This is a genomic window from Aquirufa sp. Wall-65K1 (assembly GCF_054558475.1).
Genome location: NZ_JBPXKD010000003.1, coordinates 1 through 57671 on the forward strand (window position 1 = coordinate 1; position 57671 = coordinate 57671).

Below are 57671 nucleotides of genomic sequence, written 5' to 3' on the forward strand. Positions count from 1 at the left end.
ACCTTCTTGAATAATAGCTAGACGGTCTTCTGGACTGAATACTCTTCTTTCTCTTTTCATTTTCCCTAATTTAATTGGTTCTAAACTCTTTTTAAAATTTAGTCCAGTCTATTAGGGGGTTAGTACACGTATATAATGGTGCTACATTCCTTGGGAACTCAAAAGTCAAGCCGGTCTTAAAACGAATCCATTACAATAAGGATTGTGATGCAACATTTAACAAACGAAAGGTGTCGGGCAAGATTCGAGGTATCCTAAAAGAGAATGAAACCAAGCTGAAAATTAGAGCAACTATTGAGGAGATGGAAGCCAAAGGTATCCCGATTTCCAAGTCGAGTATATCCAAATATTCAGGAATTCACCGGGGAACTATCATAAAACATATGGATACAGACCTACATGACATAAAAAAAATTATAGACGAAATCAACGATTCTATTGAATAATGGCACATTTCAACCTCCTTTAAATTAAAGGAATAAAAATAATTTAAAATATTTTTGTAAGTTTTTTGGAAAGTACAACAATATTCGTACATTTGTCAAACCAAACAAACAAATTGTAAATGTCATTCATTCAGGAGGTTCTTACTTACGGTAACGAAATTGTTCAGCATGCGCTGGATGCCATGAATGGGTGTGGAGATAATTACCAACAATCACTTCTATTATTGTTGTTAATACCTAAGGTACCTAGCAATAAGTTAAATAAAGAGATGACTGATAAATTCTTTGATGAATTTCCGGCCTTAAAAACGATTCCACCTGCTAAGACAGTAGTTGAGTTTATTTTGGAAGATAATTTTAAAGACGAGATTTACAACGACACAAGCGACATGAGTAGGTGGATTAAATTGACTCAATTGAAGCAAAGTATGTTAGACTATTACACACATAATGTTTGTGAGTCTAATCAAGGTGGTCAGTTTCATGAGTTCCACACCAAGTTTTACCAAATGAGCCTTCAATTAAAGAGACTTAGATTAGTAATACAACCGGAGTTTCATGTAATAAAGAACGTTCACCCTGTAAGTAAAATACCTTATCTGTCTGTTAGAGGGTTCTGGCTTGATGATAATGATAAGAAGGTGAAAGTGTTCACTAAGTCGTTGGGTAGAGAAGATAGTTATGTTGATGGTAAGAATGATAGTGAAATGTTGAGGGATGCGGCGAAGCAAATACAAGAAATGTCATTTGCTAAGTATCAGGAGTTATATAGTTAGTGGTTTTTTTTACTCAAATTGTAAGTCTTTTAAAAAGTTAAACATGTAGAAATATGATAAATTTTAGTCATCAATCAACTCGGGAGAGGGTGGATTGATAATGGCCAGTGCTCTGCCAGGCCAATATGATTTGAAGAAATCCTTCAAGTTTTTTGCAGCGCCCCTATTTTTTTATCCACAATGTAAGTCAAAATATAAAACTTACAATAAAATATGTTATTTATGAAAAATAATATCTCAGTTAAACAGGTTCAAGAATTGCCGCTTGAGAAAATTAAAATTCACCCTTTGCTTGAGCAATTTGTGAAACCAAAAAAGAAGGACCACATTGAATACACCATGAATCGATTGGGTCAGTTTACACCACTACTTGGCAATCTTATTGGAGATACCTTTTATGTAACAGACGGAATCGTCCGATTGGAAGTTGCGAAATCCTTAGGATTGAAAACTTTACAATGTCTGCACATTAACATTCCTGATGAGGACGCTGTAAAAATCAGATTAACCAGTAACCAACGAACAAATATGTCATACTCAGAGATGGCACATTATGGAGAGCACATGTTAGGTCTTATTGGTAAATCACAAGGTAAGAAAAGAGATTTAATGGGGTTTGACTTTATTGATAAGGATGAACACTATGGCTTGGTGGGCAAGGATAGATTTGAGATGGTTTGCCACCTTCTTAACCTTCCTATTAAAGCATCTTCTTTACGAAAATTGATGGAAGTAAAATGGTTTGAAGATGAGAATCCAGGTAATAAAGTAGGGATTATGGCCGGTTTGGAAAATGGGTTATATAAGATTGACAAAGCACATCAATTACTTGGAGAAAAGGCTAAGAAAGAAGCCAAAATTGCAGAAAGAAAACGTAAGGATTATGAGGGAAAGGTAAATGACATTAGTTTCCATTTGTTTAACACATCCTCAATGGACCTTTCGGACATTCCTGATTCCAGCATGAGAATGTTCATTCAATCACCACCATATTTTCAGCTTCGTGAATACAGAAATCAACCTGATTATTTTATCCATGGTCAGGAAGAAACTTTGAAAGAGTACATTGAGAACGAGGTGAAGTTTTATCGAGGAGCTAAGAGAAAGTTATTATCAAATGGTGTAGTTGTGATTATCATTGGCGAGACTTACAGAGATGGCTACCAAGGTGTATGTACCAAATTAGAAACTGCACTTGAGAAGGATGGCTGGTATATTCTTGATGTAAATACCTTTGTCAAGACCAACGCTAAGGCTACGCCTCACGTGGCAAGATTTCTGAATTCGAAAGAAACCATCATCGTCGCAGGTTTAAAACCAGCAAATGAAACGTTATTTAATGATGTCACAAGACCCTCTTCAATTGGGGAGTTCAAAGTGATTCCTGGTTCGTCAAGAACCACTGGTGGTAAAGGATATTCAATGGCATCCCCTGAGTCATCCATTACCAATGTGTTTATTGAGTCAGTATTTCAAAAGTCAGAATACTCGGATGTTGATGATGAATTTTTTCACCAGGCCCCCACATCAGTTGACATCTATGAGAAATTTATCTTAGGCTACAGTAATCCGGGGGAAAATGTGGGGGAATTGTTCCTTGGGAGTGGTTCCGGCTTGGAATCGGCAATTTTAAACGGAAGACATGGTTACGGCTGGGACGTAGACCATGAGTCAATTGACTTTTGTAATAAACGTCTTAAAAAACGACTTGAAGAAAGAGAACAAACCAAAATCGAATTATCGATTGCTGCATAAACATGCGGCGCCACTGAATTGTAAGCAATATCTTTGACGCCGTTTTTCAACATAATATCATGAAAGACCTCATTTATTTTTACACGAAGTACCTAACCGTTAAGATGACATGTGATTATCTTAATGTATCACGTTCCACTTTGGGGGAATGGATGAAGAATGGGAAGATACCATTCACAAAGATTGGTCGTTCACCTCGTTTTGACAGAGATGAACTTGACCAGTGGGTTAAATCAGGAGTAAGAACAACAATTGAATTACCCCAGTTACCGACATTAAACAGAAAAGTGCGTTATGGCAACAATTAATATCCGATTAGACAAGAGAGGGAATAGACCCGACAAACATGGGAGATTTAATCTTTCAGTCATTGTTCAACACCAAGGGGAAGTCTTATACTTAAACATTGATAAGCTGACGGAACAACAGTATAATCACGTTTTTGTAAAGCGGTCGTTAGATGAAAAGAGTAAAGAATATCGCCAACGGTGCGATGAGTTTTTGGAGAAGGCCGAGAATGTATTCGAAAGAGTAATACCATTTGATAGACAACAGTTTAGAGAGGAGTTTTTTAAGGAGGATTTAAATGAACCAGTCAATCAGATTAAACCATCCGAGATGACCTATTTCGAAATGGCGGAATATTTCAGAGAGAACAAGAGGTTAAAGCCAGCGTCGAAGAACAGAATGAAGACCGCAAGAAATCAATTGGAAAAGTTCAAGCCGGGGTTAACCTATAAGGACATTACCGTTAACTTTCTACATGATTTTGAACATGAGGTTTCAAAACGTGGTGGTTCACCGGCAACCATTTCGGGTTATATGACTGATATTCGTACGGTTATCAATTACCATAGAAACATCACCAAGTTTATACCTCAAGATTATGAATATCCATTTGGAGCAGGTGGTTACGGTATCAAAACGTATTTCCCTTCAAAGGTGGTATTAAGAGCGGAGGAAATCCAAGCAATTGCTGAACTTAACGAGTTTGAGACAAAGGAACAGGAATGGGCACGTGATATTTGGTTGTTCTTGTACCGATGTAATGGAATCAATTTTGTGGACCTGTTGGCGATGAGATGGGACCATATCAAAGGAGGGTGTTTCATCTTCTATAGGACAAAAACAAAGACCACCAGACGTAGTAATATTAAACCTATTCAAGCGCCATTGGATGATAAACTCCAAGAGGTGTTAGATAAGATTGGAGTTAAGGATAGTCCATTTATTATCGGGAAGATGAAGGATGGATATACTGACACAACCTTAGCAAACAAGTCACACAAGCTGTGTGGTGAAATTAATAAAGAGCTAAAGTATGTCACCCAAAAATTAGACCTTTCCTTAAACCTTGTGTTGGATATTGCGAGGGATTCGTACGCCACGACTTTGAACCGGAATGGGCGTTCAATAAACCATATTGCGGAACACTTGGGTCATGCAACTACGGTTGTAACACAACACTATGTCGGTCAGTTAACTGTGGAACAGTCAAAGGAGATTAATAGTTGTTTATTTTAATTACATTGACAAAAATTTATAAATGGGAAAAATATCTCATGGTGTCTTAATTGGTTATTCAGATTTATTTGGTCCATCAGATAAAACTGTAGAGGAGATTATGTCTGGCATAAATCGAGAGAAGGCATTAAAAGCAATTTGTCATTTATTAGGGCCATTTTTATCTGACAATGCTGTACTTGAAAGAGATTTGATAACTTCTTTTTTTAACTCAAAAAATAAGAAGTATCGTGATGAACTTTTATTCAAAATTTCAAGAATTCAGAGCCAATCAAAGAATGTAAAAATAATAAATGTGAAAGCATTATTGTTTCTATTTGAAGTAGTGTTCAACTTAAATTCTGATGTTGAAAATGAGTTTTCTGTACAATCTGAGGTAAGTTTTTTTAATGCAATCTTAATTGTTAACGATAAAATAAATCTAAATCCTCCTAAATCAACGAATTTAATAAATGAAGGAAAATTTGCAGAAGCTGTTTTTTCAACATCATTCTCAAATTACGATTTTAACAATACAGATGTTCAGAAAATATTCATCACGCAAGTATTCAAGATGAATCTCTTGTTTGAATATTTAAAAAAATCTGAATGCGGAAACATATTACTTAGTAAGTATATAAATCGATTTGGGATTACAAAATTGAGTGATTTTGTAAAAGCCTTATTATCATTTTTGGGCCATATTATAGATAATCGATTTACTAATAAATCCATTGAATTTATAATTACTGATAATTTGGAGTATAATCATTTGTTTTTAGATGAATTGATTATGAACAATGAAGAGGGAAGATTTGAAGAGGATTTCAAGACTATAAGGTCAAACCCCATAGTAAAGTTAAAAAATGGCAACTATTTGATAGTTTACCTACCATTTGTGTTTGAATGTATTTTTAAAGGAATGTACTTCAAATTAAATGATATAAATAATACTCTAAAGACTAATGGAGAAGTGCCGTTTTATAAAGATTTTAGGCCGATTTATTGTGATGAATTTTCCGAAAAAACATTAATGCAATCGGTATTATTAAGCGTTTTTAAAAACAAGTATTTGAGTTTTTCAGGCGATGAAATTAAAAAATGTATAAAAGTTAAAGAACCGGATTTTTACATTAGGAACGGCAAAAGTGTTTTTTTATTTGAAAGTAAAGATGTCTTGATTAAGAAGGAAGTATTGGTTTCTTATGACTATCATCAATATGAAAAACTTCTCAGAGAAAAGTTTATGAACTCAAATGAAAATAACAAAGGGATAATACAGCTTATTAATTGTGTAAAGGACCTCTTTGATGACAAATATAAATTTGACTCTGAAATGAACCCGGAAAGGATGGAGATATATCCTATTTTGGTTTTACATGATAAGGTTTTCGATGTTCCCGGACTTAATTTTATCTTGAATACTTGGTTTAAAATTGAAGTTGAGAAACTTAAAAACTTGGGATATAATACTTCAAGAGTTAAAGATTTAGTAGTTATAGATATTGATACTTTAATTTATTACAGTGCTGAACTTTACGAGTCGTCTTTAAATTTTAAAGCGTTATTAGAAAAATATATATATTCCATGTCACGCCACCGAAAGCATCAGAATAAGTTAAATTCATTTACGTCATTTTCTAATTTTATTGCTTCACATTTTAATGATAGAAGCAAGTATTTTAATAAGGTGAATTTGTTAAACAAGATTAAAACCTACTTGGAGTAATTGTTGCCAAGAATCACGCCAAGAATCCAATACAAAGGTGGACAAAGTCGGACATCCGTTATAAATCTAATTCTAATTTACTTGAAATCAGTGTTTAAACCCTGTATGGTAACATATCATTATGACCCTTAAAAATCTGTTAATCATGGGGTCCCTGGTTCGAGCCCAGGAGAGGGAGCAAACAGAAAAGTCATCAGAAATGGTGACTTTTTTTGTTTTAAATCCTTCTCTATTTAATCTATTCATCTATTTTAGTGGTTCGAGCTCATGAAGCAAAATGACGATTTTGGAAATTCAAGTATCGTTAATTTATGCTACTTTTTTTTCTCACAAGTTTTTCACAAGTTTCATTGAATATAACTAGGGAGTGCTGGTGACCGGGGCGGTTCCTTGTATCCGCTCTCCGGGGGCTAAATTCTTTTAATATAAAGAGACCCCTCAGACCCATGTTAAAATCGTGACCAAATTTTTTTTGATTTTTCGACTGTTGGTAAATTAAATAGGAATGTATAAAAAGACTATGTCTAATCCCCTTATAATTTTGACTCTATATCCTTCGCTAAGTGGGAATTACCCCATTTTGCAACTTCAATTAAAACAGGCATCAAACTCAATCCCGCCTTTGTTAACTTGTATTCTACTCTCGGAGGTTTTTCGTCAAACTCAATTCGATCGATTAATCCTAAAGTTTCTAGGTCATTAAGTTCTTTTGAAAGAACCTTATTCGATATCGCGGGTATTAACTGATTTAGTTTACCAAAGCGGATAGTTTTATCCCCGATACAATTCAAGACAATGGGTTTCCATTTACCACCAATGATTGACATTGTTCGAGTCACGGGACACTGAAAGGGATTGTCTATAAAACGCATTTTATAGTTACTTAGAGGTTACTACTAATTGAATAATGGTTACAAATATATACCGCAATTAGGTAGCTTTGATGAAAAATAGATAAATATGAGAAAAGTATTGATATTAGGGCTAACGATTATGTTAGCTACAATTTCTTCATTTGCACAACGCAAGGAAGTTATTTATGTGAATGCTAATTCGGGTGAAGATGGAGCGGCTGGCTCACAAGCTGCTCCTTTGAAGACATTGACGGAGGCGGCTAAACGTGTCAATAAATTAGTGGGTAAAGGAAGTATAAAAGTGTTGTTATCTGAGGGTACATATGGGCTTGCAGAAACCGCAGCATTTAACCCCGTTCAGTGGGAGTTTTCAAAACAAGATCGCCTTGAAATTCGAGCTGAAATCTTACCAGATAGTTCTGCTTGGGAGCCGAATAAAATGCCTATTATTGTGTCAACAATGCCATTTAAAATAGAACGCGATGACAAAAAAATAATTACTGGCGGGTCAAACTATGGTATATTAATTGAAAACAATCATACCACAATTCAAGGACTTCGTATTTTAGGTGAACCTGTTCATGAGAAACCAAGAGCCGGTGTACTTGTTAGAAATTATCCAATTGTATGGGAAGGGAAGAACTTAAGTGATTTGCGTGTTACGCAATGTTTGTTTTTGGGAAATCAATTCGCTTTACCTAATCACTTGGGTATTCTTGCAAATGGGAAACAACTGGAAGTAGACCATTGTGTATTTTACGGTGTGAAAGACGCGATCGTAATGTGGAATTCGCCTTCAGAGCAATCAAGCATGCACCATAATTTAGTTTTGAACAGTTATGGGGCCGCGGTTTGGACATGGTCTACAACACCAGATTTCAAATTTTATAACAATGTCTTGAGTGGAATAAATGTCTTTTGGGTGCTTGAGAAAGAAGCAAAAAACACCTATCAAATTCATAATTCCTTAGTTGTTGGATATAATCAATTAGTAAATCAAGGTGGAGGGCCACAAGATTTTGGTACACCTGCTGATCCAAAGAAATTGATGTTTGGTTCTGATCTGGTGGTTCAAAAATCAGGTGGCTTAGCCATTGAGGAAGATCAAACGAGTCGTTTTTATTTACAATTAAAACCTGGAACTTTGGGTACCACCTACGGCGCAGGTTTATTTTATAAATCATCACATGAGAAATAAGGTTTTTATTGCATTCATGATATTGTTGGCTTTACCAAACTATGCCCAACAATTCACCTGGGATAATCAGGAATACAAAGCCATTAATTCAATAGCTAAAGTTGTTGAAATGGATGGAGCAAAAGTATTAGAAGTCACTAGAGACTTAGTGAAATCTCCGTTTGATATCAATAACATCGAGAATTCGGTAGATGGGCCGACATTTGTTAAGCTAGCGAATACCGACATCGAAAATGGTACTGTCGAAGTGAAGATGTTGAGTAAGATTCAATCTGACTCGCCGTTTCCGCAAGCTCGTGGATTTATCGGTTTAGCCTACCGAATTGACGAAGCGAATACGATGTTTGAAAATATATATTTGCGTCCAAGTAACGGTCGCGCAGATGATCAACTTCGCAGAAACCATACCGTACAGTATTTTGCTTATCCCGGTTATACCTTTAGTCGCTTACGAAAAGAGTCAAACGGCATTTATGAAACGTATGCAGATATTGGGTTAAATGAATGGATAGATGTCCGGATTGAATTTTATAAGGAGAAAGTTGCTTTGTTTATTAATAAGCAAAAGTCACCCAATTTCATCGTTAATAAAATGTTAGGCAAGTCTACTCACGGAAGCATAGGTTTGTGGGTGGAAGTGGGAACAATCGGTTACTTCAAAGATTTGAAAGTGACAAAGAACTAATTTAGAAAGGGGCCAATAAAATGAGCCCCTTTTTTTATTTACTCGAAAAGTAATTCAATACAATCTCGTTGAATTCTTTGGGGTTTGTTGCATAGTAGCCATGACCCGCGTTTGGAATAACTTTTAGTTCTGAATGTGGTATGGTTTTTAAGAAATAGTCAAAGAGATGTTGATTATTAAACGTTCCCTTTTCTGCCATTAAGGCCAAGGTTGGGACTTGAATTGTAGGCAAAATATCTCGCCAATCGTTCCCCAAATGTTCAGTTAATAATTTCCCCATCATCAACTCCCTGGTATTTTTAGGAGGTTGTTGTTGACTTTTTGGCATGCGCCAAGCCGTCCATAAATCTTTATCTGTTGCGCTACCAGTGTACATTTCCTTTTCATGAGCTGTCCATGATGGATCAGTAATTAAACACGGAGCCTCATCACCTAAAATGTATTTTATAATTTGGTTTTGTCCAAATAAACTAAAGTAGCTCCAAGCTACCGTATTTCCCATTGAATGCGCTAATAAGTAAAAGGGACCAATTTTCGCATCTGCAATCATTTCATTTGCATCTTTTGCGAATCGTTCAATATGTACGCCGTAGTTTGGATCCTCTGAAAGTCCGTGCCAACGATAGTCCAAGCAATACACTTGAAATTGCTTGCCTATCACCTCTAAATTAGGTTCAAAATTAGCTGAGCTTTGGGTATAGCCCGGAAAAATGACCAACGGTTTTCCTTTTCCAGTGACCGTATAATGTAATTTCACGCCATCTGAAGTAGTGAAATAGTGATCTGTTTTTTGAGCAAAAACGCTGCTTGCCAACAAGCTGAAGAATAATAGATAATTTTTCATGTGTTAGATTTTTTCTCGATAATGACCGCATAGCCCATTCCCACGCCTACACACATGGCCGCTAATGCATATTTTTTGTTATGTTTTTCCAAACCGTGTAAAGCTGTTTGGATAATACGCGTACCCGACATGCCCAATGGATGACCTAACGCAATGGCACCACCATGTGGGTTGATTCGGTCGTCATCATCTGAGAGACCTAAGCCTCTTATCACAGCTAAACATTGCGCAGCAAACGCTTCGTTAAATTCAAAAATATCCATGTCTTTCAGTGTTAGCCCTGCTTTTTCTAAAGCCTTCTTACTCGCATTTACAGGCCCTATTCCCATGATGCGAGGTTCTACTCCTACTACAGCGGAGGCGACGATCCGGCCCTTGGGCACAAATCCGTATTTATTGACCGCTGCTTCAGAAGCTAGTAACATAGCTGCCGCACCATCATTGATTCCAGAAGCATTACCTGCGGTAACGGTGCCGCCCGTTTTGCGGAAGGCCGGCTTTAATGTAGAGAGCTTTTCAAGCGTACTATTTCCCTTAATGAATTCATCTTGATCAAAAACAGTAATATTTCCTTTTTTATCTGACGATTTTACAGGAACAATTTCCGATGCAAAATATCCTTCTTTTTGTGCTTTAAAGGCTTTTTGTTGGGATCGAAAAGCAAATAAATCTTGATCTTCGCGGGAGATTGCGAATAAGTCTACTAAGTTTTCGGCTGTTTCTCCCATTGCATCAATACCATATAATTCTTTCATTTTAGGGTTCACAAATCGCCAACCAAATGATGAATCGAACATTTGGGCATCATTCCCAAAGGGCTTTGTCGTTTTTGCAATTACCCACGGACTTCTTGTCATATGCTCAACACCACCAGCAATAAAAATATCACCATCTCCGGCTTTTATCGCTCGGTTTGCGTGAATTACAGCGGACATTCCGGAAGAACATAATCTATTTACCGTTTCTCCGGGTACTGTATGTGGAATTCCAGCTAAAAGAAGAGCCATTCGAGCCACATTTCGGTTGTCTTCACCAGCCTGATTATGGCATCCCAAGATAACATCGTCGATGCTAGCGGGATCGAGTTGTGGGTTTCGTTCTAAAATTGCGCCTAACGGTATGGCGGCTAAATCATCAGCTCGTGTAGCTGATAAACCGCCTCCTAAACTGCCTATCGCTGTTCGGACGGAATCAATGATGTAGGTGTGTTGTGACATTATATTGTTTAATTAATGTATGTGACCTCCCCCGTTTACATCCAAGGTAAGTCCTGTGATGTAAGCGGATAAATCGCTCGCTAAGAATAGGCAAGCATTTGCAATATCAAGTGGTTTTCCAGCTCTTCGCAACGGAATTCCCGCTACGACTTGCTGAAATTGTTCATCATTTACATTACCATCTAACATCCCTGTTTCAGTCATAGATGGACAAATGGCATTTGCTCGGATTCCTTGTGGGCCAAATTCCCGTGCAATCGCTTTCGTTAAACTCAGCACGCCACCTTTTGAAGCAGCATAGTGCGCTCCACCTACTAATCCACCGCCTCTTTGTGCTGCGACGGAGGCTAGGTTAACGATGCGTCCTGATTTTTGTTTGGCAAAATGTGTTAGGGCACTTTGGCAGGTATGAAACGTACCTTTTAAATTCACATCAATCATAAAAGTCAAATCCTGACTCGGAATATCGAGCATTCCCTCCGAACGAACGACACCTGCGCAGTTGATCAGGCTATCAATACCCCCAAAATGAGCAACCACCTGTTCCATTGCCTTATCACAAGCCGCTGGATCCACGATGTTACAGGGAATGCAAACGAGCGAAACCTGATGGCCAGCCGATTCAGCTAAAGCCGAGGCCAATTCTTCTTGTGTTGATTCGTTTACCGCTACATCTAATATGGCGATTTTTGCGCCGTGACTAGCGAATAATTCCGCCGTTGCGAAGCCGATGCTGCGCCGATTTGCGGCACCTACGATCACGCAAACGTGGTCAATCAATAAACGGAAATCGTTATTTTTCATAGCTTAACGCTGCTTTTGAGTTGATTAATTGGGTTATTTCGGAAGGAGTATATCCGAGTTCCCTTAAAATGGCCTGGGTGTCATGGCCTTTGGGTTGAGCAAAGGAATTCACCGGCGCGTAGTGTCCATTGTGTTTAATCGACGATCGGATGACCACCGTTTTTCCTTCCACGGGATGTATTTCTGTACGCATTAATTGCACTTGCGTTAAATGCAGATCTTCTATGAGCGTATCTATGGTGTGACAAGGCATCGCAGGAATGTCGACAGCTCTTAGTGCAAGCAGCCATTCCTCGGTAGTTTTGCTTAACAAAGGAGCACCGCGCACCTCAAACCACTCGCTAACAAATTCAGCCCGGCTGGCTATGGTTTGAAAACGCGGATCCGTTAAAAGAGCTGCGCGTTCCGTGGCCTTTAAAAATGCCGTGACTTGAGGATCTGTATTGATGGTGAAAGAGATATATCCGTCTTTGGTTTTGACGGGTTGATTGTGTGGGCTCAGTAAGCGTAAATCTCCTACAGGACCCACAGCTGGATCGAAACTTTTTTGTGCCAAATGTTCTTGCAACACAAAGGTCGCCATCGTTTCAAACATAGGGACCTCTACAAATGCCCCTTTGCCTGTTTTGTAACGGTCAATAATTGCTGCCATAATCGCACCTGAGGTGATTTCTCCTACGACATGGTCGCAAATCAACATAGGCACATAGGCCGGTTTTCCGTCACGCAATTGGGATAAACCCGCAATGCCGGAAACACCTTGCAAGACACTGTCGTACGTAGGTAAACCCGCATAGGGCCCTTCCGTGCCATAGCCAGTAATGAGGCAATAGATCTTTTCGGGATGTTTGGACTGAATAGCCTTCGGACCTAAGCCTAAACGCTCTAGCGCATCAGGGCGCATATTCGCAATGATGACATCGCACCAATTTATCAGTTTATCTGTGATGGATTGAGCCTGTGGGCTTTTTAAGTCCAGACACAAATTTCGCTTTCCGCGGTTTAAATGCAAATAAGTACCGGAATGTTGGCCTGAGGGAGATTTACCTCCTAGACCTCTCATCAAATCGCCACTTGGATGTTCAATTTTGATGACCTCAGCTCCGTATTGGCTCAATCGCCATGTGGCTACAGGGCCTACAACCACCGAGGTTAAATCAAGTATTTTTATTCCTTTTAGTGCTTCAAACATGGCATTATGCGTTTACGCGGGCATCGATAGAAACGGCCAAGGCGTGATGTGCATTACAAATCTTTACCTCCCAGTTTTGCGCGTCCACTGGACTTGCTAAAAGGGTAAGTTCATCGTCACAGAAAAGTGGCGCGCTATGTTTCGCTTGAAACCCAGCTAGCTGTAACCCGCATTGCGTGCGTAAAAACTCCGTAACATATAAAGTGGCAAGTCCTCCGTTGACCAATAAATTCGGATAGCCTTCTACCTCTTGTGTATAGCTACGATCGAGGTGGATTTTGTGGGAATTAAAGCCCAATGCAGAGTATTGAAATAACTGCAATTCATCCGGCGTCAATGATATTTTGGAATGTGCTTCTTGACTAATTAGCGAACCTGCAGGAAGAACGGGCTTACCTTGGCTAGCTTCTAACAAGATGAAGGTTTGTACTTCGTTAAGCAAAAGTTCGGATTCCTGATTACGTAACTCGTGCTGAATTTTGACAAAAGCCATACGGCCCGCTGCACCTTCTTTTTCTGCTATAGAAGTCACAAAACTTGTGCGTTCGAGTGTCTCCCCAATGCGAATATCTCCCAAGAACTCAACTGCCCGTCCGCCTAATACCAAACGTGGCAGGCCTAAATCGGGGATCGGAACCCCAAAACCAGGAAAGCCATCTGAACGGATTTCAGATCGAGGAACATTTCCCGATAAAATGAAAAAATGCCAGCCTCGTGGCAATAAATCGCCTTTTATGAAATCAGATGGCACTAAGTCAAGCATAGAAGCAACTTTCCTTACGGCGGAAAGGCTGCATACTTCTTCTGAGATGATTCGTTCGTTATGTTCCATATAGGGCACGTTGAGCACGATTTTAAAATAATCTGCCCCAAATTTAAACTAATTTTTTTATATATAAAATTCTAATTTTATATTTGCAAAAAACACAAATGTAATTCCTATGAAATTTAAATACCACCACATGAATTTGTGCACAGAGAATGTAGCACGAACGTCGGAGTTTTATCAGTCGGTTTTCAACTTATCTCGTCTTCAGGATGAGGAGCATAATTTAGTGGGCGAGGATACGGAAGATCGCTTTGACGGGGTTGTTGATTTTTTGACAGACGGCGAAGTAGAATTTCATATCACGAAAAAGGATGTAAATTTAGGCTTTGAAATGAAGCACTTTATTAATCCTTTAGAACGCGGTCACTTTTGTTTTCGCACGGATGATATCGAAGGCTTTAAGAAAAGATTAGAAGAAAAAGGGATCCCCTATGCTGATTATGGCAAGTGGGCTCTAGCCGGCTGGTATCAAATATTTTTCCATGATCCCGATGGCAACATTATTGAAGTCCACCAAATCGGAATGTAAACTCCATGAAAAACGAAGTAAGAGAGAAAAATAGTAGCGGTTATTCTGCGCCCGCGTTAGACAAAGGGCTCGATATTTTAGAGCTTTTGTCTAAGAGTGAGTCGGGTTTAAGCCAACAAGAAATTGCGGCAAATCTTGGGCGGAATCTCAACGAAATCTACCGGATGTTGACTTGTTTAGTGGCGCGAAATTATATTTCGAATCAATCCAACAAGTACGCACTTACTTCGAAATTATTTCAATTATCGCATTTTCATCCGCCCACTTATCGCCTGTTAAGTGAATCCATTCCGGTTATGGAAAAATTATCTGCGGACACGCTTTTCCCTTGCGATTTGCGAGTATATAATAATGGAGTCCAAACCGTTATTGCCGCCATTCAACCTCCAAATGGTGTTGGTTTTATGACGCGTGTAGGCGCCGAATTAAAAGTGGGCCCTTCCGCTTCTGGATATGTTTTAGTCGCTTTGCAAGATCCGGCCATTCGCACGATGCGGATGGAGGAAAGTTTAGCGGACGAGTCGCCAGAGCGCATTAAAAACTTTAAAAAGGAAATAGAAAAGGTCTTGAAGCATGGTTTTGCTTCAATTAAAAGCAATCAATACGCGGGTTTGCAAGCGATTTCCTATCCTATTTTTGATCAACACGCTAACGCGATTGCTGCGCTGACGGTTCCTATGCTTGCTCGCATCGATGATGAAACGCAAATGGGAATAGACGCTGTGCGGGAGAAACTTGCGGAGGCATCACTTTTGATTTCGAACCGAATTTCACTAAACCTCTAAATGATGAAAAACCTGCCCAATGTACTTTATGCGCTCAGTTTGCTTTTGCTGTTGGCGTTTTTTTATCAAGGTCTTGGGTCTGCCGGTTTTTTAAATTCGGGTGTATTTCTTTTAGGCGCACTTTTTAGTTTAGTCGTGGTCGGTTTTATCGATCCACGCTTGAAACAGCATGTTTTCACGCTGTGTCTGGTAGGTGCGGTGGTTCTAGGGATATTTTATCCACAGTATTTCGTCCACATAGGTGATTTTAAGTTCTCGTCTTTGATTGTTCCGTTGATCCAGTTGATCATGTTTACGATGGGAACAGAGATGAGCGTGAAGGATTTTGAAGGAGTTTTAAAAATGCCCAAAGCCGTGATTATCGGCCTAATTAGCCATTTCACTATCATGCCCTTGGTCGCAGTCACACTTGCCACTACCTTTGGATTTCCGTCTGAAATTGCCGCGGGGATCATCCTCATAGGATCTGTTCCGAGTGGCGTTACTTCGAATGTATTGGCTTTTATTGCAAAAGCTAATGTGCCATTATCGATAACGATCGGTACGATTTCGACTTTGATGGCTCCAGTCATGACCCCTTTGCTCATGAAATTTTTGGCAGGGAAATATGTAGAAGTTGACTTCTTAAAGATGATGCTTCACGTAGGAGAAATGATCATTTTACCGATCATTTTGGGACTTGTATTGAATAGTCTATTTAAGGCAAAATTGCAGGTGCTGAAGAAAGTCATGCCCACCATTTCGATGGTTGGCGTCTTTATGATGCTTGTTGTCATTGTGTCATCTGGCCGTGATGCATTATTGAAAATAGGACCTTTTTTGTTTTTAGCGTCCATGATTCACCATTCTATTGGCTATTTATTGGGCTATTGGAGTGGCCGATTAGCGGGCTTAAGTGAGCAAACCTGCCGAACCATCTCTTTAGAAGTGGGCTTGCAAAATGGAGGCTTGTCTTCCGGTATCGCCCTACAAATGGGAAAAATTGCCACCGTTGGTTTGGCTTCGGCCATCTCTGTTCCTTGGATGACCATTTCAGGGTCATTACTTGCGAATTGGTGGAGAAGCCGCCCAACTGATTCTATTACTAAATCAAAATAATATGAGAACCGATATTTATCACATTACCGTCATTGGTGCCGGTAATATGGGACATCAAATTGCTATTTGTGCGGCAATTGCTGGATTTCAAACGGTTTGTATGGATCAGAACGAATTGGCGCTTAAACGTGCGAGTGATTTTGCAGACTCTTATTTTGCTGGTCGAATTGCAAAAGGACGAATGAGTGCAGATGAAGTTTCCCAAACGAAAGCACGGTTAAGATTTGAAACAAAATTGGCAGAAGCAGTTAAAGATGCCGATTTGGTGATTGAAGCCATTATTGAAAAACTCGAAGTTAAGTTGGAAGTCTTTAGTCAATTAGATACGCTATGTCCAGCACATACAATTTTGGCAACCAACAGCTCTTATATCGTTAGTTCTCAAATTGCACCAGCCACAAAGCGCCCTGACAAGGTAGTTAATATGCATTTTTTTAATCCTGCCCTAGTCATGAACTTAGTTGAAATTGTGAAAGGTCCACATGTTTCAGAGGAAACGGTTGCAGAATTAGAAGCTGTAACAACTCAATTGGGTAAAACACCTGTGGTACTTCAAAAAGAAATATATGGTTTCGTGGTGAATAGAATGTTACAAGCTACTCGTAAAGAAGCATTAAATCTTTTAGATTTGGGAATAGCTTCTGTTGAAGACATTGATCAGGCTGTGGTAAAGGGCCTTGGTTATCCAATGGGTCCATTTCAACTTTTGGATCTAACGGGTATTGATTTAGCTTATCACGTTGGTATGGAAAAATACCGAGCTTCTGGCAATGATGAAGATAAACCATCTCCTACCATTGTCGAGAAATTCCAAAAAGGAGAATGGGGCAAGAAAGTGGGTAAGGGATTTTATAATTATTAAACAGATTAACTGTCAATGAATGCTTTAAATTTACCGCATTCAGCTTTATACATTTTAATGTCCTGATTCAAAAATTTTAGACTTCTGTAGATTTAGCCTTCCCGTTCTTGTCTAAAAGACTGGTTTTGGTGTAACTACCCCCTTTTTCAGACAGTCAAAACTGTAGACATTGAATTATTAAATTGGTTCTATGCAATGAATTGTATTTTATATTTAAAAATAAAAACATTTAGATTCTTTTTTCCTTTTATTTTAAATAAATCAAATGGATTCAAATTATATTAGGGATTTTAGGCCTTTTTGAAGAGTTGAAATAAAAGATTTTGGCTGCAACATTTCACCTATCAAGGGAGCAAACAGAAAAGTCATCAGAAATGATGACTTTTTTGATTTTTTTTCCAGGCTACTCCATTGTTTTCATCCATTCCTACATGTAAATACGGACCAGGAAATAAATCGGCCATCTCTTTAAATAAATTTTCCAAGAATTTATAAGTCTTCTTTTCTGTTGGATTAATCGTAGGTGTGGATTGCGAATTTATCATTTGACCTAACGCCATAGGATTGATTGGCTTACCCTCTTCAATAATAAATCGTGGACCTAATTGATAGGTTTTATCTTCTGAGGCCAGTTCTGGATAGCCAACTAGCCAACTTTGAGAATGTCCAGGTAGATCAAATTCGGGAATTACGGTTATAGCCCGTTCACTAGCAAATTTGACAATTTTTCGAATTTCTTCTTGTGTAAAATAAGACCCATTTGACCCCTTCAAATGTAAATTAGGGTATTTTTTTGATTCAATTCGAAAGCCTTCATCATCTGAAAGATGTAAATGTAATACGTTAAATTTTGAGGCAGCCATTGCTTCAATCGATCGTAAAATGACATCCATCGGAATAAAATGACGAGCTACATCAACCATGAGCCCCCGATGTGGAAAACGCGGCCAATCATAAATTTGACATTGGGGCAAAAAATAGCCTTGTTCGTCAGATTTTATCAATTGAGATAAACTTGTTAAACCGTGTAAAAACCCTCCTTTGGTTTTAGATTTTAAATTAATTTTGGAATCAATGCGTATTTCATATTCCTCAGGTGAATTGGATTTTCCCTGCCAATCTGCATCAATCGAAAAGTCAAAATCAGTATTCGATTTTGATGTTATTAGACATTTCTTCAAGGTTTTTTTCTCCCAATAGCCAATGAATCGATTTATAGCTAATTGACTTATTGGAGGTAAATTATGGACAGATACTTCAAATTTGCGATCAATACGAAGGATTTTTGGTGAAATTTCTACTTGTTGTGGAATGGGTAAAATTTGCACTTTTTGCGCATCTATTTTACCCCATAAACCCAAGCAAATGGCAGTAATAAAAGCTAATTTTTTCATGTCTTTAGTTAAATTTTGCAAGCAAAGATTAGGGGCTCCTTATCGCTAGAAATCATTTATACGAAATCCCATCAATTGTTCTACACAAGGGAGATACAAATGTATTGTATTTAAAAATATATTAATTAGATTTGGAAATTATTTTTATAAAAATAGTTTCCACCAGTGTCTGAAATTAAAATTAATCTATTAAATCAAAGCTTGAATTTGTTTTTGAAATATGGAATTAGGGCCATGTCAAATGAGAAATTAACCAAAGAATTGGGAATTTCTACTAAGACTCTCTACAAGTTTTTCAAGAATAAAGAGGACTTGCTTGAGCAGGCAGTATTGCTATTTCATCAACAGCAATATGAGTTGTTACGCGCTTTACCAAAAGAAGAAAATTCTGCGATTGACTTTTATCAAATATGGAATAGAGCTGTAGATACAGAGTATTATGTGAATAAATCTTTTTTTCAAGAGTTAAGTTATTATTACCCTACACTTGCTCAAAAAACGGAGAAGTCCATTAGTAAAAAATTTGAAGGAATTCTTCAGGGCTTAATCAAACAGGGTATGGAAAAAGGACATTTCAAAAAAGATATTTCTGTGAATGTGGCATTGGAGAGCATTTATTTGCTGTATTCTGGACTTGTTCGGTCAGACAAATTCAAGAAAATTAATCTTAAACCACAAGAAGCATTTGAAAATACGTTAGGCTGCTTTATTCGAGGGATGTGTTCGAAAAACACCATTGATGAACTTGATGCATTTCTATTAAACTCTAAAAATAAATAACGATTATGCGAACTAAATTCTTACTAATTATTCTGCTTTTTACTATTAAACAAGTAACAGCTCAAAGTAACCTAATTGATTTAAGTAATCAATTACAACAAGAATATTTAAATAAGGACACGCTATTTAAAAAGCCCTACATCGATATTGATGAATGGAGAGAGAAGCCTGTTAGACACCATTATATTCATGGTGGTTTTAAGGGTACCGAGACTCGTTTTTCGTTCTATTTCCCACAAAAAACGGCATATAAAGGACGATTTTTTCAGTATATAACCCCCTTTCCAGATAATGAATTTTTATCTCAAGCCACTAAGGGAGAAGACGATATTATTCGATTCTCTATAGAAAAAGGGGCTTATTTTATTGAAACAAATGGAGGGGGTAAAGTTGATTTTGCGAAGCCGAATTTACGGAATGATCCAACAATTGGAGCATATAGAGCAAATGCTGCCTGTGCTATTTTTTCTAGGGTTATTGCGAAACAATTGTTTGGGGGCAAAAGACCATTTGGGTATGCTTTTGGGGGAAGCGGCGGAGCTTATCGTACGATTGGAAGTATTGAAAACACAAGCAATGTCTGGGATGGAGTGGTGCCGTTTGTGTTAGGATCTCCTATGGCAATTCCCAATGTATTCTCGGTTAGAATGAATGCTATGAGGATCTTACATGATAAGTTACCAGGTATAATTGATGCGATGGATGCCGGAGGAAGTGGTGATATGTATGCCGGATTAAATCAAGAGGAAAGAGAAGCATTGGAAGAAGCGACAAATTTAGGTTTTCCTCCTCAATCCTGGTTTAATTATAAAAAAATGGGAATACACGGTTTTATCGCACTATATCAAGGGATGAAAATGATAGACCCATCTTTCTTTACAGACTTTTGGACCTCTAAAGGGTATTTAGGCGCAACACCAACGGCCTCTTTGTTAAAGGCTCGTATTCAGAAAAAAAGTAAAATTAAATCTGGATTAACTTCAGATGAGGCCATTAAATTAAAACTAAAGGAACCAGAGACTGAAGGAGAAAGAGGTTCTGCTGATTTAGCATGGAAAAGTATAGGTGGAGTTGAAGGGGCTTTGCCTGTTGGATTCGTTTTAGAAGACGCTTTACCAGATGTCAATTTTTTAGGCGGGGATTTGAAAATTATTTCAGGGGAAGCAAAAGGTAAGGTGATTCAATTAGCGACTATTGATGGAAACAAAGTTGTTTTTGGGCCAGCAGATATGTCTGTTTTAGTCAAAATAAAGGCCGGGGATGAAGTTGAGGTCGACAACTCTAATTTTTTAGCTGTTCAAACCTATCATAGACATCAAGTACCAGGCAAAGAATATAAAGTTTGGGATTATTTTAGAGACGAGAATGGGCAGCCAAAATACCCTCAAAGACCCATGCTTATAGGACCCTTATTTACCATGGGTGCAGCAGGGGTTTTGCCCACAGGAAAATTTAATGGAAAAATGATTTTATTATGTTCTCTTTTAGATAGAGAAGCGTTTCCATGGCAGGGAGATTTTTATCGCCAAATGGTCAATTCCAATTTAAAAGAAAATGCGGATCACAGTTTTCGATTATGGTATACGGATCATGCCGTTCATGGAGACAGTAAACAAGAGGATCAAACACGTGTAGTAAGTTATTCAGGTGTTTTATTACAAGCACTTTTGGATGTTAGTGATTGGGCAGAAAAAGGAATTGAGCCACCACTTTCAACTAATTATACCATAAAACAAGGGCAAGTTATTGTACCTAAAAATGCTAATGAACGAAAAGGAATTCAAGCTACAGTAAATTTGCTGGCTAATGGTTCAAAAAAAGCTATTGTTAAGGCGGGTGATGCTATTTCTTTCTCAGCCCAAATTGACCTACCTGAAAACACAGGAAATATTGTAAATGCAAAATGGGATTTTGATGGAAGTGGAAATTTTGCTGAAAAACAGAATTTAAAGGGAGCTAATAAGCTTGAGAACAAAGCAATTAAACTAACTCGTACCTACAAATTTATAAAACCCGGAACATACTTTGTCACGCTGAAAGTGGCATCACAGCGGAAAGAAAATCAGTCATCTATATTTGGAAAAGTTTACAATTTAGATAGAGTCCGAGTGATTGTTGAGAGCCGTAACTAAACGTAGTTTTATTCTTGGGGTCTCTTTTTCTGTTTTAAAAATTCAGGTAAAAACGGCTGCAACATTCTACCCTTTAAGGGAGCACAAATCAAAGTAAAAGGGTTATACTTGTATAGTGTAACCCTATTTAATTTTATGAAAAAGTATTCTACTTTATTTCTGATATTTCTCTCGTTGAACTTGTATGGACAGTCAGTTCAAAAAAAGAATTGGGAGTATTCTAAAGTTGTCTATAATTCTACAATCAAGAATAAAATAATTATTACCAATAGTTTACCTAAGGGAGGGGGAATTGTTTCTTATAAGGGAAAAGAGTACAATTATTTTATTTTTTGGACTAATGTAAGCAATGAGGCATCATCGCCTCTGGATTTAAAAATTAAATTTCCAGCAATCATTTCTTTTAAATCTGAAGATTCGTACGCCAAAGTAGCCTTTACAAAGTCAAATATGACAATTGACAAATTGCAAGAGTTTGATTATGGTCTTACGGGTATACCAGCTCTTTTAAATAATGAATTAAAGGATTTGAATAATAGAATTGCGCCTTCCAATAATTATTTATTTTACAGTGCAATTTTCATCCATAAAACAAAATTTCCGGTTAGGGCAGAATATATCATAAAAGGTAAAAAACTATTTTACCAGATCGCAGACGGTACAGATGTTGTAATGGTTCCCTGCGGTAGTCTTGATTTTAAAAATTGACAATTGCGATTTTTGCTAAATGGAAATCAAGAAATGAACTTCCTTCAAAAATATACCAAGTTCAACTCTTCAATCTCTTAATCGTCACATGCTCAATCATCGCATTATAGCTGCATCTTTCGTCGAAAAGGGGAGCAAACAGAAAAGTCATCAGAAATGGTGATTTTTTTGTTTTAAAACCAACGGAAATTGCTGTATGGCGACATTTTTTGTAGTTGCAACTTTCTAAATTTCATCACCTTATTTTTAGAGAATTTATAATCCTAAATTAATGGAATGGAGAGAAATGTTGCCTATCGAATCATTTTGAGGGTTTAATATTGGATTTTGTGGTTCTTGGCCAGTAAAGAGTTTTATTTTTTGAGCCTTTTAATTTCAGGAAATAGTATTTTAGGGTAGATTTATTCAAAAATTGGAAAAAATTTATGCCATTATTCAACGTCAATTCAATAGTGAGTGGCCTAAGGAAAAATTATTTTTCAACTATATACTTATTTATTGGATTTTTAAGTCTGTATTTTTTCACCTGGACTGGAAAATATTTATCTATTACCTATCCAGATAAGCCTAGTTTAGAGATGGGTTTAAGGGTTATGTTGAGAAGTAGACATATTTTTATACTTCTAATTAGTTTGGTAGAAATAGGAATCGGGGTATATATCAAACAGTGTCTAACTAGGACATATTTAATGATTCAATGGCTAGCATTTCTTTGTATCATTCTATCTCATATTTTATTAATCTATGCTTTTTTCTTCGAGGTGGAACTTGTTCATATCCCGAATACTCCTGCCTTACATTATGCAACATATATCTTGTTAGCAGGTATTATTTTGCACGTATTGACCAAATTTGAATCAAAAGATTAATTTTTAAAATGATTATTTAGCTTTTTTAAAGTGCACCAGAACAAAAGGATGCAACATTCCATCTAGTAAGATAGCATTAATCCAAAAGAGGTCATTTTGACCTCTTTTGGATTAAAAACTAGTATAACTTTCAGAAAATAAACTTTTTATGGGTTCATTTTTTCCATTTACAATTACCAAATTTCTGAAAGGTCTTTGTCATAAATAGTACATAGAATTAAAGTGATTCTTTGCCAAACATTGTAACTGCACGATTCGTAGGGCAGATGCTATGTTTTTATTTTCCTGAAATGATAACTTTATTATATGGATGCAAAACGACAGGTCCTACCAAGCCATATTCCTGAATAATTCCCCTGTCAGATGCGGCTTTATTCAATGACACTAAGCGATTGTTTAGAGTAGTTGCCACTCGTACTTCAATCGTGTTTTTCCCCGCTTGCAAGGTATTTCCAAGATCTGCCTCCGCAGCGATTTGGTCAATGGCAACGGCCGTTCCGTTCACTTTTAAAGTGAAGGTGTCAACCACTTGACCCAGTTTCAACCGAGCCCCATTTTTTCCTGGGGTCCAGTCTTTCGGTAATTCCAAAGTATAGCGATAGGTTCCTATACCTGAAGCGTTTTTCAATTCCGCAATGTCTGGCCAAGCCTTTAAACCATTCAAGCTTAGCTCAACCTTTGCCTTGTCAGTCACTGCACTTGCAGCACCGGTACTTCCGTACGGATTAGCAGGTTTCCAGTCTTCAACCTGTAAACTCCAAGTTCCCATAGTCAAATCCATGATAGGCAAAGCCGCCGGAATTTGTGAAACTACTTTTTTGCCATTGCTCAGGGTTGTGGTGTATTTTCCAGCTTGACTCGCATGTACGGCGAATTGTCCATTGCCCATTGAATGGATTCCATCCGCGGTGGTCGACTGTACGAAAAGCGATTGGCCCCTAAGGCCTAATTTAGCAGGATTTGTGCTTAGGCCAATTAACATTGACTCATCAACCTCTAAACGTACGTCAATGATTACGCGATTGCCTACACGTTGGTATTTTGCAATGGGACTAATTTCACCTGACCAGGCATTCAACATAAAGGGATGACCCTCTCCTTCTAAACTTATTTTTTGTGCCAAGGCCGTTCCTATTTTCGTTCCATAACTAGGCCCTTTGCTTCGCATGGTTTTAGGTTCTTCAAAAATATTGCCAGGCGTTCCTTGGAGGTTTTTATAGCGCTCTTCGGTGCTATATCCAGATGGTGGAATTTGATCATCGCCTTGGTTGTACAAGAAATAATAGTTCGTCCCCGAGGTTGGATCAAATCGACGCATACTCATAAGCGCAGAAGGTTTTTCAGTTTCCGCACTAGGTAAAATCCCCAATGATTTCAAAAGACCAGGAACCTCCTTTTCTGTGGCCACCGAATGAACCGTGGAAAGGCTTTTCAACTGGCCCAATACTTGTTGTAATTTTGAATCTTCGCCAGGGGTATTTCCTGGAGTCCGACTTGGTAGAGGCCCTACAACAATCACAGGGAGTCCTTTTTTAGCATAATCTACCAGTTTTTCAGCCATGGTTAGGGGCAAAGTATTTTTAGCTGAATTGTAAACAGAACCAGTTTGTAAATGCCCGTTTAAAATAAAGGCTTTGTATGCAGGTCCTGCCTCATAAAGCCGTTGATTACTCACGCTTACCTGAGGCAAATTCATCAGCGTCGGGTTTAAATAATCCCAAGTAAATCCCTGTTCCTGCAAACTTAAATCATTCCAAAAACGAATATTCCCCACACCTGCTACGAAGGGAGCCGGGAAGGAATAGTTTTGCATGTAGACAGCCACGTCAATTTTAGCGCGCCCTTGTTTTAATACTTGCTCATTCCGTGCCATCCAAGTATTGATCATTAGCGCATCTGCTGCCCAAATAGGATTTCGGGGGCCCCAACTATTCGCGAAATTTCCCTCTCCAAAGGTATTGTATCCCGGCCATACCGACTTAGGGTTGAATGTATAGGGATATACGTGGTAAACGCCTTTGCTTTGTCCACTGGCAAAGTTTTTGTTTTGGCGAACCAAGATATCTTGAAACGTTTGGGCGTAATTCAATGAACGTGCAGCAGCTAATTCGTTCGAATACCAAGTATTCCCGCTGATGTGGTTTGCGGAGGCCATCGGGCGATACACATCAATTTGATCTCCTGAAGAAAGGGTTTCGTGTTCAGGCCGATCAAGGTAATAGGTTACGTCCAGCTGGTCTGGCGTATTTACTGTAGGAACATCTTCAGGTTGTAAACGAAGTGCTAAATTGTAGCCATGCGCCCAGTCGCTAAACGGTTTAATGCGGTTTTCAACGAATAAGTTCGTTCTAACTTTATTGTAATCTGCTCGGATGCGAACATCACTTTTGTCGGAATAAGTATAATAATGCTTGATGTCCATACCTCCGCCTCGGGGGCCCCAAACACGGTCAATTCCGGCATCAATCAGCGTAACTAAATGAGGCATGAGGTCATAACCAACTTGTGCTTTAAAATCGCTAGCCATATTACTACTCCAAACGTCACTTGGAGCACCAAATCCGTCAATCGAATGGGAGTCGATAAAAATATCACCCTGGTTTAACTTTAAAAGTGCTTTGATGCTTGGTGTCCAGTAGGCCTCATATCCTTGAATGAGCAGTTGGGTCCCTTCCTTGCTAAATACCTCCGGCTGGGGATCTACTCCTGCCATACGAATGACGATGAGGGCCCAAGTTCCCTCGCCTGCTGGAGCCGTCCAAGTTAAATACGCGGACATGGGTTTTCCAAAATAGCCTGTGGATTTCCCTGCGAGGATTTGATCAGTGAGATTTATGCGTGTGGTGGCATCGATGGTTAATAACTTTGAACCTTTGGAGGGCATTTGGCTAACCCGATAGGCGTGTACAGCTAAAATAGCACCTTTGCCGGGTAGAGAATCTGCATAGGCCTTCCCCGCCACCAAAAGCGTATCTGAGGCAGAGAGTGTTTTACGAGCGTAATCGTGTTTAATTGAAAAATTACCAGGAATAGGTGCACCCGTTTTGTACTTTAAGCTGATTTTGATGCCGAGTTCATTGCCTTTTTTTAAGAGGCCCTCGATTTGAGCTAATGTAGGTTCACCGCCTTGACCGATTTCAACTCCAGCAATTCCTGCTGCTTTTAGTTCTACTAATTGCTTTTCCAATTCAGCCATTTCTGCCGTTTCCGGTGGAAAATTCCAGCGAACCCAGGGAAAATCTTCTGCCTTCGGATTGGCAAAAGAATTTTTTGTTAGGGGAGTTACAGAATTTAATTTCGGGTAGGAGGGGCTCCAATTTGATTGCTGAGCAGTAGTGCTGAAAACAATAATTGAAAGTGTCGCAATAAGGACTAATTTTTTCATTATTAATTAGTTATGGTTATGTCAGACAAATTATAGTTAAATTTTTCTAACACTTTCCCTAGGATTGTAGTTAATCGATGAAACTACTTTTTTTTGCGACACATATTGTCTTTGAAATGTTATATGTTCTATTTTATGAGGGTAATTTTTGTCGTGTGAAATCTAACATCTGATTTAAAAAATAATAACTTCAAGTATTCGGGTTTTCAATCCTTTTTATTCATCATTTTAGCACCTATCATTCACCACATCCTCTTTAAACTGAAGGATTTGCTTTTTCATTTCCTTGATTTCTTTCATTTTTTGCTCTAAGGAAATCAGTTTATCATCCAGTATTTCCAATTTTTGTTCCTTGGTATATTTTTGCTTATACCAGGCATCAATCATTTGACCAATTTCCTTAATCGTAAATCCTACCGATTTAGCATCACTAATGAACTCCAATTTTTCTACTGTTACCTCATCATAGTGAAAGTAATTATTCGATTTAACCGCTTCATTTTGTTTTCCCTCAATTAAGCCCGACTTTTCATAAAAGCGGATGGTGTGTGGGGAAAGCCCCGTTTTTTTAGATAGTTCATTTATTAACATGAGGTAAATATAAAGGTTAGAAAAATAAATGTCAACCATACACTATACTCTAATGTTGCTGGTTTAAAAATTACCGAATAGTTTTGTTCAAAATCTAACAAACGAAATATGAATAAGACGGTCATGATTACAGGAACATCCAGCGGAATAGGCAAGGCAACGGTATTTGAGTTTGCCCAACATGGATGGAATGTCATCGCAACACAACGAAATCCAGAAAAGGAAACAGATTTCCAAAAATTGGCTAATGTAAAATTGTATGCCTTGGATGTTACCAAACCCGAAAGTATTAAATCGGCCATGTCAAATGCTCAAAGTGATTTTGGGAAAATTGATGTGATCATTAACAATGCTGGCTACGGTGTGGATGGGGCATTTGAGGCCATGTCCGATGAAATTATCGAAAAACAGTTTAATACAAATGTGTTTGGTTTAATGCGAGTAACAAGGGAGGCGATTCAAATGATGAGACCCCAAGGCGGTGGAACCATCATACAAATTTCTAGTATGGGCGGAAAAATCACCTTTCCTCTGTATAGTATTTACCACGCTACCAAATTTGCTGTGGAAGGTTTTACAGAATCTTTACACTATGAATTGGCTCAGTTTAATATTAAAATGAAACTCATAGAACCAGGTCCTATTGTGACAGATTTTTATGGAAGGAGTCGGCAATTTGTTAAACCCAAAGATACTAATCAGTACGATAACTTTATTCAAAAATTTAATGAAGCAGCTGAGAAAGTAATGAAGGATGCCGAAGGTCCAGAAGTAGTAGCCAAAATGATTTACCAAGCTGCAGGTGATGGTAGTAATCAAATAAGATATGCGGTGGGAAAACCTGGCCCCATGTTGTTAATGCTGAGGAAATTGCTTTCAGATAAGTGGTACTTTTGGATGGTTCGCAAAAGCTACAATCTATAATTGACCTCCGCTCAAATTTCATAAAGCTGTGTTAGGTAACAATGAAATAGCTACATCATTTCACCAACTTCGTGAGTAATAAATATAAAAAGGTTATGCTTTTATCGTGTAACCTTTTTTATTTGTATCAATCATGAACATCAGAATTATAGAAAATGGAAAAAGAAATCTTCAAAGACCTTTTGGCACAAAATATTCTTTCTTGTAGTTTTTCATTGAATCTCGTAAATGGTAATAATGTCTCGAAATCTTTAAATGAAAATACATCTTCTGTTGGGTTCATTTATAGACATATTGCTGAGACAATGCTACTATTTGGGAATTTTTTTGGTAAACCAAGCGAGGTTCAAAATACGACCATGGGGAAGCTAGATGAGGGACAGGGTAATGATTTTGAGGAAAGCAGAAAGTTAATTGAAAAAGGATTTCAAATGCTAGAGGAGATTATAGAAAGTACGCCAGCCGATGGGTGGTCAAAAAAAATTGAAACTCCCTTTTTTGGAACGGTTTCAACAGCAAGGTTATTTTCGCACATACTATATCATAATTCATATCACTCTGGTCAAATAGCCCTTGCGATTAAAAGAGGTATTTAAATTATGTTACTTCACGACCTTTTTTGATGGAAATTCCCTCAATTATCGAACGCCACTTTAATTTTTTTGAGGAAGAAGTACGATAATGAAAAGCATTATTATAACTAAGTTGGGTGTTTTTTATCAAAACAATAATGAAATGATCTTTTGATTTTACCGATAATCAGTTGACAAATTAAGCCAGCCTTAAATGATATTAGGCAGAATCTTAGTTAGTAAAATCAGGAAAAAATGGTTCATCATATGAGGTATTAGGGGATTATTTGTGGCAATGAAAGTAATTTAAATTAGAATATGATTTTATCATAAATCCACCTAATTTGATTTTAATTTCAGAAATTGTTATATCCATTTATTGTCAATTTGCTGAAGAAGCACAATAGCTTTATATTTTAAAAAATCACAAAATAATGATAAAGTATATAACTGGCATCTCATTAAGAGTTAGTTTTTTCGTCGCATTTTTACCTAACCTTTTGCAAGCTCAACAACCCAGCGATTTAAAAGAAGGATTTATTAATCCGACTAATTCATATAGGCCGATTGTTTGGTGGCACTGGACAGGGAGTAATGTTACCAAAGAAGGAATTAGCAAAGATTTAGCTTGGATGAAACGGAGTGGAATTGGAGGGTTTCAAGCTTTTGACGTTTCAATTGGAGGAGGCCACACAATCGAATCGAAGGTTAAATATTTATCGCCTGAATGGTTAGCCCTCATTAAGCATACTGTAGACGAAGCAGAACGCTTAGGTTTAGATATGACCATGTTTACAGCTGCTGGGTGGTCTGAAACCGGAGGAACCTGGGTAAAGCCCCATGAGGCCATGAAAAAATTGGTTTGGAGTGAAACCAAAATCAAAGGAGGAAAAATATTCAATGGGATATTACCGATACCACCTACCTCCAATGGCTTAATTCGAGATTTACCCAAAAGAACTGCGCTCCCAACTGACCCCACTTATTTTGCCGATCAAAAAGTCCTTGCCTTCAAAACAACAGGCAATTCAGGAAATGAAGCAAAGCCAAAAATTACCAATGAGCGTGGAGAGGTGCTTTCAGGAGATCCTTTGTTAGACGATAATTTGTCAACCAAGATTTCCATGAACGTCCCCAAACAAGACAAACCTGTTTATTTGCAGTATGAATTCGAAAAACCGTTTAAAGCGCGTTCCTTTTCTTTTGCTATGTTGGGAACAACGGCCTATCCAAGTACTTTTCTTCGTGCAGGCTATGTACAATCGAGTGAAGACGGGGTAACTTATAAAACACTTTTCCCTCTTCCTGGGCCTCAACATGATATTCGTGCTTTACCTGTTCGAACTATTTCTTTTCCAGAAGTTACAGCAAAATATTATCGAGTGGTATTTACGACGGGCAATGGTAATTCAACAGTGGGCGGACCGGATGATTTTGGAGGTTTTCGTCAACCAGCCTCACCACCCACCTCTTTTGATCTTTCAGAGGCCATTTTTAGTACAGTGGCAAAGATTAATCGCTGGGAAGATAAGGCTAATTTTGGCCCCATGTTTACCTTTGAAGAGCTTAAAACACCTCATGTTCCAATAACCGATGTTATAAAAACCAATGAAGTCCTTGACTTAACTTCTAAAATGAAACCAGATGGAAGTTTAACTTGGACCGTACCAGCTGGTAATTGGACCATCATGCGTTTTGGTTATTCCTTGACAGGAGCAAAAAATAGCCCTGCAATGCCAGATGCTACCGGATATGAAGTCGATAAATTAAGTAAGACCCATTTGGAGTCTTATTTAACGCAATGGGTAAAACCTATTAAAGAGGCAGTCGGAAAAAATTTTGGTAAAAGTTTAAAATATTTTCTCATAGACAGTTATGAATCGGATGCACAGAATTGGACGGAAAGCATGCTTGCGGAATTTAAGTCACGAAGAGGCTATGATCCAACGCCCTATTTACCGGCATTTGCAGGGAAAATTGTAGGAAGTGCCGAAGTTAGCGATCGATTTTTGTGGGATTTTAGGTTGACATTTGCAGAACTGTTAGTTGATAACCATTATGCGGCCATTACCAATTTTGCGCACAAGGAGGGAATTTTAACCTATGGAGAGGTGGCTGGTATTTCAATGCCCATTATTCAGGATGCACTTCGGACTAAAAATGCAGTCGATATCCCCATGGGAGAATTCGGGATGGGTCGCGGTTTAGGAAGTGATCGTAATTGGACTACCCCAGCGGATTTAGAAACTCAAAAAGCCTATGGTGGAGCTAATGAACGCCTAAATGCACATCAATCTGACATTCGAGAAGCAGCATCTGCCGCTCATGTATATGGTAAAAAAGTAGTAGCGGCTGAGGCGTGGACTGGAGGTGGTTATGAAGCACCAGCTGACATGAAATTTATAGGGGATTATTGGATGACACAGGGAATTAATCAAATTGTTTTTCACACTTCGGCACATCAGCCTTTAGATACTAAACCAGGTAACGTGATGGTGGGAACCCATTTTCACCGAAACATCACATGGGCTGAGCAGGCAAAACCTTTTGTGGATTATATCACGAGAAATCAGTACATGTTACAACAAGGCCGCTCGGTTGCCGATATTGCCTATTATTTAGGTGAGGACATACCTGCGGTGGTCCCTTATTGGGAAAAATTGAAAAATGATGTTCCTGAGGGCTTTGATTATGATTATGTGAATGCAGAAATTTTAATGCGTTTTGAGGTAGAAAATGGTGAATTGGTGTTGCCAAGTGGGGTGAAGTATAAGGTCCTGGTATTGCCAGAAAAGCAAACAATGACCTTGCCAATCTTAACTAAAATAGTTTCACTTGTTAAGAAAGGAGCTATAATCGTGGGTCCAAAACCAGAAAAGTCACCCAGCTTAATGGATTACCCAGGAACTGATATCTTGATTGCGAATTTGGCAAATGAATTATGGGGTGCGGCAGATGGGAAATACATCTACCAAGCAACTTATGGCCAAGGGAAAATATTTAATAATGCGCCACTAATAGGAATTTTGGGCCAATTAAATGTAAAACCGGATGTTATTTATACGAAACCAAACCTGGATACGAAGCTTACTTGGATTCACCGAAAAACCGCTGACGCAGATATATATTTTGTGTTAAATGTTCGAAATCATCCAGAGGACTTGTTGCTTAAATTTAGGACTGAAGGAAAAAGGCCAGAATTATGGTATTCTGATGAAGGAATTTCAAAACCTGTTTCGTATAAAATGTCCAATGGTACCACGCAAGTAAAGCTACACATAGGAGCCCAAGAGTCAGTATTTGTAGTCTTTAAGGAATTAGATACTCAAAAAGAAGTTGAAATATCCGATAATAAGCCTATTGAAATATTAAATATAAGTCAAGCTTGGAAGGTTTCATTTTCAGAAAATATCAAATATCCTTTATCCTTGATCATGGACCCGTTGGTTTCATGGTCTAATCGGCCAGAGCAAGGTATTAAGTATTACAGTGGAACAGCCATATATAGGAATGATTTTGATCTAGATAAGTCGTTAATTGGTAAAAAAATTTGTTTAGACTTAGGTATTGTGAAGGACATCGCCACGGTGATTGTAAATGGCAAAGAACTTGGCACCCTTTGGAAATTACCTTATCAAATCGATCTTTCTAATGTAATCAGAGAGGGTAAAAATAGCTTGGAAATTAAGGTAACGAACCAGTGGGATAACCGCATTATCGGGGACAAATCTCTTCCAAATGATCAAAGAGTATTAAGTTTTACTCCTACGTTTGGCGTGGGACAAAAATTAAAAGAATCAGGATTATTGGGACCGCTTGTATTAAAAGTAAGATAATAGATTTCAAGGCTGATAAATCCTATTTAAAATAAAACCTAGAATCCACTTTAATTAGTCGGATTCTAGGTTTTATGGTTTAGATGATACTATTTTTCAAAGGAGCGTATTTTTAATTGATAAATCGCAAATTTAAACCTACATACCAGGTACGGCCGTCGGCAGGTAAAATACCAGGACCAGGGTATCCGCCAGAACGCCGCGTAAAATAGCGTACATCTGATAAATTATTTACCCCAAATTTCAGTTGAGCGTATTTTTTAAATTTGTAGGACCCTGAAATATCCTGTACTTGGTAGGAAGGAATAAACCCAGTAGTGGCAGCGGCATTGGGGCTAAAAGTATTACTCGCGTCTGCAAATGTGGAACCGATGTCGCTGATTTGCCAACTTAATGATAGGCCTTTTTTTGAATAGCTTATTCCATATCGATTGATTTTTTGCGGGGCATTTTCTACTTGTTTGCCTGCCAAATTTCCTTCTACAATTTGGCCATTGGCTATGGATGTCGTCTTAAAGTCTAAATATCTAGCGTCAATCGCTGCAATGGAGGCGAACATAGAGATATTTCCCCATTTTTGGTGTTTTAACCAGGCCGTGGTAGGGCTGAATTCGACATAGGCCTCCATCCCTTTAGAAACAGAGTGTCCCAGATTGGTCCGATATTGATAGATTTTTCCATCCGTATTCATTTGGGAAATTGTTCCCACACGATTGTCATAGTCGAGGTAAAAGTAATCGACATCAAAAGTTAGGTAATTGCCCAATTCACCACGATAGCCTAGGTCAAAATTGAATCCTTTGGCATCTTTTAAATTGGGATCAATGACATCCGTGGTAGCTGGGGGTAATAAGTCGGAAGCCAATACCGGACGATATGCTTGAGCGATGTTGCTATAAAGCTTAGTTCTCTTACTTACCTTATATTCGGCTCCAACTCCTGCAAGTAAGAACGAGCGACCTCGGCTAGTGGGTGTGGCAGAGATGGCAGACCCCGATGAGCTCAGGCCTATTTGTCCCATCATGTGTGTATCAATTTGTTCTAAGCGTCCACCGAATGTGATAAGTAGGGGATCAGATGGTCGTAAAATTGTTTCAGCGAAAGCAGCATAATTGGTATTGTGGAATATTAAATCTCGGGTAAATGGTCCTTGTATGGAAAAATCCATGGAGCTCCCTTTACTTCCTGCGCCCTGTTGTTTTCGTTTAATTTCCCCTGAAAAATAACGAAGGCCTGTCGCCAGGGTATTCTTCCATGAGCCCAAGTTATAGGTAAGCAAATAGCGCATTTCTAGTCCATTGGTTTGGTAAAAATCTTGATCTACTTGACGTGTTCCTAATGGATCTACTTCATTAATGGCTCTGGTGAACCCCACTGAGCTTCTTTCGGCGGTGGTACCAAAATATTTAATGGAAATTTTGGAATCGGTATTGATTACATAATCCGCCGTTAGGGCATAGATTAGCCATGGATTACTAAACCAGTTTCTTGCCCGCATACTTTGCTGAGAATTTTTAGCAAATTCCCCATCAGTCAATCCGCCAGGCTGTTGGCTTTGCGTATACATGTAGGTCAATTGTGCACCAATTTTCACCTTATTGCTTAGTGCATAAGATAGTTCTGCATGGGAATGGTCCGTATTAAAATAGGAATTTTGTCGCCATCCGTTTCCGATTCTTTTTTGATAATACGCGGTATAGCTTAGTCGACCCGAGGTTCCGCCAAGGTAGTTGAAGGAACTGAAAAGCCCATTATTACCCGTGGTATTTTGGCTTTCGATAAGGAGTTTCGTCGAAATATCGGGTTTACGCAATACGAAATTCATAAGTCCACCAAATTGTGGCCCATATTGCAATGAACTGGCTCCACGAATGATTTCGATTCGGTCAACTACCTCCATGGGTGGGGTATAATAGGCTTCTGGATAGCCCATGGGATCAGGCGTAATATCATATCCATCCATGCGTACATTGAATTCCCAGGACCGGTTGGGAGATAGGCCTCTTGAAGCTACACCAAGTTGAATTCCTGAGCCATCACTTTCCCAGATGGAAATCCCTGGTGTACGGGAGAAGATTTGACGCGAATTATTCATCGCTAAATTGGCCTGAAGATTGTCGAGTACAATGACTTCATTTTTTTTACCTGCGGTGATGGTGTACTCATTTACCTGTGGTAAAAATGCATTGCCCTTCACCCCAGATTGAGCATAGACAGAAACCTCATTCAGTTCGGCAGCATCATTTAGGACAAAATTAGTGACCCTTTGTTCGCCGTCACCCAAAGTTATCTCTTGTACGCTCGGCTTATAGCCCACAAAACTTACCTTAAGGGTGTATTGGCCGGCTTTTAAGCCTTTTAGTAGGTATTTCCCAGACATATTGCTTTGAACTCCTCGCACAGTTCCTATGAGCACGATGGATGCCCCGGGAAGGGGTTCATGAGAGGCGGATTCTATCTGTCCAGAAATTTGAGCACTTTGGGCAAAAGTTGGTACATAAAATAGTAATGTGGCTACAAAAGCAAGATATTTCATTCAAAATTTATTTAGACTAATTATAAATAGAGTACAAATGTAGCTTGTAAAATTAAACCATGCAAGCTATTTAGAATTATTTTAAATAATATTTGTTTGTTTTTCTGGGTCAAATAAGAAGACCAGATTAGTAAGAATTTCTATTTTTAATCTAAAGAATGGATGAACCCAAGCTTGGGTAATCCTTGTCGGATGATGGGTTTAATTATAGGATTAAGTATATTCAAGAAAAAAACGGTATGCTTGGACTATTCATTCAACTAGTCATATCTTATTTCATCATTCGCTGGCTACAAAAAGAAGACCTTACTGTATTAGGGTTAAAACCAACACAAACAAAAATCAGGGATTTTTTACTTTTTTGTTTACTAGCAGGTTTGTGCAGTTCTATTACATTCGGCTTGAGAATGGTATTTGCCCAAGAAATGTGGGTTTTTAATAGTTCTCTGACTGGCCAGCAAGCCTTCCATGCTATTTGGTATCAAATAAAATCAGTCATGTATGAAGAGCTGATTTTTCGAGGGGTTTTATTCTATATTTTGATTAAAAGGTTAGGGGGCACCAAAGCGATTTTAATTTCTTCTACCGCTTTTGGGATATATCATTGGTTTACCTATGAGGTATTTAATAACCCCATGCAAATGTTTTGGATCTTTGTCATTACATTTTCGGCGGGATATATTTATGCTTTAGGTTATTTCAAAACGAAATCCTTATATGCGCCAATGGGGATGCATTTTGGGTGGAATATGGTCCAATCATTTGTTTTTTCTTCCAGTAATACCGGAGCGGGTTTATTTGTACCCAAATTACCTGTTCTTCAGGTTCAGGTGTCTTATTTTACCTATTATTCAATAAGTTTTTTGCACCTAATTTTATTTATTGTGGTTTTTGCATTGATTTTCCATAAAAAAAAGATGAAAACGAGCTAGTATTTTTGGCTTCTTATTAAGTACCTTAATTTTCAACAATTACCATTTTATAGGTTTTTTCAATGACAGGTTTTATTCAAAAATTAAGGACTTATTCTTTTTTTTCACTTCTAGTGTCATCTTTGGTTTTTTGTATTTTAAGCAATGTTCAGGGTCAAGTTTTTAAGCCTAAAATAGTATATCAATCGGCGGATTTACAGATCATTCAAATTTCTGAAAATAGCTTTTTACATACTTCATATCTTCAAACCAATGATTTTGGGAAGGTGCCTTGTAATGGATTAATCAGTAGAGATGCAAATGAAGTAATTGTCTTTGATACTCCTACCAACAATAAAAGTGCGGATGCATTAATCAAATACATTAGGGATGTTCTTCATTGCCGAATAAACGCCATTATTCCTACTCATTTTCATGATGATTGTTTAGGAGGTTTAGCCGCATTTCATGAAAATAATGTTCCTTCTTATGGGAATGTAAAAACAATCGAACTGGCCAAGGCAAACCAAACGGCCTTTCCACAACATGCATTTAAAGATTCCCTGAAATTGAATCTGGGTCAATCCTTTGTCATGGCATCATTTTTTGGAGAAGGACATACCAGAGATAATGTAGTAGGATATTTCCCCAAAGAGAAGATATTATTTGGGGGCTGTTTGATTAAGGAAGTGAATGCTACGAAGGGATATTTAGGGGACGCGAACGTCAGTGAATGGTCTAAAACCGTAGAGAAAATCAAACAGATCTATCAGGATGTTCGGCTAGTGATACCAGGACATGGAGAAATAGGAGGAAGAGAATTGCTGGATTATACGATCTCGCTCTTTAAGTGATGTTGGTTTTCTTATTTATTGCCACTACCTTGAAATGATTGTGACTTCTTTTCTTATCATTTCGATTTACTTAGCTACCAAAAATTTATTAACCTCTAGCCAGTGCATAAAGGCATCAAACCAGCGGTTACTTGTCCTATTCGGATTTCCTAAACCAAATCCATGCCCCCCGTTTTGATATAAATGAAATTCAACGGGTCTGCCGGCTTTAAACCAGGAATCAATGATACCGAACTGGGAATTGAATAGAAAATCATCTGAGGCGATGACATTGAACATGGGAGGAGCATTTTCTGGAACTTTTACAGGACCCATTCCCCCGTAAATGGGACCAATAAAGGCTAATTTCATAGTCTTGGAATTCAGCGTGGCATGCATGGTCAACCCAGCACCTGCTGAAAAGCCAATCATTCCGATGCGTTGGGTATCTATGCCCCATTCTTGAGCGTTTTTAACAATCATGGCATAGGCAGCTTCTGCATCTTGCAATTGATTACTAAGGTCCATTTGTTGTGGCGCTGGAGTAGTGGGTTTTGAGGGGTCATCCGATTTTGCTGGAGCAGGACGAGGGCGGTTCATCCAAGCTTTGAAATCTTCCAATGATTCAGCAGTTGGGAAAAGGCGGTATTTTAACACAAAGGCCGTGATGCCTTTTTTGGCTAAGGCCTCAGCTACTTCCCAGCCTTCATTACCCATAGAAAGCCAACGGTATCCACCGCCTGGGGCCACGATAACTGCCGTTCCATTTGCTTTGCCTTTTTCGGGGAAAAAGGGTGTCAGGGTTGCTTTGGAAATGTTACGTGCCATGGGATCTCCCCATTGGCGAAACCAAGTTTCTGGTGCCGGCTGGTCCTTTACAGATCCTGTGCCTAAAGGGATGGCATTGGGTTCTTTAGGGGCCTCCAAGGGATAGATAGTTCCATCTTGAGCCATTGTATTCCATGCCAAACTGGTAAGTAAGAGGATGAAATTGATTTTAAAAGTCAAGGAATAGTTATTTTTCATAATGGCTAAAGGCTTGGTAATAAATAAGTTATAACTATGATTTTATTTAGAAGAACTAAAATACAGTTTAATTTCTATTATTTATAAGAAGGGTTGCTCAAGTTTCATATTAGGGTAAAATGGTAGTCACAGGCACTTCGAATTTTGATAAAAACGGACTTAATGTGAAATCTGGTATAGCCATTGTCCAAATTCAAATCCATTTTTCCATAAGGCGATAATCATAGCTATCGCAAGGATCGGAAATAAGATTTTAAAGTAAGGGGATTTAAGAAATTCTTCCTTTGTCATGGTTGTTCGTATTTATTGAATCTGATGAATTCTTGCCTTTTTAGCCGATTTTTCAAATTGAATTAAATACTTTTTTCGCTGATTTTGTCGAATTATGAACTAAGCGTGGAGAATTTTATGATGAACTAGTGAAATGGTAGGATGACGGGTTGAATTTTAAAATGAACTTGGGGAATTTTATGTTGAGTGTGTCAAAACTTAATTTGCCTCAAAATAATTTTCATATTGTAGGGATGCCGCATGAACTTAAAAATTGATAGGTGTTGTTGTAAAGTTCAATAGGTCTTGTTGGGTCTAAAGGGTCACCAAAAGGTATAAAAATAATTAATCCTTGGCGAGCCCTTGTCATTAAAACTCGATAAGCATTTCTTGAATAAGATTTATCAATTTCATTATTTATCAATTTCCATTTTGTTCCTTCAAAAGATTGATAATTCCATTGACCATTATTGTAATAAAAATTGATATCCCAAGCTAGGCAGACATAGTCAATTTCCAATCCTTGTATATCAAATTCAGTGGCAACCAATTCTAAATAATGTGATGAACGAACATCTGAGGAATCATTCAAAAACCAATCTTCTGCTGTTATTTCATTTTTAACATCAATACCAATAGGCCTTAATCTTCTACCTCCTGAACTCCCAACAATCCCTATGCGTTCACTTCCCTTTTTGTTTTTTCGTAGCCAATCTTTTGCCACATTAATATCTCGAGTTATGCGAATTGGAAATACGTTATTAATTTCGTTTAAAATGGAATTAGCAAAGGTGTGATTTCCATTAATTACTTCATGGACAAAACTGGATATTTTTTCTGAGCGGAAGGACCGTATGGAAACAGCTAAGTGAAGATCCTTTTCAGAATTACAATTTTCTTTTAACCATTCCATTAAATGTTTGTCATCCAGATAATCATTATCTGAGGTAATTAAATTGGAATAATAAATTTCCCAATTTGGATAGTGGTTTTTTAAAGCAATAACCCATTCAGAAAGCCCTGCTTCTCCAGTATTGATTTCTTGTCCTCCACCTATCAAACAAATGATGGTACAATAATTTTCATGCCTATTCATCACATCTATTAAAAACTCTGGTTCAGACATTTGGAAGTCTTTTCCTTTTGATCGCATAAAAGAACCAGCTTTCTCTTTTGTCCAAGCTCTTTGAGCTTCATCAAAAATGACAACCTTTTCATCTGGGGCTTGGTTCGAAATCAAATTGTCGTCACGGAAATGATGGATATTTTGAATAAATGCATTGGCTTTAATCGCTGAATTTTTCTTGGTTAGTTTAAGACCTTTTTCCTTAGCCTGTTGGACTTCATCTCTGACCAAGGCCTCTCTCAATACATATACCAAAGGCCCATTTCCAGAAAGAAATACAGCGTTTTCATCCTTATGTGCTTTCCTTCTTTCGTTGGCGATATTAAGGCCAGCCAAGGTTTTACCTGCACCAGGAACACCTGTTAAAAAGCAAATTGATTTTTTATTTTGAGTTTTTGAATTTTCAATAATTCGATTGATGCACTCCGTAGTTCTAGAAAGGTTTATTGCACCTGCATCACTTCTAGAAATTTCTGAAACGGTATGCCCTCTATAAAGTGCTTGGGATGCTTCAATGATAGTAGGTGTTGGTTTGTAAATAGAACTTTCCCAATTGCTTGGATTAATTTCTTGGCTATTACTCAATAAAAGCGTTTGATTTATAATTTCATTAATATTGTGTTGATTGGCTTTAAGTGGTTCAAATAAATTCTCATTTATTTCGAAGATATTTTTAAAATCTGGAGCTTTTGTAGAAACTAAGATTGGAACGATTTTTTCATGATGACTACCTTCATGAAAGTTTTGTAAGTCTAGACAATAGTCAACAGTTTGTTCGATAGCATGTTTGGGGTATTGCATCTCGCCAACTTTAAATTCAAGAATAAAAATGAAATCCTGAATGATTAGAATATTATCTACTCGTTTGCCCATTCTGGGAATTGAAAATTCAAAATAGATTTTACCTTTTTCAAACGTTCTTAAAAGAGATTTGAGAATATCAATTTGCTTAATCCAGGAGTTTCTTTGTAAAGGTTCAACAGTAAAATGGTGGTTCCTGATTAGTTGTCCAAGTATTTTGTCTCTATCTTCCGATATGAAGTCTGAAATAGAATTTGCGTAGTAGCTTCTAGTCATTTATGGTTCATATTTAATAAGATTTATTTCCCCTCCAACCATACCACTTTCTGCTCAGGTGTATGATCTTGACTCAGGATGTTTTTGTATAAGTCTGGACGACGGGCCTTCAGGTAGCGGTGGCCGCCGGCTAGGCTGAGTTTATCTGGGATCAGGGTGGCTGTGACGAAACTGTCATCGAAAGTACGGCATTCAGCTATGATGTCACCAAAGGGGTCAATGATCATGGAACAACCATTTTTTAATTGGTCATCATCCATACCTATGGGATTAGAAAATATGGCATAAATGGCATTATCGTAGGCTCGGGAAGGAAGCCATTTCATCAACCAATCTCGGCCTTTCATGCCATCAAATTCCAAACGTAAAGAAGTTGGATCCGCCTCTCGGTTTTCCCATAATTTAGGGTCCACAAAGCCTGCACCCGGGCGGGTAGATGGGGTACACATGGTCACATGCGGCATAAAAATAATATCGGCACCTAATAACTTGGTGGCTCGTACATTTTCAATGATATTATTGTCATAACAAATCAAAATACCACATTTCCAGCCTTTAATTTCAAACACACAATACGCATTACCCGGGGTTAGATGTGGATTGATAAAAGGGTGTAATTTTCTATACTTGGCCACTAAGCCATTTTTGTCCACACAAACATAGGCTTTGTATAAATGGTCCTGCGCATCTTTTTCAAATAGTCCTGCCAAAATAACGATGTTATATTTCGCCGCTATTTCTGTCAATTTGATGATGCTTTTTCCATCTGGAATGGTTTCCGCCACTTCCAGCATTTGTTCTTTGGAAAGGTGGCGAGCAAAAGTATAACCTGTGACGGAACATTCATGAAAGGCAATCACTTCCGAACCCTCCTCAGCGGCTTTTTTCGCTAGTTTTTCAATGACGGATAAATTATAATCTTTATCGCCATTTTTATTTTCAAATTGAGCTGTTGATATTTTTAAATTTTCCAATGTATTTATGCGTTTAAATGAATCCCATATTGTTCAAAATTAAACATGTAAGCCTTACCAATTCAGCTTCTTTTTTTCCCTCACTGCATAATCCACAGCCCGGGCAGTTAGGGCCATATAGGTTAGGGAGGGATTTTGAGTTGAGGTAGAAGTCATGCAAGAGCCATCGGTCACAAATACATTTTTACAGTGGTGCATTTGGTTGAAAGCATTCAACATGGAGGTCTTGGGATCGCGGCCCATTCTTACGCCACCCATTTCATGATTTTCATTTCCGGGTAACCGTTTGGTATCAATGGGCTGTATATTTTTGAAACCAGCGGCCTCATACATTTCTGTGAATTGTTGATGAAAATCTTTTAACATTTTCTCGTCATTGTCATCATAAGCAATGGAAACTCTTAGTTGAGGAATACCATACTTATCCTTCAATTCTTTATCCAAACGAACGGTGGAATGAGCTTTGGGAATGGTCTCTCCCATCATACCCACATTGATATGCCAATTTCCAAGCTTTTGATTTAATAAGGATTCCTTCAAGGATTCTCCCATCAGGTCTTTGGCATTTTCTATCACCCGACTGGCGGTAAGATTACTGGCATAGCCTCTTAAGAAATCCGTTTCTTGTTGATAAACATTTCTAAACCGGGGTATATATCCTGAGGTAGGTCTTTTGCCTTCTGTTTTATAGTCCAAATTCCCATCATATTCGGCTGTTATTCTTCCTCGATAACTGTGAAAAGCCATATGTGTCCCCAATACACCTGAATCATTGCCTAAACCATTGGGGAAACGAGATGAAACGGAATTCAATAAAATTAAATTAGTAGCTAATGGTGAAGCATTTACAAAAATGACGGAAGCAAAATATTCCTCCATTTCATGAGTTAAGGCATTAACCACCCGGACGCCAATGGCCTTATTTTTCTTTTCGTCAAAGAGAATGGAATGAGCAATGGCGTGCGTTTTTAAAGTTAGGTTTCCTGTATTATAAGCTGCAGGTAAGGTGGCGGAATTACTGCTGAAATAACCACCATAGGGACATCCTCGTTCACAAAGAGTTCGATTTTGGCATTGGCTTCTGCCTACGGTGTTATGGATTTTTTCTGCTTGACTTAAATTGGCGGTTCTTGCAATGATTACATGTCGATTCGTATACTTATTTTTTAAAACCTCGCCAAAGTGTTTCTCTACACATGACAATTCATAGGGTTTGATAAAATCGCCATCAGGTAATATTTCTAGACCATCTTTATTGCCAGAAATCCCCACAAATTTTTCCACATAACTATACCAAGGTGCGATGTCTTTATAGCGAATAGGCCAGTCGACTGCGAATCCATCCCGAGCAGGCCCAGTAAAATCAAAATCGCTCCAACGCTGGGTATGACGACCCCATAAAAGAGATCGTCCTCCTACATGATAAGCCCGAATCCAATCGTAGGGTTTTTCCTGAATATAGGCTTGTTCTTCGTCCTTGGTTAAAAAATGAGAAGTAGCTTCAGAAAAGATAAAATTTTTACTGGCAATTTTATAGTCTTTTTTAATTTCCAAAGGGACTTGTCCCCCATGGGGAAAATCCCATGGTTGATGCATGGCAGTGGGATAATCTGCTACGTGTTTTACGTCTCTCCCTCGATCAAGAAGTAAGGTTTTTAAGCCTTTTTCTGTGAGTTCTTTGGCAGACCATCCTCCACTTATTCCAGAGCCAATGACTATGGCGTCAAACATATTTTTATCCTTTGCACCCATTTTTTAATTCCAAAATTTTGAAAAGTTTTTTGAGAAATGTGGTAGAGCTATTTCTGGTTCTTGGATCTCTGGATGCCATAGTTTTTCCCATTCAAAACTATAATAACCCGAGTATCCCCCCTTTTTTAAAGCATGAAGTGCTTCCTTAACCGGGGCATTGCCTTGTCCCAATAAGGTATATTTTTCCTCCTTATCAGAAACAATGGCATCTTTAATGTGTGTATGAAATATATATTTTTTCAATTGCGCATATACTTGCGCGGGAGGTTCCTTGGTGATAGACCACATATTAAAGAAGTCCCAAACAAGACCTACATGAGCATGATTCGTTTCTTGCATGATTTGTAGGAGCATGTCACTTTTTATGACTTTCCCGTGGGATTCTAGGAGTACTTTTACGCCAGAGGATTTGGCAAAATCTCCGAGTTCAATCAATGCTTGAATGATGGCATGGACCGTTTCTTTTTCTGGTTGATCTTTGGGTAGGTCATTGGGAAATACCCGAATAAATGGACAAGATAAACGGCTGGCTAATTCGATGTATTTTTTGGCTTCGTCCAGATTACTTTTTCTTTTTTGGGAATCTAAAAAATGCATATTGGCCGATGAACCTAAATTCACAATTTTCAAATTTAAATCAGCTGTTTGCCGGAGGGTGGATGCTATTTGGGAAGAAGAAAAGATAGGATTAGACGGAAGGTCCAAATCGCCTTTAATTCCTCTAATTTCAATTCCTGAGTAGTTATTTTCTGAAGCATGTTGAAGAACCTGAGAAAAATTCCATGCCGGGCAACCCAAGGTAGAAAAGGATAAAAGAGCTTTGGTAGGCTTATTAAAATCTAAGGCTGAAAGCCCGATAAACCCGGCACCTTGTTTCAAAAATTCTCGTCGGTTTTTCATTTTATTTAGATCGTTAATTGAATTTAATAAAATTATTTCGAAGTCAATGTTTTTGAAAATTTACCTTATGTATGCCAATGGATTTATTTGGTTGAAGTGAAGAGAACAAGTGAATTAAATTTACCAATACCAGAAGGCTGGATTTAATGCAGGACTTAGTTGACCCAATAGGAGGGCTATTTATTTTATAATCAATGACTTAGACTTTTGTTTTTTCTTATTACTTTCACGAAAAGATAGAAAGTATATGCCATTTATATCCGTTACTCGACTTCGTATTAAATCCCTCTTTTTTTTGATTCCCTTTATTCGGGCCAATGAAGCTTCTGCCAAAGCATTAAAAACTTCGAAAGGGCTTTTGAAAGGGAAAGAGTTAATGGATAAGCATTTTACTTTTTGGACCCTTACGCTTTGGGAAGATGAAGAATCCATGAAAGAATTTAGGGGTTCTCCTGCCCACAGAAAAGCGATGCAACAGCTACCTAATTGGTGTAATGAAGCCTCTTATCATCACTGGGTGCAGGAAGACCAAGATTATCCTACTTGGAATTTGATCGCAGAAAAACTGTATACAGAAGGCAAATTGAGTAAAGTGAGAAATCCATCTAAAGCGCAAATGGAGAACCAATTTCCTCCGATAAAATGGACTAAATCGGAAAGAATTTTAAAGTAAAGAGTTGGGGAAATATATATACGTAATAATCTGAAATGTTAATGTAATACCTTTGCCCAAATTTGGCTTCCATTGATGGATTTTATCGTATTTTCGAGGTTTAATTAAATTCATTTTTTCATGAATCGCCTAGAATCATTTAAGAAGTCTCTACAATTTTCCACACCAGAAAGCCATTTTTCTCCCATTCTCAAGAGTCTTTGGTTTGATGCTAAAGGTGACTGGGACATGGCCCATGCCCAAGTGGATCAATTGAATGATCGAGATTCTGCCTGGGTGCATGCCTATTTACATCGGAAAGAAGGAGATCTTTGGAATGCCGATTATTGGTATGCTAGGGCCAAGAAATCTCGACCTAATTTTTCTTTGGAACAAGAGTGGGAAAGTTTGGTGTCCTATTTTTTGTCGGAATGATTTTTATAACCTGGTAAAAATCAATGAATTGTTGAACTTCATAGGGGACGCATTATAAAAAGTGGCCATTATATGTTTGGAGAGCCTATAAACTAGTCCTAGAAAAATGCATAAATTTTATTTATGATTATCATAAATAAATTTAATTTTTAAATATTATTAATCGTCTATAATTTATGAAACTTTTAACTTCCACTCATTCTAATTTCGGAATGGGTTAGTTTATTTAATGAAAAAATATTCCAGAAAAGCCAGGCACTATGTGTATGGCTTTCTTTATTTAAAGTACTTCTGGCTTATCTGATCTTTATGCTCCTTCACATAGCGTAAAAATGCGTCCGCTACCGGGGAATGTTTTTTCCCTTTTAACCAAACAAGCGTCCACTGCGTGGTAATGGGTAATCCCTTTTGAGGAATAATGCGTAAGGAGCCATTTTGTAATTCATTTTTAATACCTATAATAGGCATGATGGAATAGCCTAGGCCAGCTATGACGGCTTGTTTTACCGCTTCATTTGACATTAATTCAATTTTTTTGAGAACCCGTATTTCTTGATTAGCCAAGAAGGTTTCCATGGTGGTTCGAGTTCCAGAGCCCGCTTCTCGGAAAATAATGGGAAGGTTCGTTGGCAATTGGTTTTGGTTAAACTCAGGATTTTGGTCAAGAAGTTCGGAGTTTCCTACCAAGTACAATTCATTTGTAATTAGGTCCATGTATTCATATTGATTGCCTTCGATGGGAAGAGAAACTAAACTAAAATCAACTTCATTTTGCTTTAAACTTTCAATAACCTTTCCTCTATTGGTCACATCCATGGATAATTCTACCCCTTGATTGGCCTTTAAAAAATCAGTTAAAAAATAGGGGAGAACATATTTTCCTGTGGATACTACGGAGACCTTTAATCGACCGAAAAGCTGTCCTTGAAAAGCCCGCATTCTATAATTGATGGCATATACTTGCTCTATAATTTCTTCTGCTGATTCGGCGATTTCCTTTCCAAAATCTGTCAAATAAACCTTTTTACCTACAATCTCAATCAAGGGTAATTCAAATTGAGATTGAAAATTTTTTATTTGGATGGATACCGCAGGTTGAGTCAGATTTAACTCTTCAGAAGCCTTGGTGATGCTCTTGGTTTGAGCCACCTTCACAAAAATTTGGAGTTGATTTAAGGTATAGTTCATAAAAATTATTTATGTAATTCATTATAAATTTAAATAAAATTTAATGATTTATTGGTATTTATTTTGCACCCAGAAAAAACGCACCTATGAATCATAAAAAACGATCCGCCATTTTCCTTCACTTAATTTCCATTGTTATACTAGTGTTCCTTATTAAAATGGGAGTAGATCCTATATTTGAGAAAATGGGCATAGCAAGTGCCGTTTTTATCGAATTAAACCTACTTAGAATTTTACAAGAACAAGCATAGCCCAGCCTACATGATGATCAATTTCGAACTATTAATTTTTAACTTAACCAATCCTACCCTGCTCTTTTTTATATTGGGTATGTTGGCCAAATTTCTAAAAAGTGATTTGGAGGTTCCCGCCGCCTCTAAAAGTTTTATTGCGCTTTACCTTTTATTTTCTATCGGTTTCAATGGAGGAACAGAATTGGCCGGAACTGGGATTACCGGAGACATTGTTAAAAGCCTACTTTTTGGTTTAGGGCTTGCGAGTATAATTCCTATTTATGCCTTTTTTATTCTTAGGATAAAACTAAATTCTTATGATGCAGGCGCCATTGCTGCATCCTATGGTTCCGTGAGTGCCGTAACCTTTGTAACAGCGGTCGCATTCTTGGAGATGAATCAAATGAAGTTTGGAGGAGAAATGGTAGCTGTAATGGCCGCGATGGAATTCCCTGCAATCATCATGGGCTTATTGTTGATGAGTTTATTTCCCTCAGAAAGTAATCTAGAAAAAAGAGAAAAGTTTCAATGGAAAAAAACCTTACAGCATTCCCTTACTAATGGTAGTGTTTTAATGATCTTAGGTAGTTTGGTGATTGGTTTCGTTTCAGATTCAAATCAAACTGCGGGAATCAAGCATTTTACGTCTGATATCTTCAAAGGATTTTTAGCTATCTTTTTATTGGATATGGGAATGGTTGCAGCAAGTAGAATTGCGGCATTTAAACAGCAAGGTTATTTCATCTTGTTCTTTGCCATCCTACTTCCTTTATTCAACGGCTCAGTGGTGGCATGTTTAAGTCATTACATTACGGATAACACTGGAAACCGTTTGATTTTTGCCGTCTTAGCTGCTAGTGCGTCATATATTGCTGTTCCAGCGGCCATGCGTATGGTGGCGCCCAAAGCTGATCCTGGTATTTATATCCCAATGGCCTTGGGTGTAACCTTTCCTTTTAATATAACCATAGGTATGCCGATCTTTTTTCAATTGGTTCAATAGTGAATTGGAAAAAATACTATTCAGGAAAAACATTGCTCATTGCCACAAAACACCAAAAGGAATTAGTGATTGGTCCTTTGTTTCAGCAGGAGTTTGGGTTTCAATATGCCGTAAGCGATCGATTGGATACCGATATGCTGGGTACTTTTTCTGGGGAAATTGAAAGAAAAGGAAGGCCGCTTCAGGTACTTAGGCAAAAGTGTGAAATGGCGATGGACCTGCATGGTGAAGATGTGGCGATAGCATCCGAGGGCTCATTTGGTGCGCATCCTCACTTACTTTTTGCTCCGGCCGATACGGAATTATTGATGTTCAAAGACCGTCAAAATGGGATTGAAATTTGGGTACAAAAAACGAGCACCGAAACGAACTTTAGTGGATTAGAAATACATTCTACGCAAGAGATTCCAGCTTTTTTAGCCCAGGTTAAATTCCCTTCACACGCATTAATATTAAAAAAAAGTAAGGATGACCTAGTTCAGATGCATAAAGGAATAAAGGACGAAGGCCTACTTTATTCTTTAGTGGATCAATACTTAAAAAATTCGGGATCTTGTTTTTTAGAAACGGATATGCGTGCCATGAATAATCCTACGCGAATGGGGCAGATTGAACAATTGACTCATCAGCTAATCCAGAAGATGAATTCACTTTGTCCTAGCTGTTCATTTCCTGGTTTTTCAATCATGGAGGTTCAAGGAGGGTTATTGTGTTCACAATGTTTTCTGCCTACGCAATCGATACTAAAGGAGATTTATCGTTGTCAAAAATGTTTGCATGAGGAAGAAAAATTATACCCAGCATCTAAATACTTGGAGGACCCTATGTATTGTGATTATTGTAATCCTTAAAAATTAGGACTTATTTCTGTAAACAATTGGAGAAAAATGGTGTTTTTCCTTTCATGGAAAATTACATTTTAAGATTAAAGCAAGAACTAGAATCCGATCGCAACAGACTTCTATCTCATCCTATTTATTCCAAGATTAGCGATTTATCGGGTTTACGAAAATTTACTCAGATCCACGTATTTGCAGTTTGGGATTTTATGAGTTTACTTAAATCCTTACAAGTAAATTTAACCTCTACACAGATTCCTTGGTTACCCGTTGGCACAGCTGATACCCGTTATTTGATTAATGAAATCGTATTAGGGGAAGAATCTGATGTGGATGAAATGGGAAACAGAACAAGTCACTTTGAGCTTTATTTGAAGGCCATGAGGCAAATGAATGCCTCGACTGCAGATATCGATTTATTGCTGGAGAAAGTTTCACAAGGCATGCCTGTTCAGGAGGCGATTCAACATGTGGCGATACACCCTAATGTGAAGGATTTTTTAGGCTATACTTTTGAAATTGCCTTGCATGCCCCTATTCATGTTAAAGCCGCAGTTTTTACCTTTGGAAGAGAGGATTTAATTCCTTCCATGTTTCATCGCCTATTGGAACAATTATATGCTGAGGTGCCTGAGCAGGTATCCACTTTTACCTATTACATTGAAAGGCATATAGAAGTTGACGGCGATCACCATAGTCATTTAGCGAGCGACATGGTTTGTCAATTATGTGGAAACGAGGAAAAGAAATGGGAGGAGGCACTGCAGGCTTCTAGAAAGGCATTGGAGATGCGCTATAAATTGTGGGATGCATTTTAATGGCAATAGCTTGATGGAGGTTTAATTTCTATTCTATATCAATTGGGCATATTGGTAAAATTATTCTAATTTTAAAACTATTGAATCTTTTTGATTCAATAGATGAATAGCCAATCCAACCCTAGTTATGTTATATTTTCAAAGAAACGCTCAAAAATTTGGAGAATCACAGGCAATATTGTCAGATTCACAAACCTATACCTACACATCGCTGATAGATCGGTCGGAAAAAGTTGCGGGGACACTGCTCGGAAAACAAACCGATTTACATCAGTCGCCTGTGGCGTATATGGTAGAGCCAGGGTTTTGCTATGTTTCATCTCAATGGGGGATTTGGTTGGCTGGAGGAATAGCGGTACCAGTTGCCTTAGCCCATCCTTTAGAATCCATTAAATACATCCTTCAAGATACGGGAGCTAAGAAATTTATTTGTTCGAAGTCTTATTTGCCGCTTTTATCTGAGTATTGCCAGGAGGCAGGAATAAGCTTATACCTCTGGGATGATATGGTGGATTCCCCCTCACACCTACTACCTGATGTCAGCCTAGATAGGGGTGCCATGATTTTGTATACAAGTGGCACCACGAGCCTACCCAAGGGGGTTTTAAGTACACACCTCGGTATTGAAAGTCAAATCAAGTCTTTGGTAGAGGCTTGGAGGTATTCTGCTAATGACCATACCTTATGTGTTTTGCCACTACATCATATACACGGAATTATCAATGTTATCTCGGCAACTTTATATGTTGGTGGAAAAGTAGAGTTTTTAGCGCAGTTTTCGGCCGAAGAAATTTTTGCTCGATTTAAGCAAGGGGCATTGAATGTATTCATGGCTGTTCCAACCATTTATTTCAAGTTGATAGCCTATTTGGAATCCTTGACAGATAAGGAAAGGGAGGAATTAAAAGTGTGTATGAAAGCTTTCCGATTGATGATATCTGGATCGGCGGCATTACCTGTTTCCGTAATGGAGAAATGGGAAGCCTTGAGTGGGCAACGATTATTGGAAAGATATGGTATGACGGAAATAGGGATGGCAATAAGTAATCCTTATGAGGGCGAGCGTAAGGCGGGGCATGTTGGCATGCCACTTCCTGGAGTTCAAGTGAGATTGGTGGATGAAGAAAATCAACTTGTTTTTGATCAGCCTGGAGAGATTCAAATAAAAGGCCCAACTGTTTTTAAGGAATATTGGGGAAAAGAAAATGCGACCCGAGAGGCATTTACAACAGATGGTTGGTTTAAAACGGGTGATGTGGCGGAATTAGCGAATGGATATTATCGAATCTTAGGAAGAAATTCCACGGATATCATCAAATCAGGTGGCTATAAATTATCTGCCTTGGAAATTGAGGAAGTATTGAGAACTCATAACTCAGTTGAGGACTGCTCGGTGGTGGGATTAGCCGATGAGGAATGGGGTGAAATAGTCGCTGCGGTGGTTGTATTAAAAGAGGGCCAAGTTAGCTCCGATGAATTAAATACGTTTATGCGCAGTAAAATGCCCGCTTATCGGGTACCAAGAAAGTATTTGTTCCTATCCGAATTACCTCGAAACGCGATGGGTAAAGTGACTAAAAACGATTTAAAAGTACTGTTTACATAAGGGCTTTTAGTGCTAGGTAAAAGACGCTTGGACAAAGTAAACAGCCTAATCCTGTATAGAATGTGGCAGTTAGTGCACCATAAGGAACTAGCTTTTGATCCGTGGCGGCTAATCCTGCCGCCACTCCACTTGTGGTACCCATGATTCCTCCAAAAACCATGGCCGAATGGGGATTATCTAATTTGATTTTTGAAGCTATTAAAGGTGTAAAAATGGTCACCGCTATGGCTTTAACTACGCCTGTTGCCACACTTAAAGCAATAACATCAGAACTTGCACCCAAAGCCGAGCCTGTTACTGGGCCTACAATGAATGTCAAGGTACCAGCACCTATAGTAGCTAGACTTTCTGCGTCGTGGTAGCCAAAAGCTAGGCCTACACAAATCCCTACTACAAAGGAGACTATCAAGCCTATTATTAAGGAAATAACGCCTGCTTTACCGGCTTGTAGCATAACGGGGAAACTAACTCCTAATGCGGTGGAAACAATGCAAAAATCCCGAAACATGGATCCCCCTACTAACTTAAAACCACTAAAAAAAGCTATATCAGCTATTCCTTTTTCTCCACCAGTCAGTATACCTCCGTAATAGGCCAAAACCAAACCTAATAAAATAGCAATGGCTGATCCCGGTATTTTTTTTCGTAAAAGTCGGGTTGAAATTTGCTCAGCTACCAGCATGATGATGGCAATGAGAAGAAAGCTGGTAATCATACCATTTTTCTCAAAAAAGGAAATAATATTCATGAAGCAGTGGTTTTGATTTTCGAAATGATGGGAACTAATACAAATCCAATCACAACAATCAGAATTCCTGCTACGATGGGAAGTACGCCTTTATTAAATGCAAGCAAGGCATTTTGACTAGCGGACATGGCGACAATGACAGGAATATACATATTACTCCAGAATCCAATTCCTTCATCAAAATTGCCTTTAAGCCATTGCTTTTTGTGGAAATAATTATGGAGGAGAACCAATAATAGCATGGCAAAACCAACCCCGCCGACATTGGCTTGAACGCCAATTAATTCACCTAAAAAATCTCCAAATAGTTGGCCAGCTAAGTAACTAAAAGCGAGTAATCCTAATCCATAAATAAGCATAATGATGAGGGCTTAAAAACGAAGATAATAAATTATTGGATGACCGAATACTAAATGTTTAAGCTATTTAATGCTTGTAAGGCTTTTTTGGGCATAAGAATTCCCTTAAATAATTACTGTGGAAACGTATTTCTGGGATGATATTAATAAACAGATTATCTCATTTTGAAAATGAATTAAACGCCTGCTAAATACTCTTTAGGTAGTAAGCCCGTTCTTTTTTTTATGGCTGTAATAAAAGAGGTTCTGGACCCAAAACCGATAGCTGTACCGATGTATTCTATGGAATATTTATCAAAATTGACATCGTTTTCACGCATGGTATTGAGGTATTCAAAACGGGCATCATTGATAAACTCATTGAAGTTTTTATCAAATTCTTGATTGATAACTGCTGAGACTAGGTAGGCGGGAACGTTTATTTCTTTTGATAAATCGGATAGAGAATATCCGATGGTGGTAAAGGGGTGATTATTTTTAAAATGTATTTCGATTGAATTTAAAATGTTTTTTCCTCGGTAATAGCTGATATAATTGGTATCCTCTGTCTCAGGTTTGAGTTCTTCATTTTTGGTGGATGTTTCCTCTAAGGATCGGATAGGTTCTTCCATTTGTATCCAACCAATCATCCCATATAAAATTTTGGGTTGAGTAAATAAATAGCCACAGATTAAAAGAATCTCTGATGAAATTACCAGGATGATAAGTCTAGCCATAAACATTCCTGTTAATACTTGAATGAAAGTGAAAATGGCTACGATGATTGTTCCTGAAGTCATTAAAATCATAGTAACCCACAGAAATCGGTAAATCTGTTTATTTCTTTCTATTTGAAGGCTAGCATCATAGATCTTTTTATGCCAATTGGTTAACAATTTTAAGCAAGCAAAGGTACTTATGACTAATACGATTATTCGGATAATGGCTATCCATCCAGGAGGCAATAACCCTTCCGATTCATTGAAAAACACCATTCTGTTACTAAGCGCATTTATTACAATTAGATACTTTTCTTCTTTATTCAATAAATCAAAGGGAAGGCGATGAATTTGATATAATAATACAGGAACAAATAGCCATAAATCCTTCCAAAATAGCTTGTAGGATTGATTCAGAACGGTTCTAATGTATAAATATAGGAGTGGGCCAAGGCAGAAGGCAGACCAAGTATATGTTTTAAAGAATTGTGGATAATCATACAGAAAATGGGTCAGCGTGAGGCTATTTCCTGTAGATAATATGACTAGACAAAAAAGTATACCAGCCAATAATTTAGAACTTAAGGTGGAAATACTTTGTCCAAAAACTAAAATTAAACTAACTACCAGGCCGATGGTGGATGCAAGAATAAGGTAAATAAATAAGGATAAATCTGACATTTGATAGATAGAAAACTCAAAAGCAAAGATCTATCTTATTTTAAGTAAACAAATTCATGGAAAAAGTATTAAGTCTACATTTTCAATGAATGGATAAATTATTAGGTTACAAATGAGGATTTACCTAATTGAAAATTTATAGAAAAACAAGTTTAAACATTTTAATTTTATGCATTTTAGTGTTTTCAAATGGCGACTAAAAGTGCCCTTATTTGTTCAAAATTCCCCAAAATGAACAATGGTTTTTTTAGTTAACGGTAATTTTGAAGCAAATTTGCATTGTAAAAAAAGATACTTCATTACACTTAATCAACGAAATATTAACTGGCACAGGTTATCCTAAAACCAGTGCACAAAAAATTATAATTTATAGAACACAGGTTTGGAAATCCTTTGGCTAATGGCTAAAGGGTTTTTAGTTTAAGGGAACTAATGAATTAATGTGAAGGTAAAGGAAGCCTTGACTAGATGAAGCATGAAATCTAGATATGATCAATGAAAGGTTGATGATATTGACGTTTACCTGTGGCTTTATAAAGGGCATTGGCTAATGCGGCAAATACCGGAGGATAGGCAGGCTCTCCCATGCCGCTTGGATCAATCTCATTTTTCACAAAATGAACAGCTATGGATTTTGGAGCCTCATTCATGCGAATCATGCGATAGGTATCAAAATTTTTATGCTGAGGAACACCTTGATTAATGGGCATATTTCCAAATAAAGCCGTACCAATTCCATCGATTACACCACCTTCTACCATATTTTGTGCTCCGGTGGGATTAATCACAATACCGCAATCAATGGCGCAATGAACTTTTTCAATTACAGGAATGCCATCTTTCATCTCTAGTTCTATGATATTGGCTGCATAAGAATCATGGCAGAAATAAGCAGAAACCCCTACTTTTTTAGTCGATTTGATATGGTTCCAATTTGATTTTTCCTTGATTAATTGTAAAACTCCTGCATATCTTTCTGGCTCATATTCATTGTTTTTACCTACAGGTTTTTCAGCGGCACGTTTTAACAATTCCAGACGGAAATCAATCGGATCTTTACCAGCGAGTTCAGCTACTTCATCTAGAAAAGATTGTTCAGCAGCTGCCATAAAATTGGAACGTGGAGCGCGAAATGAGCCTACAGTAATATTGGAATCTATGGTCCAGTCTTCAGCTAAATAATTGTCAACAGCACCTGCAGGAAAGCGGTTTGGATATAAAGGAGACTCGGGGATGCCTCCCGCTTTTACATGAAAAGCTATCAGGTTATTTTGCGCGTCCAAAGCGGCCTTATATGTAGCCGAATATGTCGATCGGTAAACACCTGAAGTCATGTCATCCTCTCGGGTATAAATAAGTTTAACGGGAGCTTTAACTTTTTGTGATATAAGTGCTGCCTCAATCATCCAGTGTGCATAAGATCTCTTTCCAAAACCACCACCTAGACGAGTCATTTGAATATTGATTTTATCTAGCGGGAGCCCTAGTCGGGCAGAAAGGGATTGCTCTGTTAGTTCAGGTTTTTGTAATGGTCCAGATAAATGGGCGGAATCATTTTTTACATCAGCGAAAAAATTCATGGGCTCCATGCAATTATGTGCCAAATATGGCCCATAGTAGGTTTTTTCGATGACTTTAGCGGCAGATTTAAATGCTGATTCTACATCGCCGTCTTTTCTCCTTACCGTTGCTGCTTGGTCTTTTTTAGCGGCCATGCTGGCCATGTGCTTCGATGTGCTTTCAAGGCCAGCAGGTATATTTTCCACCATTTTTCGGCCTAGCATATTTCTAGGTTGAGAATAAGCTTTTGATTCCTGCCAAGTGACTTGTAGTACTTTTTTGGCTTGTAGTACTTCCCAGGTAGAATTTCCTACAATGGCTACGACCTCATTGAAACTTGTCGTATCAAAAAAGGATTTTTCATATCCATCGTTGAATATTTTAATCGGGAAAATATCTTTGATGCCCCTCATTTTTCTAGCTTCTGCATCTTGGATGGATTTTAATTCAAGTCCAAAGGCAGGAGGGTGAACAATCATGGCAATCAGCATACCTGAAACTTGGGTATCAATGCCAAATAATGGTTTTCCGGTAACAATTTTCTTTAAATCAACATTTGTTTTGGACTTACCAATAATGGAAAATTCCTTAACTATTTTTAATGGAATCGTGGTAGGTATTTGAATGCTTGCCGCTAAACTGGCCAGATCCCCATATTTAGCAGATTTACCACTTTTTTTATGGAAAAGCATTCCTTGGGAAGTAGTAATTTCTTGGATAGGTACTTGCCATTGTTTGGCAGCCGCTTCTATCAGCATCAAACGGGCTGCAGCACCTGCTTGGCGAAGGGGTTTCCATCCTTGGTGTATAGCTTGGCTTCCCCCGATGTATTGTCTAGTGAAATGCTTAGTATCTAAATCCGCTTGAATTACCTGAACTTGTTTCCAATTCACATCCAATTCTTCTGCCACAATCATCGGCATGGAGGTTTTTACTCCTTGTCCACCTTCTGGATTGGGCGACATGATTTGAATGATATTGTCTGAAGTAATTTTAACAAAACCATTCATTTCATGGGGCCTGGTACCAACAGTTTTGGCGGAATTTGCAGAGGAGGCTAAGCTTGAGAAATAGGTGAAACTTAATATGAATCCCCCGCTACTAAGTGCGGCAGCTTGCAAAAAGGATCTACGTGAAACGGATTTTTGCTTTTCCATGATACAATTAGGTTTAATCTTGGGGAATCAATATTGGAGCCTAAGCAATTTAATACAGCCATTTCTAAATGTTAAATTCAGTCTACATTCATTATTGATTATTCGTCATTAATTTAGTGAAAGATAGTGAACCCAGTCGCCATCCCTTAGCTTGTTTGATGTAAACTTCGGTTACCTCAAAAGGGTTCGTTACCTCGTTTCCACCAACTACAGCTAGTAAAGTGATGCGGTTTAATAGGATAGCCGTTGAATCAATGATTTGGACCGAAACGGAATGTATGTCAGCCTTTTTATAGTGAATCATTCCCCCTTTGATAATGTTAACTTCGCGGTCTTTTCCCCAACTTCCTCCCATGTGAACAAAAACCGATTTTTCATGGAATAATTGACTGAGCTTATCCACATTTTTATCCGCCATCCACTGCCATTTATTTTTGGATAATTGAATGATTTCTTGTTCTGCTGAATTATTTTGACCTAAACATCCTAAAGTGGAAACAAAGATTAATATGGAGGTAGCGAGTAAATTTTTCATGGGATATTTGCTTTTTGTTGTATGATTAGCTGCAAATCTCATGCTATTAATACATAAACATAGTAGATAAATTACGGATTTGTCTACCATAATTACTGATTCTATTTAATAGAGAATTTAGAAATTAGAATTATGTTAATTTCGTTTCAAACTAGAAGTATCATGATACGTAACTATTCAATTGACTCGATAAGTCAATACAATACGGACAATAATCATCCCACACTTCACCCCTTAGTGACGGTGATTGATTTTTCTAAAGCGGCTCCTCGTGAATGGGGCGATGAAGTAAATCGAGTTAAGTTTCACTATGGCTTGTATTGTGTTTATTTGAAAGATGTAAAATGTGGTGATATCGTATATGGTAGGCATACCTACGACTACCAAGCAGGAACCTTGGTATTCTTTGCTCCCGGCCAAGTATCTGAATTTGAAATTCCCGCTAAATCCTATCAGCCAAAAGGCTATGGATTAATTTTTCATCCTGATTTAATGCATGGAACGTCCTTAGGGAAAGCTTTGGCTACCTACCATTTCTTTAGTTATCAATCGAATGAGGCATTGCATATTTCGGATTCTGAGCGACAAATTGTATTGGACTGTTTTTCGAAGATAGCATTTGAATTATCGCAAAGTGTAGATAAGCATAGTAAGAAGTTGATTACAGCCAATATTGAATTATTCCTCAATTATTGTGAGCGTTTTTATGATCGCCAATTCATCTCTCGTGAGCATGTAAACAAAGGTATTTTAACTCGTTTTGAAGACCTTTTAAATGAGTATTTTGTATCTGATAAACCTCAGTCCTTAGGCTTGCCTTCGGTGGCCTACTTTGCAGATCAAGTTAATCTTTCGGCCAATTATTTTGGGGATTTAATTAAAAAAGAAACCGGTCAATCTGTGAAAGAATTGATTCAAAATAAATTAATCAACGTAGCCAAAGATCGAGTTTTTGATGGCAACAAAACGATCAATGAAATCGCTTATGAATTGGGTTTCAAATATCCACAGCACTTCACTCGTCTTTTTAAGGAACGGGTTGGAAATACACCTTTACAATATCGCCATTTGAACTAAGCATTGGTATGGAGTATGTTGCATTAAATAACGGAGTTAAAATGCCCATTTTGGGTTTTGGAGTTTTCCAAATCCCGGATCCATTTGCATGTGAAAAAAGTGTCAGCGAAGCCCTTGAAGTAGGCTATCGCTCCATTGACACAGCAGCCTCTTATGGTAATGAGGAGGCCGTTGGTCGGGCTATTCAATCTTCCGCATTGCCTCGTGAGGATTTATTCATTACCACTAAACTTTGGATTCAAAGAAATGGATTGGAAGGTACCTTGGCAGCCTTTGATAAATCCATGAAAAAACTTAAACTTGATTACCTGGATTTGTATCTAATCCATCAGCCTTATGGGGATGTTTTTGGAGAATGGAGGGCTATGGAGAAATTGTAC

The 57671-nt window shown here is 38.0% G+C and carries 51 protein-coding genes (1 of these 51 running past the window's edge); 30 read left to right on the forward strand and 21 right to left on the reverse strand.

The annotated features are described in order from the left end of the window. Positions 1 to 230: 230 nt before the first annotated feature. From ACST15_RS05295 to ACST15_RS05320, 6 genes are all read left to right on the forward strand, one after another. On the forward strand, positions 231 to 446 hold the full coding sequence (locus ACST15_RS05295) for a hypothetical protein (protein WP_459453649.1): 216 nt from the start codon (positions 231 to 233) through the stop codon (positions 444 to 446). 119 nt (positions 447 to 565) lie between these two features. Further along, a complete protein-coding gene (locus ACST15_RS05300; protein ID WP_459453650.1) occupies positions 566 to 1222 on the forward strand; it encodes a hypothetical protein in 657 nt (218 codons plus the stop codon). A gap of 222 nt (positions 1223 to 1444) precedes the next feature. After that, the gene (locus ACST15_RS05305) at positions 1445 to 2977 is read left to right on the forward strand and encodes a DNA methyltransferase (RefSeq protein ID WP_459453651.1); all 1533 of its coding nucleotides are present in this window, start codon (positions 1445 to 1447) and stop codon (positions 2975 to 2977) included. A 59-nt stretch (positions 2978 to 3036) separates the two neighbouring features. Continuing rightward, positions 3037 to 3285 (forward strand): helix-turn-helix domain-containing protein, encoded by a 249-nt coding sequence (locus tag ACST15_RS05310; RefSeq protein WP_459453652.1) that lies wholly within the window; start codon positions 3037 to 3039, stop codon positions 3283 to 3285. Further along, positions 3272 to 4501, forward strand: a complete 1230-nt coding sequence (locus ACST15_RS05315; RefSeq protein WP_459453653.1) for a tyrosine-type recombinase/integrase — start codon at positions 3272 to 3274, stop codon at positions 4499 to 4501. Before ACST15_RS05310 ends, ACST15_RS05315 begins: the two co-directional genes overlap by 14 nt. Positions 4502 to 4523: 22 nt before the next feature. Further along, the gene (locus ACST15_RS05320) at positions 4524 to 6209 is read left to right on the forward strand and encodes a hypothetical protein (protein WP_422174929.1); all 1686 of its coding nucleotides are present in this window, start codon (positions 4524 to 4526) and stop codon (positions 6207 to 6209) included. Positions 6210 to 6742: 533 nt separating this feature from the next. Here the strand turns inward: ACST15_RS05320 and ACST15_RS05325 are convergent. Continuing rightward, positions 6743 to 7036, reverse strand: coding sequence for a winged helix-turn-helix transcriptional regulator (locus ACST15_RS05325; RefSeq protein WP_459453654.1), 294 nt, complete (start codon positions 7034 to 7036; stop codon positions 6743 to 6745). A gap of 133 nt (positions 7037 to 7169) precedes the next feature. On the opposite strand from ACST15_RS05325, the gene ACST15_RS05330 reads away from it, so the two are divergent. Together ACST15_RS05330 and ACST15_RS05335 are read left to right on the forward strand one after the other, a co-directional pair. Beyond that, complete coding sequence (locus ACST15_RS05330; RefSeq protein WP_459453655.1) at positions 7170 to 8261, forward strand: right-handed parallel beta-helix repeat-containing protein; 1092 nt, start codon at positions 7170 to 7172, stop codon at positions 8259 to 8261. Further along, positions 8251 to 8946 (forward strand): hypothetical protein, encoded by a 696-nt coding sequence (locus ACST15_RS05335; protein WP_459453656.1) that lies wholly within the window; start codon positions 8251 to 8253, stop codon positions 8944 to 8946. Before ACST15_RS05330 ends, ACST15_RS05335 begins: the two co-directional genes overlap by 11 nt. Before the next feature lie 34 nt (positions 8947 to 8980). Here ACST15_RS05335 and ACST15_RS05340 read toward each other — a convergent pair whose 3' ends face one another. From ACST15_RS05340 to ACST15_RS05360, 5 genes are read right to left on the reverse strand one after another with little or no spacing between them, the layout of a single operon-like run. Further along, positions 8981 to 9790 (reverse strand): alpha/beta fold hydrolase, encoded by an 810-nt coding sequence (locus ACST15_RS05340; RefSeq protein WP_459453657.1) that lies wholly within the window; start codon positions 9788 to 9790, stop codon positions 8981 to 8983. Continuing rightward, a complete protein-coding gene (gene pcaF, locus ACST15_RS05345; RefSeq protein WP_459453658.1) occupies positions 9787 to 11007 on the reverse strand; it encodes a 3-oxoadipyl-CoA thiolase in 1221 nt (406 codons plus the stop codon). The genes ACST15_RS05340 and pcaF overlap by 4 nt, the downstream gene beginning before the upstream one ends. 12 nt (positions 11008 to 11019) lie before the next feature. Then, the gene (locus ACST15_RS05350) at positions 11020 to 11811 is read right to left on the reverse strand and encodes an SDR family NAD(P)-dependent oxidoreductase (protein WP_459453659.1); all 792 of its coding nucleotides are present in this window, start codon (positions 11809 to 11811) and stop codon (positions 11020 to 11022) included. Next, positions 11801 to 13003, reverse strand: a complete 1203-nt coding sequence (locus ACST15_RS05355) for a CaiB/BaiF CoA transferase family protein (protein ID WP_459453660.1) — start codon at positions 13001 to 13003, stop codon at positions 11801 to 11803. Before ACST15_RS05355 ends, ACST15_RS05350 begins: the two co-directional genes overlap by 11 nt. Before the next feature lie 4 nt (positions 13004 to 13007). After that, positions 13008 to 13835 carry an HTD2 family dehydratase gene (locus ACST15_RS05360; RefSeq protein ID WP_459453661.1) on the reverse strand — a complete coding sequence of 276 codons (828 nt, stop codon included), beginning with the start codon at positions 13833 to 13835 and terminating at the stop codon, positions 13008 to 13010. A 130-nt stretch (positions 13836 to 13965) separates the two neighbouring features. On the opposite strand from ACST15_RS05360, the gene ACST15_RS05365 reads away from it, so the two are divergent. The 4 genes from ACST15_RS05365 to ACST15_RS05380 are packed head-to-tail and all read left to right on the forward strand — an operon-like array spanning position 13966 to position 17106. After that, positions 13966 to 14361 (forward strand): VOC family protein, encoded by a 396-nt coding sequence (locus ACST15_RS05365; protein WP_459453662.1) that lies wholly within the window; start codon positions 13966 to 13968, stop codon positions 14359 to 14361. Between the two features lie 5 nt (positions 14362 to 14366). Further along, entirely contained in the window at positions 14367 to 15146 is a 780-nt protein-coding gene (locus ACST15_RS05370) for an IclR family transcriptional regulator (RefSeq protein WP_459453663.1), read from the forward strand. After that, positions 15147 to 16244 (forward strand): bile acid:sodium symporter family protein, encoded by a 1098-nt coding sequence (locus tag ACST15_RS05375; protein ID WP_459453664.1) that lies wholly within the window; start codon positions 15147 to 15149, stop codon positions 16242 to 16244. Position 16245: 1 nt separating this feature from the next. Beyond that, the gene (locus ACST15_RS05380; RefSeq protein ID WP_459453665.1) at positions 16246 to 17106 is read left to right on the forward strand and encodes a 3-hydroxyacyl-CoA dehydrogenase family protein; all 861 of its coding nucleotides are present in this window, start codon (positions 16246 to 16248) and stop codon (positions 17104 to 17106) included. 368 nt (positions 17107 to 17474) lie between these two features. On the opposite strand, the gene ACST15_RS05385 is transcribed toward ACST15_RS05380, so the two are convergent. Then, positions 17475 to 18500: a family 20 glycosylhydrolase gene (locus ACST15_RS05385; protein ID WP_459453666.1), complete on the reverse strand. Its 1026-nt coding sequence runs from the start codon at positions 18498 to 18500 to the stop codon at positions 17475 to 17477. 165 nt (positions 18501 to 18665) lie between these two features. Here ACST15_RS05385 and ACST15_RS05390 point away from each other — a divergent pair, with 165 nt between their 5' ends. The 4 genes from ACST15_RS05390 (at position 18666) to ACST15_RS05405 (ending at position 22989) form a co-directional block, all read left to right on the forward strand. Beyond that, positions 18666 to 19280 carry a TetR/AcrR family transcriptional regulator gene (locus ACST15_RS05390; RefSeq protein WP_459453667.1) on the forward strand — a complete coding sequence of 205 codons (615 nt, stop codon included), beginning with the start codon at positions 18666 to 18668 and terminating at the stop codon, positions 19278 to 19280. A 5-nt stretch (positions 19281 to 19285) separates the two neighbouring features. Beyond that, complete coding sequence (locus ACST15_RS05395) at positions 19286 to 21412, forward strand: PKD domain-containing protein (RefSeq protein ID WP_459453668.1); 2127 nt, start codon at positions 19286 to 19288, stop codon at positions 21410 to 21412. Positions 21413 to 21547: 135 nt separating this feature from the next. After that, entirely contained in the window at positions 21548 to 22120 is a 573-nt protein-coding gene (locus tag ACST15_RS05400; protein WP_459453669.1) for a hypothetical protein, read from the forward strand. A gap of 425 nt (positions 22121 to 22545) precedes the next feature. After that, a complete protein-coding gene (locus ACST15_RS05405; protein WP_459453670.1) occupies positions 22546 to 22989 on the forward strand; it encodes a hypothetical protein in 444 nt (147 codons plus the stop codon). A gap of 277 nt (positions 22990 to 23266) precedes the next feature. On the opposite strand, the gene ACST15_RS05410 is transcribed toward ACST15_RS05405, so the two are convergent. Beyond that, positions 23267 to 26374, reverse strand: coding sequence for a glycosyl hydrolase (locus ACST15_RS05410; protein ID WP_459453671.1), 3108 nt, complete (start codon positions 26372 to 26374; stop codon positions 23267 to 23269). 228 nt (positions 26375 to 26602) lie between these two features. Beyond that, positions 26603 to 26965, reverse strand: coding sequence for a MerR family transcriptional regulator (locus ACST15_RS05415; RefSeq protein WP_459453672.1), 363 nt, complete (start codon positions 26963 to 26965; stop codon positions 26603 to 26605). A gap of 108 nt (positions 26966 to 27073) precedes the next feature. Here ACST15_RS05415 and ACST15_RS05420 point away from each other — a divergent pair, with 108 nt between their 5' ends. The 3 genes from ACST15_RS05420 to ACST15_RS05430 all read left to right on the forward strand — a co-directional run bounded on the left by ACST15_RS05420 (position 27074) and on the right by ACST15_RS05430 (position 32297). Continuing rightward, positions 27074 to 27889: an SDR family oxidoreductase gene (locus ACST15_RS05420; RefSeq protein WP_459453673.1), complete on the forward strand. Its 816-nt coding sequence runs from the start codon at positions 27074 to 27076 to the stop codon at positions 27887 to 27889. A 155-nt stretch (positions 27890 to 28044) separates the two neighbouring features. Next, the gene (locus tag ACST15_RS05425) at positions 28045 to 28485 is read left to right on the forward strand and encodes a DinB family protein (RefSeq protein WP_459453674.1); all 441 of its coding nucleotides are present in this window, start codon (positions 28045 to 28047) and stop codon (positions 28483 to 28485) included. 410 nt (positions 28486 to 28895) lie between these two features. Then, positions 28896 to 32297 carry a glycosyl hydrolase gene (locus ACST15_RS05430; protein ID WP_459453675.1) on the forward strand — a complete coding sequence of 1134 codons (3402 nt, stop codon included), beginning with the start codon at positions 28896 to 28898 and terminating at the stop codon, positions 32295 to 32297. A gap of 112 nt (positions 32298 to 32409) precedes the next feature. Here the strand turns inward: ACST15_RS05430 and ACST15_RS05435 are convergent, their stop codons facing one another. After that, positions 32410 to 34833 carry a TonB-dependent receptor domain-containing protein gene (locus ACST15_RS05435; RefSeq protein ID WP_459453676.1) on the reverse strand — a complete coding sequence of 808 codons (2424 nt, stop codon included), beginning with the start codon at positions 34831 to 34833 and terminating at the stop codon, positions 32410 to 32412. A 239-nt stretch (positions 34834 to 35072) separates the two neighbouring features. On the opposite strand from ACST15_RS05435, the gene ACST15_RS05440 reads away from it, so the two are divergent. Together ACST15_RS05440 and bla are read left to right on the forward strand one after the other, a co-directional pair. Further along, positions 35073 to 35765: a CPBP family intramembrane glutamic endopeptidase gene (locus ACST15_RS05440; protein WP_459453677.1), complete on the forward strand. Its 693-nt coding sequence runs from the start codon at positions 35073 to 35075 to the stop codon at positions 35763 to 35765. Between the two features lie 62 nt (positions 35766 to 35827). Next, entirely contained in the window at positions 35828 to 36598 is a 771-nt protein-coding gene (gene bla / locus ACST15_RS05445; protein WP_459453678.1) for a subclass B1 metallo-beta-lactamase, read from the forward strand. Between the two features lie 66 nt (positions 36599 to 36664). Here the strand turns inward: bla and ACST15_RS05450 are convergent, their stop codons facing one another. The 5 genes from ACST15_RS05450 to ACST15_RS05470 all read right to left on the reverse strand — a co-directional run bounded on the left by ACST15_RS05450 (position 36665) and on the right by ACST15_RS05470 (position 43702). Then, positions 36665 to 37531 carry an alpha/beta hydrolase gene (locus ACST15_RS05450; RefSeq protein ID WP_459453998.1) on the reverse strand — a complete coding sequence of 289 codons (867 nt, stop codon included), beginning with the start codon at positions 37529 to 37531 and terminating at the stop codon, positions 36665 to 36667. 583 nt (positions 37532 to 38114) lie between these two features. After that, the gene (locus ACST15_RS05455; protein WP_459453679.1) at positions 38115 to 40076 is read right to left on the reverse strand and encodes a DUF2075 domain-containing protein; all 1962 of its coding nucleotides are present in this window, start codon (positions 40074 to 40076) and stop codon (positions 38115 to 38117) included. 23 nt (positions 40077 to 40099) lie between these two features. Then, positions 40100 to 41050, reverse strand: a complete 951-nt coding sequence (locus ACST15_RS05460; protein ID WP_459453680.1) for a nitrilase family protein — start codon at positions 41048 to 41050, stop codon at positions 40100 to 40102. Positions 41051 to 41104: 54 nt separating this feature from the next. After that, on the reverse strand, positions 41105 to 42781 hold the full coding sequence (locus ACST15_RS05465) for a GMC oxidoreductase (protein WP_459453681.1): 1677 nt from the start codon (positions 42779 to 42781) through the stop codon (positions 41105 to 41107). A 24-nt stretch (positions 42782 to 42805) separates the two neighbouring features. Further along, positions 42806 to 43702: a sugar phosphate isomerase/epimerase family protein gene (locus tag ACST15_RS05470; protein WP_459453682.1), complete on the reverse strand. Its 897-nt coding sequence runs from the start codon at positions 43700 to 43702 to the stop codon at positions 42806 to 42808. A 247-nt stretch (positions 43703 to 43949) separates the two neighbouring features. Here ACST15_RS05470 and ACST15_RS05475 point away from each other — a divergent pair, with 247 nt between their 5' ends. Together ACST15_RS05475 and ACST15_RS05480 are read left to right on the forward strand one after the other, a co-directional pair. Further along, entirely contained in the window at positions 43950 to 44375 is a 426-nt protein-coding gene (locus tag ACST15_RS05475; RefSeq protein WP_459453683.1) for an antibiotic biosynthesis monooxygenase, read from the forward strand. A 120-nt stretch (positions 44376 to 44495) separates the two neighbouring features. Then, complete coding sequence (locus ACST15_RS05480; protein ID WP_459453684.1) at positions 44496 to 44789, forward strand: hypothetical protein; 294 nt, start codon at positions 44496 to 44498, stop codon at positions 44787 to 44789. 276 nt (positions 44790 to 45065) lie between these two features. Here the strand turns inward: ACST15_RS05480 and ACST15_RS05485 are convergent, their stop codons facing one another. Further along, positions 45066 to 45977: a LysR family transcriptional regulator gene (locus ACST15_RS05485; RefSeq protein ID WP_459453685.1), complete on the reverse strand. Its 912-nt coding sequence runs from the start codon at positions 45975 to 45977 to the stop codon at positions 45066 to 45068. Between the two features lie 86 nt (positions 45978 to 46063). Between ACST15_RS05485 and ACST15_RS05490 the strand changes: the two genes are divergently transcribed. From ACST15_RS05490 to ACST15_RS05510, 5 genes are all read left to right on the forward strand, one after another. Continuing rightward, positions 46064 to 46228 (forward strand): hypothetical protein, encoded by a 165-nt coding sequence (locus tag ACST15_RS05490; protein ID WP_459453686.1) that lies wholly within the window; start codon positions 46064 to 46066, stop codon positions 46226 to 46228. 10 nt (positions 46229 to 46238) lie between these two features. Then, the gene (locus tag ACST15_RS05495) at positions 46239 to 47213 is read left to right on the forward strand and encodes a sodium-dependent bicarbonate transport family permease (RefSeq protein WP_459453687.1); all 975 of its coding nucleotides are present in this window, start codon (positions 46239 to 46241) and stop codon (positions 47211 to 47213) included. Beyond that, positions 47213 to 48064, forward strand: coding sequence for a DUF6671 family protein (locus tag ACST15_RS05500; RefSeq protein ID WP_459453688.1), 852 nt, complete (start codon positions 47213 to 47215; stop codon positions 48062 to 48064). Before ACST15_RS05495 ends, ACST15_RS05500 begins: the two co-directional genes overlap by 1 nt. A 53-nt stretch (positions 48065 to 48117) precedes the next feature. Continuing rightward, positions 48118 to 48870, forward strand: a complete 753-nt coding sequence (locus ACST15_RS05505; protein WP_459453689.1) for a DUF3050 domain-containing protein — start codon at positions 48118 to 48120, stop codon at positions 48868 to 48870. Between the two features lie 127 nt (positions 48871 to 48997). Then, positions 48998 to 50476, forward strand: a complete 1479-nt coding sequence (locus tag ACST15_RS05510; RefSeq protein ID WP_459453690.1) for an acyl-CoA synthetase — start codon at positions 48998 to 49000, stop codon at positions 50474 to 50476. Here ACST15_RS05510 and madM read toward each other — a convergent pair. From madM to ACST15_RS05535, 5 genes are all read right to left on the reverse strand, one after another. Next, positions 50469 to 51224 (reverse strand): malonate transporter subunit MadM, encoded by a 756-nt coding sequence (gene madM / locus ACST15_RS05515; protein WP_459453691.1) that lies wholly within the window; start codon positions 51222 to 51224, stop codon positions 50469 to 50471. The genes ACST15_RS05510 and madM overlap by 8 nt on opposite strands. Further along, the gene (gene madL, locus ACST15_RS05520; RefSeq protein WP_459453692.1) at positions 51221 to 51583 is read right to left on the reverse strand and encodes a malonate transporter subunit MadL; all 363 of its coding nucleotides are present in this window, start codon (positions 51581 to 51583) and stop codon (positions 51221 to 51223) included. The genes madM and madL overlap by 4 nt, the downstream gene beginning before the upstream one ends. 176 nt (positions 51584 to 51759) lie before the next feature. Then, complete coding sequence (locus ACST15_RS05525) at positions 51760 to 52962, reverse strand: helix-turn-helix domain-containing protein (protein ID WP_459453693.1); 1203 nt, start codon at positions 52960 to 52962, stop codon at positions 51760 to 51762. A 482-nt stretch (positions 52963 to 53444) separates the two neighbouring features. Continuing rightward, positions 53445 to 55679, reverse strand: a complete 2235-nt coding sequence (locus ACST15_RS05530) for a xanthine dehydrogenase family protein molybdopterin-binding subunit (protein ID WP_459453694.1) — start codon at positions 55677 to 55679, stop codon at positions 53445 to 53447. A gap of 91 nt (positions 55680 to 55770) precedes the next feature. Further along, positions 55771 to 56214 carry a nuclear transport factor 2 family protein gene (locus tag ACST15_RS05535; protein ID WP_459453695.1) on the reverse strand — a complete coding sequence of 148 codons (444 nt, stop codon included), beginning with the start codon at positions 56212 to 56214 and terminating at the stop codon, positions 55771 to 55773. A 162-nt stretch (positions 56215 to 56376) separates the two neighbouring features. Here ACST15_RS05535 and ACST15_RS05540 point away from each other — a divergent pair, with 162 nt between their 5' ends. Beyond that, positions 56377 to 57291: a helix-turn-helix domain-containing protein gene (locus ACST15_RS05540; protein ID WP_459453696.1), complete on the forward strand. Its 915-nt coding sequence runs from the start codon at positions 56377 to 56379 to the stop codon at positions 57289 to 57291. An 8-nt stretch (positions 57292 to 57299) separates the two neighbouring features. Next, on the forward strand, positions 57300 to 57671 hold the 5' end (the start) of the coding sequence (locus ACST15_RS05545; protein ID WP_459453697.1) for an aldo/keto reductase. Its footprint extends 477 nt past the window's final position; only the first 372 of its 849 coding nucleotides appear in the window; it begins with the start codon at positions 57300 to 57302; its stop codon lies beyond the right edge, outside the window.

Bases quoted from the DNA above. Each gene is read 5' to 3' on its own strand.
- ACST15_RS05300 (WP_459453650.1), top strand. From the start codon at position 566: ATGTCATTCATTCAGGAGGTTCTTACTTACGGTAACGAAATTGTTCAG.
- ACST15_RS05305 (WP_459453651.1), top strand. From the start codon at position 1,445: ATGAAAAATAATATCTCAGTTAAACAGGTTCAAGAATTGCCGCTTGAG.
- ACST15_RS05310 (WP_459453652.1), top strand. From the start codon at position 3,037: ATGAAAGACCTCATTTATTTTTACACGAAGTACCTAACCGTTAAGATG.
- ACST15_RS05315 (WP_459453653.1), top strand. From the start codon at position 3,272: ATGGCAACAATTAATATCCGATTAGACAAGAGAGGGAATAGACCCGAC.
- ACST15_RS05320 (WP_422174929.1), top strand. From the start codon at position 4,524: ATGGGAAAAATATCTCATGGTGTCTTAATTGGTTATTCAGATTTATTT.
- ACST15_RS05325 (WP_459453654.1), bottom strand. From the start codon at position 7,036: ATGTCAATCATTGGTGGTAAATGGAAACCCATTGTCTTGAATTGTATC.
- ACST15_RS05330 (WP_459453655.1), top strand. From the start codon at position 7,170: ATGAGAAAAGTATTGATATTAGGGCTAACGATTATGTTAGCTACAATT.
- ACST15_RS05335 (WP_459453656.1), top strand. From the start codon at position 8,251: ATGAGAAATAAGGTTTTTATTGCATTCATGATATTGTTGGCTTTACCA.
- ACST15_RS05340 (WP_459453657.1), bottom strand. From the start codon at position 9,790: ATGAAAAATTATCTATTATTCTTCAGCTTGTTGGCAAGCAGCGTTTTT.
- pcaF (WP_459453658.1), bottom strand. From the start codon at position 11,007: ATGTCACAACACACCTACATCATTGATTCCGTCCGAACAGCGATAGGC.
- ACST15_RS05350 (WP_459453659.1), bottom strand. From the start codon at position 11,811: ATGAAAAATAACGATTTCCGTTTATTGATTGACCACGTTTGCGTGATC.
- ACST15_RS05355 (WP_459453660.1), bottom strand. From the start codon at position 13,003: ATGTTTGAAGCACTAAAAGGAATAAAAATACTTGATTTAACCTCGGTG.
- ACST15_RS05360 (WP_459453661.1), bottom strand. From the start codon at position 13,835: ATGGAACATAACGAACGAATCATCTCAGAAGAAGTATGCAGCCTTTCC.
- ACST15_RS05365 (WP_459453662.1), top strand. From the start codon at position 13,966: ATGAATTTGTGCACAGAGAATGTAGCACGAACGTCGGAGTTTTATCAG.
- ACST15_RS05370 (WP_459453663.1), top strand. From the start codon at position 14,367: ATGAAAAACGAAGTAAGAGAGAAAAATAGTAGCGGTTATTCTGCGCCC.
- ACST15_RS05375 (WP_459453664.1), top strand. From the start codon at position 15,147: ATGATGAAAAACCTGCCCAATGTACTTTATGCGCTCAGTTTGCTTTTG.
- ACST15_RS05380 (WP_459453665.1), top strand. From the start codon at position 16,246: ATGAGAACCGATATTTATCACATTACCGTCATTGGTGCCGGTAATATG.
- ACST15_RS05385 (WP_459453666.1), bottom strand. From the start codon at position 18,500: ATGAAAAAATTAGCTTTTATTACTGCCATTTGCTTGGGTTTATGGGGT.
- ACST15_RS05395 (WP_459453668.1), top strand. From the start codon at position 19,286: ATGCGAACTAAATTCTTACTAATTATTCTGCTTTTTACTATTAAACAA.
- ACST15_RS05400 (WP_459453669.1), top strand. From the start codon at position 21,548: ATGAAAAAGTATTCTACTTTATTTCTGATATTTCTCTCGTTGAACTTG.
- ACST15_RS05405 (WP_459453670.1), top strand. From the start codon at position 22,546: ATGCCATTATTCAACGTCAATTCAATAGTGAGTGGCCTAAGGAAAAAT.
- ACST15_RS05410 (WP_459453671.1), bottom strand. From the start codon at position 26,374: ATGAAAAAATTAGTCCTTATTGCGACACTTTCAATTATTGTTTTCAGC.
- ACST15_RS05415 (WP_459453672.1), bottom strand. From the start codon at position 26,965: ATGTTAATAAATGAACTATCTAAAAAAACGGGGCTTTCCCCACACACC.
- ACST15_RS05420 (WP_459453673.1), top strand. From the start codon at position 27,074: ATGAATAAGACGGTCATGATTACAGGAACATCCAGCGGAATAGGCAAG.
- ACST15_RS05425 (WP_459453674.1), top strand. From the start codon at position 28,045: ATGGAAAAAGAAATCTTCAAAGACCTTTTGGCACAAAATATTCTTTCT.
- ACST15_RS05430 (WP_459453675.1), top strand. From the start codon at position 28,896: ATGATAAAGTATATAACTGGCATCTCATTAAGAGTTAGTTTTTTCGTC.
- ACST15_RS05435 (WP_459453676.1), bottom strand. From the start codon at position 34,833: ATGAAATATCTTGCTTTTGTAGCCACATTACTATTTTATGTACCAACT.
- ACST15_RS05440 (WP_459453677.1), top strand. From the start codon at position 35,073: ATGCTTGGACTATTCATTCAACTAGTCATATCTTATTTCATCATTCGC.
- bla (WP_459453678.1), top strand. From the start codon at position 35,828: ATGACAGGTTTTATTCAAAAATTAAGGACTTATTCTTTTTTTTCACTT.
- ACST15_RS05450 (WP_459453998.1), bottom strand. From the start codon at position 37,531: ATGGCTCAAGATGGAACTATCTATCCCTTGGAGGCCCCTAAAGAACCC.
- ACST15_RS05455 (WP_459453679.1), bottom strand. From the start codon at position 40,076: ATGACTAGAAGCTACTACGCAAATTCTATTTCAGACTTCATATCGGAA.
- ACST15_RS05465 (WP_459453681.1), bottom strand. From the start codon at position 42,781: ATGTTTGACGCCATAGTCATTGGCTCTGGAATAAGTGGAGGATGGTCT.
- ACST15_RS05470 (WP_459453682.1), bottom strand. From the start codon at position 43,702: ATGAAAAACCGACGAGAATTTTTGAAACAAGGTGCCGGGTTTATCGGG.
- ACST15_RS05475 (WP_459453683.1), top strand. From the start codon at position 43,950: ATGCCATTTATATCCGTTACTCGACTTCGTATTAAATCCCTCTTTTTT.
- ACST15_RS05480 (WP_459453684.1), top strand. From the start codon at position 44,496: ATGAATCGCCTAGAATCATTTAAGAAGTCTCTACAATTTTCCACACCA.
- ACST15_RS05485 (WP_459453685.1), bottom strand. From the start codon at position 45,977: ATGAACTATACCTTAAATCAACTCCAAATTTTTGTGAAGGTGGCTCAA.
- ACST15_RS05490 (WP_459453686.1), top strand. From the start codon at position 46,064: ATGAATCATAAAAAACGATCCGCCATTTTCCTTCACTTAATTTCCATT.
- ACST15_RS05495 (WP_459453687.1), top strand. From the start codon at position 46,239: ATGATGATCAATTTCGAACTATTAATTTTTAACTTAACCAATCCTACC.
- ACST15_RS05505 (WP_459453689.1), top strand. From the start codon at position 48,118: ATGGAAAATTACATTTTAAGATTAAAGCAAGAACTAGAATCCGATCGC.
- ACST15_RS05510 (WP_459453690.1), top strand. From the start codon at position 48,998: ATGTTATATTTTCAAAGAAACGCTCAAAAATTTGGAGAATCACAGGCA.
- madM (WP_459453691.1), bottom strand. From the start codon at position 51,224: ATGAATATTATTTCCTTTTTTGAGAAAAATGGTATGATTACCAGCTTT.
- madL (WP_459453692.1), bottom strand. From the start codon at position 51,583: ATGCTTATTTATGGATTAGGATTACTCGCTTTTAGTTACTTAGCTGGC.
- ACST15_RS05525 (WP_459453693.1), bottom strand. From the start codon at position 52,962: ATGTCAGATTTATCCTTATTTATTTACCTTATTCTTGCATCCACCATC.
- ACST15_RS05530 (WP_459453694.1), bottom strand. From the start codon at position 55,679: ATGGAAAAGCAAAAATCCGTTTCACGTAGATCCTTTTTGCAAGCTGCC.
- ACST15_RS05535 (WP_459453695.1), bottom strand. From the start codon at position 56,214: ATGAAAAATTTACTCGCTACCTCCATATTAATCTTTGTTTCCACTTTA.
- ACST15_RS05540 (WP_459453696.1), top strand. From the start codon at position 56,377: ATGATACGTAACTATTCAATTGACTCGATAAGTCAATACAATACGGAC.